General features: G+C 55.7%; 61 protein-coding genes and 3 pseudogenes (1 of these 64 cut by a window edge). 28 read left to right on the plus strand and 36 right to left on the minus strand.

The window, feature by feature from the left end:
* From A1830_RS22975 to A1830_RS09265, 4 genes and pseudogenes are all read right to left on the minus strand, one after another.
* Nucleotides 1–245: pseudogene (locus A1830_RS22975) on the minus strand (hypothetical protein); the annotation flags it as partial.
* Entirely contained in the window at nucleotides 242–688 is a 447-nt protein-coding gene (locus A1830_RS09260) for a DcrB-related protein (RefSeq protein WP_067705001.1), read from the minus strand. The gene A1830_RS09260 and the pseudogene A1830_RS22975, both read right to left, overlap by 4 nt.
* A gap of 762 nt (nucleotides 689–1,450) precedes the next feature.
* Nucleotides 1,451–1,570 (minus strand): annotated as a pseudogene (locus A1830_RS23970) (IS3 family transposase); the annotation flags it as partial.
* Between the two features lie 257 nt (nucleotides 1,571–1,827).
* On the minus strand, nucleotides 1,828–4,233 hold the full coding sequence (locus A1830_RS09265; protein ID WP_156484976.1) for a pectate lyase family protein: 2,406 nt from the start codon (nucleotides 4,231–4,233) through the stop codon (nucleotides 1,828–1,830).
* Between the two features lie 661 nt (nucleotides 4,234–4,894).
* Here A1830_RS09265 and A1830_RS09270 point away from each other — a divergent pair.
* The 3 genes from A1830_RS09270 (at nucleotide 4,895) to A1830_RS09280 (ending at nucleotide 6,915) form a co-directional block, all read left to right on the plus strand.
* Nucleotides 4,895–5,140 (plus strand): YmjA family protein, encoded by a 246-nt coding sequence (locus tag A1830_RS09270; protein ID WP_067705005.1) that lies wholly within the window; start codon nucleotides 4,895–4,897, stop codon nucleotides 5,138–5,140.
* Between the two features lie 178 nt (nucleotides 5,141–5,318).
* Complete coding sequence (locus tag A1830_RS09275; RefSeq protein ID WP_067705008.1) at nucleotides 5,319–5,744, plus strand: VOC family protein; 426 nt, start codon at nucleotides 5,319–5,321, stop codon at nucleotides 5,742–5,744.
* 637 nt (nucleotides 5,745–6,381) lie between these two features.
* Entirely contained in the window at nucleotides 6,382–6,915 is a 534-nt protein-coding gene (locus tag A1830_RS09280) for a sterol desaturase family protein (RefSeq protein ID WP_067705011.1), read from the plus strand.
* Here A1830_RS09280 and crtB read toward each other — a convergent pair.
* The 9 genes and pseudogenes from crtB to A1830_RS09325 all read right to left on the minus strand — a co-directional run bounded on the left by crtB (nucleotide 6,854) and on the right by A1830_RS09325 (nucleotide 16,315).
* A complete protein-coding gene (gene crtB / locus A1830_RS09285) occupies nucleotides 6,854–7,852 on the minus strand; it encodes a 15-cis-phytoene synthase CrtB (RefSeq protein WP_067705014.1) in 999 nt (332 codons plus the stop codon). The two genes, A1830_RS09280 and crtB, sit on opposite strands and share 62 nt — an antisense overlap.
* Nucleotides 7,849–9,330 carry a phytoene desaturase gene (locus tag A1830_RS09290; protein ID WP_067705017.1) on the minus strand — a complete coding sequence of 494 codons (1,482 nt, stop codon included), beginning with the start codon at nucleotides 9,328–9,330 and terminating at the stop codon, nucleotides 7,849–7,851. The genes crtB and A1830_RS09290 overlap by 4 nt, the downstream gene beginning before the upstream one ends.
* Nucleotides 9,327–10,493 carry a lycopene beta-cyclase CrtY gene (gene crtY / locus A1830_RS09295; RefSeq protein WP_067705020.1) on the minus strand — a complete coding sequence of 389 codons (1,167 nt, stop codon included), beginning with the start codon at nucleotides 10,491–10,493 and terminating at the stop codon, nucleotides 9,327–9,329. Before crtY ends, A1830_RS09290 begins: the two co-directional genes overlap by 4 nt.
* On the minus strand, nucleotides 10,490–11,761 hold the full coding sequence (locus tag A1830_RS09300; RefSeq protein WP_067705025.1) for a glycosyltransferase: 1,272 nt from the start codon (nucleotides 11,759–11,761) through the stop codon (nucleotides 10,490–10,492). The genes crtY and A1830_RS09300 overlap by 4 nt, the downstream gene beginning before the upstream one ends.
* On the minus strand, nucleotides 11,758–12,801 hold the full coding sequence (gene fni / locus A1830_RS09305; RefSeq protein ID WP_067705030.1) for a type 2 isopentenyl-diphosphate Delta-isomerase: 1,044 nt from the start codon (nucleotides 12,799–12,801) through the stop codon (nucleotides 11,758–11,760). The genes A1830_RS09300 and fni overlap by 4 nt, the downstream gene beginning before the upstream one ends.
* A gap of 109 nt (nucleotides 12,802–12,910) precedes the next feature.
* Complete coding sequence (locus tag A1830_RS09310) at nucleotides 12,911–13,816, minus strand: polyprenyl synthetase family protein (protein WP_067705034.1); 906 nt, start codon at nucleotides 13,814–13,816, stop codon at nucleotides 12,911–12,913.
* A 188-nt stretch (nucleotides 13,817–14,004) separates the two neighbouring features.
* Nucleotides 14,005–14,559, minus strand: a complete 555-nt coding sequence (locus A1830_RS09315) for a YtfJ family protein (RefSeq protein WP_067705036.1) — start codon at nucleotides 14,557–14,559, stop codon at nucleotides 14,005–14,007.
* A 40-nt stretch (nucleotides 14,560–14,599) separates the two neighbouring features.
* Nucleotides 14,600–15,346, minus strand: a pseudogene (locus A1830_RS09320) (SDR family NAD(P)-dependent oxidoreductase).
* Nucleotides 15,347–15,550: 204 nt separating this feature from the next.
* A complete protein-coding gene (locus tag A1830_RS09325) occupies nucleotides 15,551–16,315 on the minus strand; it encodes a meso-2,3-butanediol dehydrogenase (protein WP_067705042.1) in 765 nt (254 codons plus the stop codon).
* Nucleotides 16,316–16,519: 204 nt separating this feature from the next.
* Between A1830_RS09325 and A1830_RS09330 the strand changes: the two genes are divergently transcribed.
* The 6 genes from A1830_RS09330 (at nucleotide 16,520) to A1830_RS09355 (ending at nucleotide 21,491) form a co-directional block, all read left to right on the plus strand.
* A complete protein-coding gene (locus tag A1830_RS09330; RefSeq protein WP_067705045.1) occupies nucleotides 16,520–17,428 on the plus strand; it encodes a LysR family transcriptional regulator in 909 nt (302 codons plus the stop codon).
* 100 nt (nucleotides 17,429–17,528) lie between these two features.
* On the plus strand, nucleotides 17,529–17,936 hold the full coding sequence (locus A1830_RS09335; RefSeq protein ID WP_067705047.1) for a DoxX family protein: 408 nt from the start codon (nucleotides 17,529–17,531) through the stop codon (nucleotides 17,934–17,936).
* 11 nt (nucleotides 17,937–17,947) lie between these two features.
* Nucleotides 17,948–18,919 (plus strand): glutathione S-transferase family protein, encoded by a 972-nt coding sequence (locus tag A1830_RS09340; RefSeq protein WP_067705049.1) that lies wholly within the window; start codon nucleotides 17,948–17,950, stop codon nucleotides 18,917–18,919.
* A gap of 2 nt (nucleotides 18,920–18,921) precedes the next feature.
* Nucleotides 18,922–19,530, plus strand: coding sequence for an alpha/beta hydrolase (locus A1830_RS09345; protein ID WP_073980988.1), 609 nt, complete (start codon nucleotides 18,922–18,924; stop codon nucleotides 19,528–19,530).
* Nucleotides 19,531–19,639: 109 nt separating this feature from the next.
* Nucleotides 19,640–20,956, plus strand: a complete 1,317-nt coding sequence (locus tag A1830_RS09350; RefSeq protein WP_067705053.1) for an MFS transporter — start codon at nucleotides 19,640–19,642, stop codon at nucleotides 20,954–20,956.
* A 337-nt stretch (nucleotides 20,957–21,293) separates the two neighbouring features.
* Nucleotides 21,294–21,491 carry a hypothetical protein gene (locus A1830_RS09355; protein ID WP_067705055.1) on the plus strand — a complete coding sequence of 66 codons (198 nt, stop codon included), beginning with the start codon at nucleotides 21,294–21,296 and terminating at the stop codon, nucleotides 21,489–21,491.
* A 130-nt stretch (nucleotides 21,492–21,621) separates the two neighbouring features.
* Here the strand turns inward: A1830_RS09355 and A1830_RS09360 are convergent, their stop codons facing one another.
* Nucleotides 21,622–22,650: an FUSC family protein gene (locus A1830_RS09360; RefSeq protein ID WP_082804134.1), complete on the minus strand. Its 1,029-nt coding sequence runs from the start codon at nucleotides 22,648–22,650 to the stop codon at nucleotides 21,622–21,624.
* Nucleotides 22,651–22,810: 160 nt separating this feature from the next.
* Between A1830_RS09360 and crcB the strand changes: the two genes are divergently transcribed.
* Nucleotides 22,811–23,188, plus strand: a complete 378-nt coding sequence (crcB, locus tag A1830_RS09365; protein ID WP_067705062.1) for a fluoride efflux transporter CrcB — start codon at nucleotides 22,811–22,813, stop codon at nucleotides 23,186–23,188.
* Between the two features lie 59 nt (nucleotides 23,189–23,247).
* Here crcB and A1830_RS09370 read toward each other — a convergent pair whose 3' ends face one another.
* From A1830_RS09370 to A1830_RS22980, 4 genes are all read right to left on the minus strand, one after another.
* Entirely contained in the window at nucleotides 23,248–24,018 is a 771-nt protein-coding gene (locus A1830_RS09370; RefSeq protein ID WP_067705065.1) for a hypothetical protein, read from the minus strand.
* 1 nt (nucleotide 24,019) lies between these two features.
* A complete protein-coding gene (locus A1830_RS09375) occupies nucleotides 24,020–24,217 on the minus strand; it encodes a hypothetical protein (protein WP_067705068.1) in 198 nt (65 codons plus the stop codon).
* Nucleotides 24,218–24,328: 111 nt separating this feature from the next.
* The gene (locus A1830_RS09380; RefSeq protein WP_067705072.1) at nucleotides 24,329–25,783 is read right to left on the minus strand and encodes a sugar porter family MFS transporter; all 1,455 of its coding nucleotides are present in this window, start codon (nucleotides 25,781–25,783) and stop codon (nucleotides 24,329–24,331) included.
* Between the two features lie 178 nt (nucleotides 25,784–25,961).
* Complete coding sequence (locus tag A1830_RS22980) at nucleotides 25,962–26,342, minus strand: hypothetical protein (protein WP_197473317.1); 381 nt, start codon at nucleotides 26,340–26,342, stop codon at nucleotides 25,962–25,964.
* 363 nt (nucleotides 26,343–26,705) lie between these two features.
* Between A1830_RS22980 and iraP (A1830_RS09390) the strand changes: the two genes are divergently transcribed.
* Nucleotides 26,706–27,002 carry an anti-adapter protein IraP gene (iraP, locus tag A1830_RS09390; protein ID WP_067705074.1) on the plus strand — a complete coding sequence of 99 codons (297 nt, stop codon included), beginning with the start codon at nucleotides 26,706–26,708 and terminating at the stop codon, nucleotides 27,000–27,002.
* Between the two features lie 139 nt (nucleotides 27,003–27,141).
* Here iraP (A1830_RS09390) and A1830_RS09395 read toward each other — a convergent pair whose 3' ends face one another.
* A complete protein-coding gene (locus tag A1830_RS09395; protein ID WP_067705077.1) occupies nucleotides 27,142–27,345 on the minus strand; it encodes a hypothetical protein in 204 nt (67 codons plus the stop codon).
* A 326-nt stretch (nucleotides 27,346–27,671) separates the two neighbouring features.
* Complete coding sequence (gene yjbE, locus A1830_RS09405; RefSeq protein WP_067705082.1) at nucleotides 27,672–27,917, minus strand: exopolysaccharide production protein YjbE; 246 nt, start codon at nucleotides 27,915–27,917, stop codon at nucleotides 27,672–27,674.
* Between the two features lie 570 nt (nucleotides 27,918–28,487).
* Here yjbE and A1830_RS09410 point away from each other — a divergent pair.
* Together A1830_RS09410 and A1830_RS09415 are read left to right on the plus strand one after the other, a co-directional pair.
* Nucleotides 28,488–29,075, plus strand: a complete 588-nt coding sequence (locus tag A1830_RS09410) for a class I SAM-dependent methyltransferase (RefSeq protein WP_197473318.1) — start codon at nucleotides 28,488–28,490, stop codon at nucleotides 29,073–29,075.
* Nucleotides 29,076–29,160: 85 nt separating this feature from the next.
* A complete protein-coding gene (locus A1830_RS09415) occupies nucleotides 29,161–29,391 on the plus strand; it encodes a hypothetical protein (RefSeq protein WP_067705085.1) in 231 nt (76 codons plus the stop codon).
* Nucleotides 29,392–29,461: 70 nt separating this feature from the next.
* On the opposite strand, the gene A1830_RS09420 is transcribed toward A1830_RS09415, so the two are convergent.
* Nucleotides 29,462–30,466: an acyltransferase gene (locus A1830_RS09420; protein WP_067705088.1), complete on the minus strand. Its 1,005-nt coding sequence runs from the start codon at nucleotides 30,464–30,466 to the stop codon at nucleotides 29,462–29,464.
* A gap of 128 nt (nucleotides 30,467–30,594) precedes the next feature.
* Nucleotides 30,595–30,816: a hypothetical protein gene (locus tag A1830_RS09425; RefSeq protein ID WP_156484977.1), complete on the minus strand. Its 222-nt coding sequence runs from the start codon at nucleotides 30,814–30,816 to the stop codon at nucleotides 30,595–30,597.
* A gap of 553 nt (nucleotides 30,817–31,369) precedes the next feature.
* Here A1830_RS09425 and A1830_RS09430 point away from each other — a divergent pair.
* Nucleotides 31,370–31,726 (plus strand): CopM family metallochaperone, encoded by a 357-nt coding sequence (locus tag A1830_RS09430; protein WP_067705102.1) that lies wholly within the window; start codon nucleotides 31,370–31,372, stop codon nucleotides 31,724–31,726.
* 139 nt (nucleotides 31,727–31,865) lie between these two features.
* Nucleotides 31,866–32,060, plus strand: coding sequence for a hypothetical protein (locus A1830_RS09435; RefSeq protein ID WP_067705562.1), 195 nt, complete (start codon nucleotides 31,866–31,868; stop codon nucleotides 32,058–32,060).
* A gap of 41 nt (nucleotides 32,061–32,101) precedes the next feature.
* On the opposite strand, the gene A1830_RS09440 is transcribed toward A1830_RS09435, so the two are convergent.
* The 7 genes from A1830_RS09440 to A1830_RS09470 all read right to left on the minus strand — a co-directional run bounded on the left by A1830_RS09440 (nucleotide 32,102) and on the right by A1830_RS09470 (nucleotide 39,556).
* Nucleotides 32,102–33,679, minus strand: a complete 1,578-nt coding sequence (locus A1830_RS09440) for an ABC transporter substrate-binding protein (RefSeq protein ID WP_067705105.1) — start codon at nucleotides 33,677–33,679, stop codon at nucleotides 32,102–32,104.
* Between the two features lie 107 nt (nucleotides 33,680–33,786).
* Complete coding sequence (locus A1830_RS09445; protein ID WP_067705563.1) at nucleotides 33,787–34,452, minus strand: ABC transporter ATP-binding protein; 666 nt, start codon at nucleotides 34,450–34,452, stop codon at nucleotides 33,787–33,789.
* Nucleotides 34,445–35,293: an ABC transporter ATP-binding protein gene (locus A1830_RS09450; RefSeq protein WP_067705108.1), complete on the minus strand. Its 849-nt coding sequence runs from the start codon at nucleotides 35,291–35,293 to the stop codon at nucleotides 34,445–34,447. The genes A1830_RS09445 and A1830_RS09450 overlap by 8 nt, the downstream gene beginning before the upstream one ends.
* Complete coding sequence (locus tag A1830_RS09455; protein WP_067705112.1) at nucleotides 35,283–36,143, minus strand: ABC transporter permease; 861 nt, start codon at nucleotides 36,141–36,143, stop codon at nucleotides 35,283–35,285. Before A1830_RS09455 ends, A1830_RS09450 begins: the two co-directional genes overlap by 11 nt.
* A complete protein-coding gene (locus A1830_RS09460) occupies nucleotides 36,140–37,192 on the minus strand; it encodes an ABC transporter permease (RefSeq protein ID WP_067705116.1) in 1,053 nt (350 codons plus the stop codon). Before A1830_RS09460 ends, A1830_RS09455 begins: the two co-directional genes overlap by 4 nt.
* The gene (locus A1830_RS09465) at nucleotides 37,192–38,760 is read right to left on the minus strand and encodes an ABC transporter substrate-binding protein (protein WP_067705120.1); all 1,569 of its coding nucleotides are present in this window, start codon (nucleotides 38,758–38,760) and stop codon (nucleotides 37,192–37,194) included. Before A1830_RS09465 ends, A1830_RS09460 begins: the two co-directional genes overlap by 1 nt.
* A gap of 139 nt (nucleotides 38,761–38,899) precedes the next feature.
* Nucleotides 38,900–39,556, minus strand: a complete 657-nt coding sequence (locus A1830_RS09470) for a CPBP family intramembrane glutamic endopeptidase (RefSeq protein ID WP_067705123.1) — start codon at nucleotides 39,554–39,556, stop codon at nucleotides 38,900–38,902.
* A gap of 187 nt (nucleotides 39,557–39,743) precedes the next feature.
* On the opposite strand from A1830_RS09470, the gene A1830_RS09475 reads away from it, so the two are divergent.
* Nucleotides 39,744–40,040 (plus strand): I78 family peptidase inhibitor, encoded by a 297-nt coding sequence (locus A1830_RS09475; RefSeq protein ID WP_067705127.1) that lies wholly within the window; start codon nucleotides 39,744–39,746, stop codon nucleotides 40,038–40,040.
* A 30-nt stretch (nucleotides 40,041–40,070) separates the two neighbouring features.
* Here A1830_RS09475 and A1830_RS09480 read toward each other — a convergent pair whose 3' ends face one another.
* From A1830_RS09480 to A1830_RS09490, 3 genes are all read right to left on the minus strand, one after another.
* The gene (locus A1830_RS09480; protein WP_067705130.1) at nucleotides 40,071–40,583 is read right to left on the minus strand and encodes a redoxin domain-containing protein; all 513 of its coding nucleotides are present in this window, start codon (nucleotides 40,581–40,583) and stop codon (nucleotides 40,071–40,073) included.
* 292 nt (nucleotides 40,584–40,875) lie between these two features.
* Nucleotides 40,876–41,121, minus strand: coding sequence for a biofilm development regulator YmgB/AriR family protein (locus A1830_RS09485; protein WP_067705133.1), 246 nt, complete (start codon nucleotides 41,119–41,121; stop codon nucleotides 40,876–40,878).
* Nucleotides 41,122–41,322: 201 nt separating this feature from the next.
* Nucleotides 41,323–41,994: a MarC family NAAT transporter gene (locus A1830_RS09490; RefSeq protein ID WP_067705136.1), complete on the minus strand. Its 672-nt coding sequence runs from the start codon at nucleotides 41,992–41,994 to the stop codon at nucleotides 41,323–41,325.
* A 467-nt stretch (nucleotides 41,995–42,461) separates the two neighbouring features.
* Between A1830_RS09490 and cspA the strand changes: the two genes are divergently transcribed.
* From cspA to A1830_RS09515, 6 genes are all read left to right on the plus strand, one after another.
* Nucleotides 42,462–42,674 carry a transcription antiterminator/RNA stability regulator CspE gene (gene cspA, locus A1830_RS09495; protein WP_013200976.1) on the plus strand — a complete coding sequence of 71 codons (213 nt, stop codon included), beginning with the start codon at nucleotides 42,462–42,464 and terminating at the stop codon, nucleotides 42,672–42,674.
* 170 nt (nucleotides 42,675–42,844) lie between these two features.
* Nucleotides 42,845–44,050 carry a multidrug efflux MFS transporter gene (locus A1830_RS09500; protein ID WP_067705138.1) on the plus strand — a complete coding sequence of 402 codons (1,206 nt, stop codon included), beginning with the start codon at nucleotides 42,845–42,847 and terminating at the stop codon, nucleotides 44,048–44,050.
* A gap of 186 nt (nucleotides 44,051–44,236) precedes the next feature.
* Nucleotides 44,237–44,401, plus strand: coding sequence for a hypothetical protein (locus A1830_RS22610; protein ID WP_156484978.1), 165 nt, complete (start codon nucleotides 44,237–44,239; stop codon nucleotides 44,399–44,401).
* Between the two features lie 222 nt (nucleotides 44,402–44,623).
* On the plus strand, nucleotides 44,624–44,884 hold the full coding sequence (gene iraP / locus A1830_RS09505) for an anti-adapter protein IraP (RefSeq protein WP_067705141.1): 261 nt from the start codon (nucleotides 44,624–44,626) through the stop codon (nucleotides 44,882–44,884).
* 162 nt (nucleotides 44,885–45,046) lie between these two features.
* The gene (locus A1830_RS09510) at nucleotides 45,047–45,355 is read left to right on the plus strand and encodes a PsiF family protein (protein WP_067705143.1); all 309 of its coding nucleotides are present in this window, start codon (nucleotides 45,047–45,049) and stop codon (nucleotides 45,353–45,355) included.
* Nucleotides 45,356–45,571: 216 nt separating this feature from the next.
* On the plus strand, nucleotides 45,572–47,107 hold the full coding sequence (locus tag A1830_RS09515) for an FAD-dependent oxidoreductase (RefSeq protein WP_067705145.1): 1,536 nt from the start codon (nucleotides 45,572–45,574) through the stop codon (nucleotides 47,105–47,107).
* 103 nt (nucleotides 47,108–47,210) lie between these two features.
* On the opposite strand, the gene proC is transcribed toward A1830_RS09515, so the two are convergent.
* Nucleotides 47,211–48,020 (minus strand): pyrroline-5-carboxylate reductase, encoded by an 810-nt coding sequence (gene proC / locus A1830_RS09520; RefSeq protein WP_067705147.1) that lies wholly within the window; start codon nucleotides 48,018–48,020, stop codon nucleotides 47,211–47,213.
* Between the two features lie 175 nt (nucleotides 48,021–48,195).
* Between proC and A1830_RS09525 the strand changes: the two genes are divergently transcribed.
* A complete protein-coding gene (locus A1830_RS09525) occupies nucleotides 48,196–48,651 on the plus strand; it encodes a YaiI/YqxD family protein (protein ID WP_067705149.1) in 456 nt (151 codons plus the stop codon).
* A 42-nt stretch (nucleotides 48,652–48,693) separates the two neighbouring features.
* On the opposite strand, the gene A1830_RS09530 is transcribed toward A1830_RS09525, so the two are convergent.
* A complete protein-coding gene (locus tag A1830_RS09530) occupies nucleotides 48,694–49,395 on the minus strand; it encodes a DUF2076 domain-containing protein (protein WP_067705151.1) in 702 nt (233 codons plus the stop codon).
* Between the two features lie 301 nt (nucleotides 49,396–49,696).
* Here A1830_RS09530 and aroL point away from each other — a divergent pair, with 301 nt between their 5' ends.
* The 4 genes from aroL (at nucleotide 49,697) to ppnP (ending at nucleotide 52,029) form a co-directional block, all read left to right on the plus strand.
* Entirely contained in the window at nucleotides 49,697–50,221 is a 525-nt protein-coding gene (gene aroL / locus A1830_RS09535) for a shikimate kinase AroL (protein WP_067705153.1), read from the plus strand.
* A gap of 103 nt (nucleotides 50,222–50,324) precedes the next feature.
* Entirely contained in the window at nucleotides 50,325–50,516 is a 192-nt protein-coding gene (locus A1830_RS09540; protein WP_067705156.1) for a YaiA family protein, read from the plus strand.
* Nucleotides 50,517–50,815: 299 nt separating this feature from the next.
* Nucleotides 50,816–51,670, plus strand: a complete 855-nt coding sequence (locus tag A1830_RS09545; protein WP_082804135.1) for an AroM family protein — start codon at nucleotides 50,816–50,818, stop codon at nucleotides 51,668–51,670.
* Nucleotides 51,671–51,738: 68 nt separating this feature from the next.
* Nucleotides 51,739–52,029 carry a pyrimidine/purine nucleoside phosphorylase gene (gene ppnP, locus A1830_RS09550; protein ID WP_067705159.1) on the plus strand — a complete coding sequence of 97 codons (291 nt, stop codon included), beginning with the start codon at nucleotides 51,739–51,741 and terminating at the stop codon, nucleotides 52,027–52,029.
* A 42-nt stretch (nucleotides 52,030–52,071) separates the two neighbouring features.
* Here the strand turns inward: ppnP and rdgC are convergent, their stop codons facing one another.
* Complete coding sequence (gene rdgC / locus A1830_RS09555) at nucleotides 52,072–52,983, minus strand: recombination-associated protein RdgC (RefSeq protein WP_067705162.1); 912 nt, start codon at nucleotides 52,981–52,983, stop codon at nucleotides 52,072–52,074.
* A 144-nt stretch (nucleotides 52,984–53,127) separates the two neighbouring features.
* Here rdgC and mak point away from each other — a divergent pair, with 144 nt between their 5' ends.
* A complete protein-coding gene (gene mak / locus A1830_RS09560; protein WP_067705164.1) occupies nucleotides 53,128–54,036 on the plus strand; it encodes a fructokinase in 909 nt (302 codons plus the stop codon).
* 50 nt (nucleotides 54,037–54,086) lie between these two features.
* Here mak and eat read toward each other — a convergent pair whose 3' ends face one another.
* Nucleotides 54,087–55,328 carry the 3' portion of an ethanolamine permease gene (eat, locus tag A1830_RS09565; RefSeq protein ID WP_067705166.1) on the minus strand. It continues 123 nt past the right edge of the window, so 1,242 of the gene's 1,365 nt are visible here — the last part of the coding sequence; its start codon lies off the right edge, out of view — the gene reads right to left on this strand; it ends in the stop codon at nucleotides 54,087–54,089.

A 55,328-nucleotide genomic window follows, 5' to 3' on the forward strand; every position in this document is an offset into this window, starting at 1 on the left:
CCACCGTCCTTAGCGCATTCCACCATGCTGTTGGTCGCAATGGCGGCAGGTCTGCCGTTAATGAACACGTTATGAGAGCCGGTGGCGATAATGCCTTCCTTCTGCATGCTGGCCGCGCCCGCATCCGCGATACTGTCCCGTGCTGCCGTCGCCAGTTCACCTGTCAGGTATCCCACCGCCAGGCTGGCCCCGACCAGAAGGACGCCAATGCCGAGACAGGACGCACCGAGACCGGCAATCATCATTGCCCCGNGGTGTTAAACCGAAAACTGCCGAGGAGTGCCTGAAAGCACTGGCTGTCCATGTCCCTGATTTTTTCCACACGGGACATAGTGAACACCAAAATATGCTTCTCCGCTGTATTAAAGACGGCCTGCTGCTGAAAGACCTTCTGGTTATCACGAAAGTAGCTGGCATGAAGACATTCACCGTGTGCAATATTTTCCCCCAGCACGGCTGCCACGCGCAGAGACAGTTTCCATCCTTTAAGATGTTTATCCATGAGCGCTGTCTGGCGGTCGATATAGTCTTGCAGCACCTCTCCATTACTGAGGGTATCTCGTGAGATGTTAAATGCGGGGGCGTTCTCGCCGGGTAGAGTAAAAACATTAACCGTGCGGTCCTGATACTGGTCAGGAAGCGTTATCCGGCCTTCTGTGAACAGACAGGTAGCGTGGCTTTCGGACATTGAGCAGATTCCCTGTGCCTGAGAAAACGTAAGTTTGCCACAGGGTATGCCCACTGGCTATATGCGCAATCGGGTTTTCACTAACCCAAAGCGAGACATAAAAAGACTGACTTCCAGAGAGCAGTGGGTCAGCAAGCATCCTTTTCCCGTCTCACAAATCCATTAATTGATTAAAATCTCTTTGAGTTATTGATCTGTGAAATCGATCGATGTGGTTAAATTGATAGTTATGGCGATTGATAATCTCATGTCGATTGGTAATTAATTGTCTAAATCAATCGATAAATTAACATTGATATTTTATGACTGCTAACTGTAATGAATTTTATCGATAAAACCGCTCTGACAGGTTCTTTCTTCAGATCAATTATATCAATTAATTAGATGATATTTGGTGGGGGGATATGTCAGGATGTCCGTTTGGCGGTACAGGAATCCAGGAGCATCTGTCAGTTTGTAAAGGTTGTGGAGCTGAAAGAGTAAAAGGCCACGTCGCCAGCAGACGATGAAGGAGCTGGTTGCGGTTGGTACGTTAGTTGGCATTCCAGCCGGGTTTGTCCGACTTCGCGTTAACGGCTTTGCCGACACAAGGGAAAACACCACCACTCACTGTTCTAAACGAAAATCTCAGTTTAGTGAGCTTTATTATGATCCTGTACAGTTTATTTTAAAATAAAAAAAACGACTTCTACTTTATTAATATCTGCCACCCTTATGCCGCAGGCTGTCAACAGCTAAGCGACGTGACAGGGAAGGTCGGTGAGTCAGTTTCGGGTTCAACGGTTCATCACGTCGCGTATCCGGTTGATAACGAAACACCGTCCTGCACAGCGATAACGTCCTGCATGCCTGGCATATGCTCATCGTAAAATGTGGGGTCAGAAGGGGACATAATCAGTATGTGGGAAGATCTCTAAAAGTGAATGGGCCGTTTTAGCGGGATACTTACAAACCCTTTCGACAGCTAAAAATAAAATAGAAACTAAAAAGCCCGGGTCAGGAAATTACCGAACCCAGGCGGTGATAACTGCCTGATAAAGCGTGCAATTTTACGGTATCAGTTCTTAACGGGCGGCTTTATTGTTGTGGAGACCGGAGCGATGAGTACATACCTGTTTGAGTTACATCATGTCCTTGCATCACACCTCATAAACTTTGAAATCTGAAATTATAATGCCCGCATTGTTTGCGCCCGTACTGAAAGCGGCTACCCGTCCACCGCTGATACTGTTATCAACAATATGCCAGATGATTGCTGCATCTGCATATACCGTAATCTGGTTTCCTTTCACCACAACGCGTAATGTTTGACCATCAGTAATTTGTCCATCCTGCGGGCTGATAACTGATGACACTGAGCTGACACGCTTATAAAGGCGAACGGTATTGTTGCCATTGGCATCTTTACCCATAAAAGCTAAACGGTAGCCATCGACGCCTGTATTACCTGTTGGCCGGCGAAAGTCAAAGGTTGTTTGTATATCGCTAGCGGTATTTGCCGGGCCGCTCACTAATTTAAAGCGCGCATCATAGTCAGTGAGCTGTATGCCCATTGCAATAACAGCAGCCGCTTTCTGAGAAATATTCAGCATGCCATTAGTGGTAACTGCACCACCTTCGGTAACACCCGTCACGCCCCAGGTATTTTGAAAATTACCGCCGAGATAATTATCGTTCCGGCTGCCGCCAATAGCTCCCTGACGCATGAAGCCATCGGATAAGTAAGGATAAGCCTCAAGTGGGATTAAATAATTGGTGCCATTGAGATTTACTGGCATCTTGCCATCGAGCGGGGCTTTACCCTGATAGTGAAACGTGCCGTCTTCCATAATAACAATGCCGGCCCCCAGCGTTCCCCACGATGTGGTTTTCCGCGGCGTATACGTTGCTTTTGCTAAAACGTCAGTTTCGGCGACAACGGTACCATCTGGCGTCCACAGGAAACTGACCCCGGCGGTAAAATGCGAGTGGGCTGTCGTTTCAATGTTGCAGTTAACCCAGCCACAATTGGGTTTAAGCTGCACATAAATTTCAATATCCGGCTCATAAGGACGCCAAACGCGAATATCCTGTAACGGTGAGCTGCCAGTAACCGTGACGGAACCATCCTGTCTGACACCTGAACCCGGGCCGCGGCGGAGCATCATCTCCAGCTCACCCCCACCAAAATTATTCGAATCCCAGACGCCAGAATTTGCTGCAACCGGAGAGAGGGCATGTCCACCGGTAAAGCGGATCTTCGTCTCATCACTGTCGGTTGTGACCGTATAAAGGCCTACGTGGATCCAAACAGGTTTATCACTGTCATTACGGAAGCGCAGATTACTGTGCAGATAGCTATAAGCCATGCTTCCGCGCATGTCCATCCCATAGGCTTCGAGCTGAGCACGTCCGTATTCATAGCGTTGCAGCCAGCGCGTTTTATCGGGGTTGTCGTAAGTGATTCTCGAGCCGGTCTGCAGGCTCATCTGACGCATAATGACGCTGGCAAAGGTCAGATCGAGCGGATTCGCACATCCTTCCAGACTTAATCCCTCAATCAACCACTGGCCGTTAGAAAAATCGCCGGGGAAGTCCGTTTTTTCAATCCAACCGTTTTTAATAAAGGACTGGGTACAGCGCTGCAGGTCAAGAGCCTGCACATTGTGGCTGTTCTGAATATTAAAGTTGCTGAGCTCAACCGCAGTAATATGATACCAGGTGCCGGATTCAGAGTTAGACCATGTCCCTTTAATAATCGAGCCGTAGGTATTGGTGGTATAGAACTCACTGAATTTTGTATCAAGCGTGTCCAGTACGTTGACAAAATCCCCACCCAGATGGCTGATAAAAAGGTTATTACCGTGAATATACTCGCCGGAGGTGCAGATATTTTTGAAAAATGCGCGGGTGTTCACCGCCTTATCATATTGCCCACTAACAGACAAATAGGCCAGTTCAACCTGTCTCGCGTTAACTTTAAACGCGAAGTTTTCGTTGGTACCAATCAGATAAAGTTGCGTTGATGAGAAATAACCAAAGCTATTAGGAGCGCCACTCACACGAAAGCGGGATACATAAGAGTTGGAAATATCCATCGACGAAATCGCAAAATCACCGGCAGGAAACTGGATGCCAATATTTATCGCCGCATCAGTCTGCTTCTGGGTCCAGTCAAACATTGCCTGAACAGCCTTAATGCAGTCCGTTTTACCATCGGGCAGTGCGCCAAAATGCGTCACATTTATCTGTGATTTATTCTCGACAATACGCTCCCAGTAAAAGCTGCTGTTTACGGGCATGACCATACCATTGTCCGTGGCAGCAACTTTGCCGGCACGGGATATAAATGAGCCACCGCCGTAAATGGTCCCTTCATTCCAACCCAATAGTAATATCACCTGACCAGCCCGATCCGGGATTGTACTGGCGAGCTTTGTGAAAGATGTTACCTGACCAATATATTTAAAACCGTCTGGATTTGACAGAGCGGCGGGAACACTCGTATCGCTCGCTGCTGCCTGAGAAGTTGTTGAAGTAGCCGCTGTTGATTTTTGATCTGTCATGTTGAACCTCCTGAATATAATAGATGATTAGCCTGTCGTTAACCGAGAGCAGCTGGCCGCAGGCAGTGCAATACTTATAATTGATGTTTGGTGCCGTAAATATAATTTATAGTGGTCACTATGAACGTGGCCTGTTCCAAATCACTGTTCATTGCAGTTTGGTTATTTATGTCTGATTTATATTAGTGCTATAACCGGAAAAGCCAGTCGCTCACCTGCTAACGTTAGTTATGCTTTAGAAAACAGACTTTTTAAATTTATGCCGTTGACCGGCTACCCTGGCGGCTAATAACCTGTTCGTAACGGCAAATTTTACATTGTTCGGTATTCATACATGAATATGATGGTTTTGTTTTCTCAGCGCGCCACTGCAATAAAGTGTGCTCAGATATTCCCGCTCTTCATATTTATCTCAGTGAAAGACATAATGAATCTCCTTTGATATTAATGGGGGATGCTGTTTGCTCTTAACCCCTACCTTACTGACTAAAATTCGTTACGAAAAGCGGAAACTGTATTTATATACAGTTTTTTGTTGGCCCGGTCGGGAGAACAGTGGGATCAATGCCCAGGATGACACGAAAACCCCTTAAAATGCTATTATCCACACCAGCCGACTGAGGCAGTAACTGACACCCACCTTAACTCCCGGGGATGAATGATGAACAATGACGTACCGCTAAAATTTTATGACATCGTAGATGAGTATTCGACGGAATCTGCAAAGCCGGTAAGCGACCTGGAGCGTGACCCTCTGGCGCGTTATTTCCAGCTGCTAGTCACCCGCTTAATGAATAACGAAGAGATCAGCGAGAGTACACAAACTGAGCTGGCCAGGGAGGCGGGCATCGACGCGCTTCGTATTGATGACATTGCGACGTTTCTGAATCAGTGGGGCAATGAGTAGCTCTCTTAAGACAGCCGATTTTTCAATCCTTTACCCCGCACCCTCAACGCTTTAGATAATATCCCCCACAGCAATGTCGCCCGCCGTGCTCTCCATTACCCCGGGGCGCACTGGCGGATAAATGCGCTGCGCGCGATAACATATTCTTGCAGGACATAAACGCCGCAGGATAAAGATGATGACAGCGACTGATATTGGTTTGACCCACGTTGCCTTTGAAGTGAAAGATATCGCGAAAAGTATCGATTTTTATCAGCGCTATGCCGCGATGAAGGTCGTTCATCAGCGTGAGCCGGGCGTACCGGAGGCTGAGAAAGTGGCATGGCTCAGCGATCTTACCCGGCGCTTTGCCATTGTGCTGGTGCAGACGCAGGCGGGAAGGGATACGCCTCTTGGTCCGTTTGGGCATCTGGGCGTGGCCTGCGCAACCATTGATGAAATTGATATAAAAGTGAGCATGGCCGAACGGGAAGGAGTGCTGCGCAAGCCGCCACAGCAATCCGGCCCGCCAGTGGGCTACTGGGCGCTGTTTGCTGACCCGGACGGTAATACGCTTGAACTCTCCTGTGGGCAGCAGATCGGCTTTACGATCGATGAAGTCTGATCCCGCCATAACGACCTACGCCAGCCCCGTTCCTTTTGAGGAGCGGGTGGGTAGAAATATCAATTAACAAACTTAATGAGTTATCACGGCCTCGGCGCTTGCGATTTTACCGGTAACATTCTAACTTTTCAGAATGTTCTTTAACCCTGTAAACGTTGAGGTGCTCGCCATGAAGTTAGCGAATGTGTTTGTATTATTTGAAAAAATAACATTGTTATTGTTCGTTGTCCTGCTGGGCTATCTGATAATAACAGGCGTTTTTTCTGCAACAGGCGTCGATCATAGCTGGCCTTACCCACATCGATAGCTAAGAGATCCACCAGGGAATACGCAATATAATTAATAAAAAAACGATAAAAAAACCTTTTCGCACTTGCACTTACCGTTAAACCTTCCGTTCAGCACACGTCAGCTTTGCTCACCATAAGCGAGTAGCCTCTTTGGCACAACGCCCCCAATTTCAAGGTTTTCCCTGACCTTCGTGGTTAGCATTCCCCCATCCGCCGTTAAGTCACGCAGTTAATTCAGCGTATGGCTCTGCCTGGCTCAGAAACAAAGCGTTAATTCAGTAAAACTCAGTCGTCGGGCAGTTTATCTATTAAGCTTACTGCCATCGAACCGGAGAAGAGCGAATAAGATGCAGCTGTTGTACAACGCATTAATCGTGCTGTTTACCATCATCGTGATGGAAGTGGTGGCGGCACTGGCCCATAAGTACATTATGCATAGCTGGGGGTGGGGCTGGCATCATTCTCATCACCGGCCACATAAGGGCGGGCTGGAGTTAAATGACCTTTATGCGGTGGTCTTTGCGGTGCTTGCCATTGTGCTGATCTATCTGGGCAGTACCGGCGTCTGGCCACTCCAGTGGATTGGTGCGGGCATGACCGCCTACGGCGCGCTCTATTTTATCGTTCACGACGGGCTGGTGCACCAGCGCTGGCCGTTTCGCTATATACCCCGACGCGGCTACCTGAAGCGTCTCTATATGGCGCATCGTCTGCATCACGCCGTCCGGGGCCGCGAGGGCTGCGTCTCTTTCGGATTCCTGTATGCGCCGCCGCTGTCGAAGCTGCAAAAAACGCTGCGCCAGCGGCACGGTAAGCCGGTCAGCGAGGACGCTGCCAGAGCGAATCGGGACGCGGGCCCGGCTTCGCAAGACGAGAAGTAAGCGCCAGCCCAGCCCCCGAGAGCAGCAGCCCCAGTTTCTCGCCTTTGCTGGTGCCCTGACGCCGGTCCCAGGCCTGTTCTCCGGCGTTGCTGACCTTGACGCCGATCTCCCGGTAGACGCCACGGGCAGTAGCAATCGCCCAGGCGGAGCGAAGTGGCAATCCGGTCAGGCCCGCCCGGGCCGACTGATAGTAAGGCTCGGCGGCGTCGACCAGCCGCCGGGATACTCTTGCCAGCGCGGCCCGGTTGACTGGGCTGGCATAGTTCGCCCTGTCCATACCCTCTTCAGCCAGCCAGCGAGTAGGCAGGTAGCAGCGCCCGCCGTGGGCATCTTCCACAATATCACGCGCAATATTGGTGAGCTGAAAGGCCAGCCCAAGATCGCAGGCCCGATCCAGCACGGCGGGATCGCGCACGCCCATCACCTGCGCCATCATCAGCCCGACGACCCCGGCTACGTGATAGCAGTAGCGCAGGGTGTCATCAAGGGTGTAATAAGCCTCGCCCCGCACGTCCATGGCGTAACCTTCAAGGTGATCGAAAGCCAGCCGTTCTGGAATGGCGCTGGCCAGGGCGACTTCCTGAAAGGCGGCAAAGGCGGGTTCCGACACAGGGGCGCCGCTAAGCGCCTGATGGGTGAGGACTTTAAGCCTTTCCAGCCGCTGCTCCGGGCTGCTGTCAGCGGTTACGTAGCCCGCGCCAGCGTCCGGGCTGTCAGATAGCGGGTTGCTAAACGCAGAGAGAGGACTGTATTCCGCCCCGTCACGGCTGAAACCCAGTTCCTGGCCATCTATAACGTCGTCGCAGTGACGGCACCAGGCATAGAGCATCAGCGCGCTGCGACGCGTCTTTGCGTCAAACAGCTTTGAGGCGGACGCAAAGCTTTTCGAGCCGACCGCCATAGTCTGGGTAGCGTGAGTAAGTAAAGGCTGATTCAAGGGGCTAAATCCTCCAGCATCAGGCCGGCGGTGGCCTTGGCGGAGCCGATCACGCCCGGTACGCCTGCGCCGGGGTGTGTGCCTGCGCCCACCAGGTAGAGGTTAGTAATGTGACTGTCGCGGTTATGTGGCCGGAACCAGGCGCTTTGGGTCAGAATCGGTTCTACCGAGAAGGCCGAACCAAGATGTGCGCCCAGTTCGTCGCGAAAATCGAAGGGGGTAAACATCCGGTGGGTGACCAGCTGCTGGCGCAGGCCAGGCATATAGCGCTCCTCCAGATAGTCGAAGATGCGATCGCGCAGGCGCGGCCCTTCCACGTCCCAGTCGAGATCGGCAGTACCCAGGTGCGGCACGGGGGCCAGCACGTAGTAGCTGCCGCAGCCCGGCGGGGCCAGCGACGGGTCGGTGACGCAGGGGGCATGCAGATAGAGCGAAAAGTCGTCGGCCAGGCTGTTGCGGGTAAAAATATCGCTGATCAGCTCTTCGTAGCGCGGGCCGAAGCACACCGTATGGTGCGCCAGCTGGCTGTGATGATGATTAAGCCCGAAGTAGAGCACGAACAGAGAGTTGCTCATGCGCTTACGTTTAAGAGAGGTCGCGCGCGCCGCACCTCTGGGGTGGTGGCCGAGCAGCTTTTCATAGGTATGCACTACATCTGCATTTGAGGCGACGGCGGGCGTATCAATACGGCGACCATCGGTCAGGTGAACCGCTGAAATCTTATCGCCCTGGGTTTCCAGCCGATCAACCTCCGCGTTCAGCTCAATTTTTCCGCCGAGATCCTCAAACAGATTCACCATGCCCTGCACCAGCGCCCCGGTTCCGCCCCGGGGGAACCACACGCCCCATTCCCGCTCCAGGGCGTGGATCAGGGTGTAAATGGAGGAGGTGGTAAAGGGATTGCCGCCGACCAGCAGCGAGTGAAAAGAGAAAGCCTGACGCAGGTGTTCGTCCTCAATAAATGAGGCAACCATGCTGTAGACGCTGCGCCAGGCCTGGAGGCGGGCCAACTGAGGCCCGGCACGCAGCATATCGCGGAAAGAGAGGAAGGGGACGGTGCCGAGTTTCAGGTAGCCCTCTTTGAACACCGCGCGCGAATAGTCGAGAAAACGCTGATAGCCCGCTACATCGCGGGGATTGAAGCGGGCGATCTGCGCCTCCAGTGCAGGCTGATCGTTATCGTAGTCCAGCACCCGGCCCGTTTCCCAGCAGAGGCGATAAAAGGGTTTAACCGGCAGCAGTTCGACGTAATCTGCCATGCGTTTACCGGTCAGGGCAAACAGCTCCTCAATGGCGGTGGGATCGGTAATCACCGTTGGCCCGGCGTCAAAGGTAAAACCCTGATCCTGGTAGACGTAAGCGCGCCCGCCGGGCTTGTCTCGCCCTTCAAGCAGCAGCGTGGGAATGCCCGCCGACTGTAGCCGGATGGCTAATGCCAGCCCGCCGAAGCCGGCTCCTACAACAATAGTTCTTTTCATTTAAGGGCTCGCAGCCTGGGGTGATGTTTAAGGATGGCGCGCAGGGCTTCGCCTACCGGAACCGGCGGCTTGCCCGACAGGATCCGTACCCGGTCAAAGTGGGTAGGGTGACCGGCATAGAAGCGGGCAATCAGCCCGTCGCTAAGGCCGTAAAAGCGCTGCATGACGCGCCAGCGCCCGGCCGGAGGACCGGCCAGGAAAAGCATGCGGTTTAGCAGGCGGAAAAAGCGCTGATGCCGCCACTGGCGTAGCGCAAAATCCTGAATGAGTCGGAACAGCTGGGCGCTATCCGGCGAGGGCTGGCTGGCGATCAGATCGGCCAGCTGAACAGCCAGCGGCAGTGAGTAGCCGGTGGTCGGGTGAAAAAGCCCGGCGCGCAGGCCGCTGCACGGCAGTCCGTCGCGCTGTCGCCAGAATGCCCCAGGCTGACCCGCCAGCGTAATGGGCAGAATGCCCTGCTCCTCGCGCTCCAGCTCCTGTAACAGCCAGCCTTTTTCAGCGGCATAGTCTGCAATACGCTGCCGCGCCCGATCGGCGTCCAGCGCCGCGCTGTCAATATAGTGCGTATCCTCAATCAGCAGCGTATCCGGCGTGAGTGGCAGGGTATAGACAAAGCGATAGCCCGCCAGCTGATCCACCGTGGCATCCATCAGAATGGGGCGGGTCAGGCCATGTGGCCGGGCCAGCCGCCACTGCTGGCCAAAAAAGGCCTGACTGCCGACCGTCAGCGCGGGACCGGGCTGATGGCCACGGCCATCTATTACCGCTTTTGCCCGCAGGATCTGCCCGTCAGCGAGCTGGACGCTGTTCGCGGAGAGCGGGATGGCCGGACACCCCGTCAGCAGATTGTCGCCCAGGGCCTGTTCGACAACCCCGGCGAAGCGCCCGGCGGTTACCGTCATATAGCCGCCGGGCAGGGTGCGGGTCAGCTGTGGAAACTGCACGTCATAGCCGTCCCAGCGGTGGGCGACCAGCGGGTCGATCCACTCCTGCTGTTCAGGCGTCAGGTCGCTTTGATGAAAGGACCAGGTGTGGTTACCGCCGCAACGCGCGCTTTCCTCCAGCATTAACACGCGGAGCGTGGGCTGACGCTGCGCTAAGCGCAGGGCGATAAGGCCATTGGCCAGGCCGCCGCCCAGCAGGATCACATCCGATTTCTTCACGGTGCCACCTTATCCGCTGTGGAAAAACGCGGGCTTAACGCCTGCTCGACGATGAGTGCGGCGGCAGACGCGCCACCCGCGCTGCTGAGCTGAGCCTGCATGGCTGACAGGTTTTCCCGATAGCGATTGTCGTTTAACAGCGCGTCGAGATGGTGCGCCAGCGTTTTGCTGCTGCTGAAACGAGAGGCGCGCCGTCCAGTGCCGCTCCAGGCGACGCGCGCGGCAACGCCGGGCTGATCAAAGGCGATCGGAATGGCAAGGATTGGCGTGATATTTTTCACCGCGTCGGCCACGGTATTCAGACCGCCGTGCGTCACCACCGCCTGCGCCTGACGCAAAACGGCATCCTGATCGGCAAAGTCTGTGACCCAGCTGGCACCGGCGTGACGTAATTTTTCGACTTCGCGCGAATTGAGGCCGCCGCAGTGGGCGATAAGCAGCTGGGCGTCCAGGCGGCGACAGGCGCGGGCGATAGTGTTGAACAGACGGAAACGATGCCCCTGCAGGGTGCCGAGTGAGGCAAAAATAAAGGGCCGGGAGGGATCCAGCGGCCAGGCTGCCCTGCCCGTTTTGCCTGGGGATCGCAGCGGCCCGACGGCATGAAATCCGGCGGGCAGCGCGCGACGGGGGAAATCCAGCGCGGGCAGGGTCTGGCTGATTTGCGCCAGCGGCGACAGGCAGTCGTGCAATCCCTGGCGGGGCGTCAGGCCAAAGGCGCGCGCATGGCGATTAATGATCCTGGTATGTCCGCGCATCATCCAGTCGTAGATTTGCTGGCTGGAATGATAAAGTTTTTGCGCCCGGCGATCGGTGCCCCAGGCAAACGGCATAACCGGCAGCGGCAGGCCCACCTCGCGGTTAACCGGCAGGGCGCAGGCAACCGAGACAAAAGGGAGCCCCAGCGCGTCGGCGACCAGCCCACCGGCAGGCTCCATCTGGTCGACGATCAGGCCGTCCACCGCCAGTCTGTTCAGGATGGCAGGCAGGGCGCAGCAGAGCCGATCGGTGGCGTGGGCCATATCATCAATCACGCCGAAGAGGGAGAGGCTTCGCGGGTTAACGGTCAGCCTGAAGGCGCGGGTGGGCGTGCCCGCAGGCAGGTTCTCTACCGGCTCGAAAGCGATGTTTGCGTCGCTGAGCAGGCTTCGCGCTTCGGGCGGCTGAATAAAGGTGATGCGATGTCCCCGCGCCATCAGCGCCTGCGCCAGGGCCTGGAGCGCGCGCACGTGGCTGAAAAGCGGCGGCGCAACCACGGCGTAGTGGCTCATGCCCCGCTTCCTGCGTAGTGCATCGGTGCGTGGCGCAGCTCGCGCAGGTTAGTGCTGCCGGTGCAGAAGCAGGCGGTTTGCAGCTGCGCAATCAGTACCTGGAAAAACGCCGTGACGGCCTGTTCTGACGCGGTGGCGCTGGGGAGTATCGCGGCGGCAAGGCCGACCACATCCGCGCCCAGGGCAATGGCTTTGGCAATATCAATGCCGTCAACAATTCCGCCAGAGGCGATCAGGGGCAGGTCGGGCAGGGCGGCGCGTATTCCCCGCAGCGCCTCGCTGGTGGGAATGCCCCAGTCGGCGAAGGCCATGGCGACGGCACGCTGCTGCGCGCTGGTGGCGCGCTCGCCCTCCACCGCCGCCCAGCTGGTGCCGCCCGCGCCAGCCACGTCCAGCAGGGTCACGCCCGCCTCTGCCAGCCGACGGGCCACGTCAGGCGAGAGCCCGGCACCGACCTCTTTGACCACCACCGGCACTGCCAGCTGCTTAACCAGTCCGGCAATGGCGGACAGTACGCCCCGCCAGTCGCGGTCCCCGCCGTTTTGCAGCGCTTCCTGGAGCGGGTTGAGATGCACGATCAGGGCATCGGCCTCAATCATCTCTACCGCACGACGCGCATAGTCCAGCCCGGTTGGGCCGACGATCTGCGCCGCGCCGAGGTTAGCCATCAGTGGGATGTCCGGCGCAATAGCGCGTAAATTTTTATTCAGGCCGAAATTGACGTCGCTCTCCAGCGCCACCCGCTGCGAGCCGACGCCCATCGCCAGGCCCAGCGTCTGCGCCGTGGACGCCAGGTGAAGATTAATCTCCTGGGCGCGACGGGCTCCTCCGGTCATTGACCCGATCATAATCGGCGCTTTCATCGGCCTGCCAAACAGAGAGGTGCTGAGATCGATACGATCAAAATCAATTTCGGGCAGGGCGCAGTGCTCAAAACGCCAGTGGTCAAATCCTGTACGGATCCTGCTGACGGCGCGCGCCGGGTTAAGCACGATATCCAGGTGATCTTTTTTACGCTGAATCAGATCCGCGTCCTTCATGGGTACTCCGGTGAATCCATTATTCGGTCATTTGCAGGCGTCACTACGGCGGGCGGTTTCTGACAAACCACAGGCTCAACACCCGCGCAGGCACCCGTTTAAACAGACGTTAACGCAACGTGGCCAGCTGCTGGTTGAACCAGCGATGCATAAAGCGCCGGGTCGCCAGCCCCTGATGACAGACGAAGGCAAAGTGCCGATCGGCACTGTGCAGGTGATTTTGCAGGCGGCGGTGTACCTCTTCGGCACCCAGCAGGGCCACCAGGGTCGATTTGCCCGCATCCTGATTCAGATCCTTGCCGGAGCCGCTATGGCTGTCGGCCAGATCGTCAAGGAGCTGGAACGCCTGCCCCAGATCCTGTGCGAAGCCGCGCAGCTTCTGGCGCACGACAGGGGGCGCATCGGCGGCCAGCGCCGCCATCTGGATGGTGGCGTCAAACAGCATGCTGGTTTTCAAATCATTTGTGGTGGCGATAGCTTCACTGCTGCGGCATGCACCGCCTTCCTTAAGATCCTGAAACTGACCCTGTACCAGCCCCTGCAAACCGACGGCGGCAGACAGCTCCGCCACCGCCTGCGCGCGACAGTTTCCTGATAACCCCTCTGCGGCCGCGACGGTGCCAAAGGCGCTGCTTAGCAGGGCGACGGCAGCCAGCACCGCCACATCCTCGCCAAACTGACGGTGAATGGTGGCCCGGCCACGGCGCAGCAGGGCGTTATCCATGCAGGGAATATCATCAAGGATCAGCGAGGCGGCATGGATCATCTCTACGGCGCAGGCTAAATCAAGCAGGCCGGGGTGGCTTTTATCACACCCCAAATCACAGGCGGCCAGCAGCAGCAGCAGGGGACGCATGCGCTTTCCAGGCGTCAGCGTGCCTTCGCGCATAGCAGCCCTTACGCGGTCCCGCTCGCCACCGGCAGGCAGCAACGAGTCGAGCCGCCGCTCCAGGGCCTCACGCAGCGCCAGCAATTCGGTATCCATATCGGGGGATTTTTCTGCTAACACTGTCATGGTCACTCTTAATCGAATCAGTAAATTAATGGGCCGGAAAGCGAATGGACGCTACAGGAATAAATGCACGGTCCCTGTTGATAAGGCTAGAGTATTATTAAGAAATTGCGCTGATAAACGATGAAAAAAAGCTTAACTGATGCAGGATGGGGGCCGTATGGAGCAATCCGCGCCTACGTTTCAGCGGCTTATTGCAGCAGTTGGTGCAGCAGCGCCAAAACCTGATTGATCTCCGCAGGCGTCAGCGCGCCCTCTTTGGCAAAGCGAATGAGGCCAGCGCTATCGACCACCACCACGGCTGCGCTGCCGGGGGTCAGTTGCCAGGCGCGCTTAACCGCGCCGCGATTGTCGATAATAAACTGTGTCGAGGGCGACTCGCGTTTGGCGGACCGCAGGCTGGCGCGCACAAATACGGCGCTGCCGGGGATGGCATCGTCTGCGTTAACAATGATTGACGTCTGGAAGCGCGTCGGTGGCAGGTGAGCCGCCGCTAACGCCGCACTCAGCGGCGCATTTTCGTCTCTGGCAGAAAGCCGTCCGGCCAGATGCATCACCACGCGCACCCTGCCGGTTAACCCGACGCTGTTCCAGGGCCGGTAGTCCATATCTCCGGCGCTGGCGATCACTTCGCCTGCATCATATACGACTACAGGAGGAAGGCGCTGGCCAACCGTAAACAGGTTCGCCAGCGCGGAGAAGGGCAGAAACAGGGCAAGGGCGACAACCAGTAGACGAGCCGACATGCATCTCTCCATTAAGCCGCCCTGCGCAGGGAAGGCGGGCTTATGCCTGCTTAGGCTGTCCGTTTGAGGCCATGATGCCACCGTCTACCGGCAGATTGACCCCGGTAATGTAACGGGCGTCATCGCTGGCGATAAAGGCAATCGCGTTAGCGATATCTTCCGGCTCACCCGCGCGGTTCAGCGGGATACGCTCATAGAATTTATTCAGCAGCTGCTGGTCATCCTTCATCCCTTCCGTCAGATCGGTCATGGTCAGACCGGGACAGACGGCNCGTCGGCAGCGTCAGATGTGTATAAGAGACAGGTTGGTCACCGCGCCTTTCGCTGCGTTATAGACGCTCATACCCCAGTCGCCGCCCAGGCCGGAAACGGAGGAGATATTCACGACGTTGCCTTTGGTTTTCAGCAGCGCGGGCATAAAGTAGTGGACGCAGTGGAATACACCGTTCAGATCCACGCCCATCAGCTTGTTCCAGTCTTCAAGCGCGATTTCATGAATGCGCCCCTGAACGATAATGCCGGCGTTATTCACCAGCACGTCCACCCGGCCATACTTATCCTGCACCTTGCGCGCAAGCGCCTGGACCTGGCCCGCGTCGGCGACGTCACAGGGGGCCACCAGATGATCGCCCTGGGTCATCGTGGTCAGCGTTTTTTCCAGCTTTTCAGCGGTACGGCCTACCAGTACCACCGATGCGCCTTCGCGGGCGAAGCGCTGCGCCGCGGCTTCGCCAATACCTGAACCTGCCCCGGTGATGACGACTACTTTTTGCTGAAAACGTGCCATTTTGAACTCCTGTTCATCATTATTACCGAATTAAATCATGGGTGTAAGCCTGGCAGGCTTAGCGCGAAGTGCAAGTGAAGGCGCGGCGCGGGAGGGCTAATTAGTTGTAATTGCACAGGGTTTTTTGCATAAATCATGCCGGGCAGCGGGCAGCGGGCAGCGGGCAGCGGGCAGCGGGCAGCGGGCAGCGGGCAACAGGCAGGACTACCCCTGGGCGGGCTGACCGTTAGAGGCGGTAACGCCGCCATCAACCGGCAGATTGACGCCGGTGATATAGCGCGCATCATCGCTGGCGATAAAAGCAATGGCGCTGGCGATATCCGCGGGTTCCCCTGCGCGATTTAATGGGATGCGCTGGGTGAACTTTTCCAACAGCTGTGGCGCGTTCATGATCCGTTCGGTCAGGACCGTCATGGTCAGGCCGGGGCAGATAGCGTTGACGCGCACGCCGTCTGCGCCGTAGTCCAGCGCCAGCGCGCGGGTGAAGTTGCTGACGGCCCCCTTTGCCGCATTGTATACGCTTATGCCCCAGTCGCCTCGCAGGCCAGAGATAGAGGAGACATTGACCACATTACCTTTGGTGATAAGCAGGGCGGGCATAAAGTAGTGTACGCAGTAAAAAACGCCATCGAGATTGATGGCCATGAGATTTTTCCACTCCTCAGGCGCGATGTCGTGAATGCGTCCCTGTACAACTATGGCCGCATTGTTCACCAACACATCGACCCGGCCATACTTAGCCTGGACGTTGTGCGACAGCGCCTGCACCTGGTCCGCCTGCGAGACGTCACAGGGGGCAACCAGATGGTCGCCCGGCGCGAGGGTTGCCAGCGTGCTGTGTAGTTTTTCAACCGTGCGGCCTGCCAGCACGACCGACGCGCCCTCAAGGGCAAAGCGCTGCGCCGTGGCCTCGCCAATACCTGAACCCGCCCCGGTGACCACCACGACCTTTTGCTGAAAGCGTGCCATCTGCACCTCCGGTTAACGTGATTAGTGCATTAAATCATCAATGTAAGCCTGGCAATCCCGGAAATAAGTGCAAGGTCTGTTCCATCCTCTTGATAACCCGTTGTTACATCAGGCGCATAATTTCAAATTGTGCATCTGTCGGATGACTCACCGCGCCGATAGGGCTATGTTAGTTCCCGGCTAAGCGAGTGGTGAGGAAGCAAAGTGGAAAGACTGGATTGCGACAGGATGTTTATTGGCGTGATGGAAACCGGAAGTTTTACCGCCGCGGCGCAGCGTTTGGGCACCAGCCACGGCCAGGCGTCGAAGCTGATCTCACGTCTGGAAAAGGAGCTGGGCGTGCAGCTTTTCCGGCGCAGCACCCGGGCGCTGACCGCTACCGATGTCGGCAGAGCGTACTACGACAAGGTCAGGGTCCTGCTGGCTGAGTACGATGCCCTGAATGATTCCGTGCGCACCACCTCAGACTCCCCCTCCGGCAGGGTGCGCGTCTCCGCGCCGGTGACCTTTGGCACCACCCAGCTTACCCAGCCGCTGATCGACTTTGCCCGGCGCTATCCGGGTATTGAACTGGACGTCAGCTTTGCCGACCGGGTGGTTAACGTGGTGGACGAAGGATTTGACCTGGCGCTGCGCATCGGCAAGCTAAACGACAGTGCGCTGATGGCCAGAAAGCTGTGTGATATCCGTATTATCGCCGTCGCCTCGCCGGACTATCTTAAGCAGCGGGGTACGCCTTCCCACTGGGGCGAACTTTCACAGCATGACTGTATAATCGATACCAACTTCCGCGATCCTTTCCGCTGGCCTTTTTTACAGGGTGAGCAGACGGTTCAGGAGCCGGTCAACGCCCGCCTGAAGTTTTCAAACGCCGAGGTGTGTTTGCAGGCGGCATGCGCTGGACTGGGTATCGCCCGTCTGCCCGCCTTTGTCGCGGGGGAAACCCTGCGCAATAAAACCATTGTGCCGGTACTGGTATCTTATGAAATCCCGCCGCTGGGCCTTTTCGCCCTCTACCCGCCGGCAAAATACCTGGCGCACCGCTCCCGCACCCTGATCGATTTCCTGGTCGAGGCGTTCGCGGGCGAGCCGGAGTGGGAGAAAGGCTGGTGATTATTTCCAATATGGAACAAAACATCCCCTTTTTGAGGGGATAATCATCTCAGTGGAAATAAGTTACTTTTCTCTTATCAACTCACTGAGAGGAAAGACCATGACTGACAATCGTACTGCACCCTGGGCTGCTTTGATCCTGCGCCTCGCGCTGGGCATCCTGTTTTTGGCTCACTTCAGCCTGAAATTTTTCGTTTTCACTCCCGCAGGCACCGCAAAGTTCTTTGCCTCGCTCGGACTGCCGGGCGGTCTGGCCTGGCTAACGATGGCCGTGGAGCTGGTGGGGGCTATCGCCCTGATTTTAGGCATCTATAGCCGCATCGTCGCCGTGGTGCTGATCCCCATCCTGCTCGGTGCCATCTTCACCGTTCACGGTCCGGCGGGCTTCTTCTTTACTAACCCTAACGGCGGCTGGGAATTCCCGGCATTCTGGATAGTGGGCCTGATTGCGCTTGCCCTGACCGGCGACGGAAAATATGCCCTTAAGCCCACCGCCGTCAGAGGATAAGGAGCAGCCCCATGCTGGTAAATGGACAATGGACCGCCGACTGGCATCCCGTTCAGGCAAAAGATGAGAAGGGCGGCTTTGTCCGCCAGACCTCCAGCTTTCGCAGCTGGATAACCCCGGACGGTGCGCCGGGGGTGACCGGCAAGGGTGGCTTTCAGGCCGAAGCGGGGCGGTATCATCTCTATGTTGCGCTGATCTGCCCCTGGGCCTCACGCACCCTGATCGCCCGCAGCCTGAAAGGACTTAATGAGGTCGTCAGCGTATCGGTAGTCGAGCCCTGGCTGCTGGATCAGGGCTGGCACTTTGGTGACTATCCCGGCGCTAACCGGGATACGCTGAATCAGGCCGAGTGGATGCATCAGATCTACACCCGTGCGGATGCGGACTATACGGGCCGGGCCACCGTGCCGGTGCTGTGGGATAAAAAGACCCAGACGATCGTGAGCAATGAGTCCGCGGATATTGTGCGGATGTTTAACAGCGGCTTTGGTGAGCTGGCCAGTGCGGAGTTTGACCTTTTCCCAGCCGGCCTCCAGCAGGAGATTGAGTCCCTGAACGCGGAGATTTATCCGCTGCTGAACAACGGCGTTTACCGTGCGGGCTTCGCCACCACGCAGATAAGCTATCAGGAAGCCTGTCGCGATGTATTCAGCATGCTGGATAAGCTGGAGCAGCGTTTGAGCGACGGACGCCGCTTTCTTACCGGCGAGCGATTCACCGAGGCGGATATTCGCCTGTTCGTGACGCTGATTCGCTTTGATGCGGCTTATCATGGCCTGTTCAAATGCAATATCCGTCAACTCCGGGAGTATGCCTGGCTGCATGCCTATACCCAAAGCGTGCTGGCGGTCGCGGGCGTGCGCGAGACGGTCAGTATCGATCACATTAAACAGGGCTATTACTCTATCAGGGCGCTGAACCCCACCGGCATTGTGCCCGTTGGGCCAGACCTGAGTGACTACGGCCTGCAGGAGAGTCTGTAACCGTGAAAAAACTCCTTATTTTGCTGCATGGCGTGGGCAGCTCGGGGCAGGATATGCAAATGCTGGCCCGGCATCTTGAACCTGCGCTACCGGGGGTAGTGATTGCCACACCGGACGGTCCGTCGCACTTTGACGGTGGCGGGGCAGGCTATCAGTGGTTCAGCCTGGCGGGCATCACTGAGCAGTCGCGTCCGGCGCGTATTCTCGCCGCCCGGCAGGATTTCGATGGCGTCCTGCACGGCATCCTGCAGCAGCACGACATCCACGCTGAGACCGACCGCATTATGCTGGCGGGCTTTTCCCAGGGGGCGATTATGGCGCTGGACGCGCTGGTATCCCATCGCCTGCCGCTTTGCGGCGTAGTGGCCTTCTCCGGGCGCCTGGCGTCTCCCGGGCCTTACCATCCCGCGGCCCGCGCGGCCGCGCTGCTGATCCACGGCAAGGCCGATCCGGTTATCCCGTGGGAGGAGAGCGAGCGGGCTGCCGCCTCGCTGGCCGATGCTGGCGTGGCGGTCAGTACCCTTTTTGAGCCGGGCGTGCCCCATACGCTTAGTACGAATGGCGTTCAGCGAGCGGCGGCGTTTATCGGACAGCGATTCGATCTGAATTGAGAACGCATGCAGGTGGGATTTCTCTGCAAGCTTGCCTGCGTTGCCAGATTACGTCTATTGTTAACGGCTAAGAGTAGTTTTCCCGGAATACGCGCGACAGGGAGCCGTCATGAAGAAAGTGCTGGGTGCTTTTTTACCGTTATATACCACCACGCTGTTAATGCTGCTGGGCTCTGGCCTGCTGACCACCTATGTCTCGCTGCGGCTGGCCCATCAGCAGGTGAGTGGCGCGGTGATTGGGGCGATTATCGCCGCGAACTATATTGGCCTGGTCATCGGCGGCAAGGTTGGACATAACCTGATTGCCCGCGTCGGGCATATTCGCGCTTACGTATCCTGCGCCGGGATCATTACCGCCTCGGTACTGGGGCACGGGCTCACCGACTTTTTGCCGATGTGGATCTTTCTGCGGCTGATTATTGGCCTGTGCATGATGTGCCAGTATATGGTGCTGGAGAGCTGGCTTAACGATCAGGCCGAGCCGGGACAGCGCGGCATGATATTTGGCTTCTATATGGTGGCAACCTATCTGGGGCTTTCTGCGGGACAGATTATCCTGATGACGCAGATTGGCTCGGGCAGCAGCAGCCTGCTGATAGTCGCCCTCTGCTTTGCACTGTGCCTTGTGCCCATCGCTCTGACCACCCGCACCAACGTACAGCCCATGTCACCGGCGCCGATGGAGCTTGGCTATTTTTTTAAAGCCATTCCGAAAATTCTGTTTATGACACTGGTCATTGGGATGGCGGTCGGGGCTTTCTACGGGATGGCTCCGGTTTACACCAGCCTGCTGGGATTCAGTACGCAGCAATCCGGGCTGTTTATGGGTATTACCATTTTCGCCGGGCTGATTTCGCAGTTTCCTCTCAGCTGGCTTTCTGACCGCGTAGATCGTCACCGCCTGCTGTTTTTCACCGGCCTGCTTTATGCCCTTGCCGCACTGCCGCTGACGCTGCCGTTGCATTTTCACTACCTTACCGTGGTCTGCGCCGCCTTTATCGCCAGCATGATGCAGTTTTCACTTTATCCGCTGGTGGTGGCGATGGCGAATGACAGCATCGTGCCCGAGCGCCGGGTATCGCTCACCGCCTGCCTGCTGATGGCCTTTGGCGTGGGAGCCTGTATTGGGCCGCTGGCAATTGGGGCCATAATGCAGCCGCTGGGCGGCAATATGCTCTACCTCTTTTTCTGCCTGTGCGGGGTGGTGATTGCAGGAATGAGCTGGTATCGCAGCACCACGCATCAGGAGAGCAGCGAACCGCCGGTTCCTCATGTGCCGATGCCGGATACGATGGCCAGCTCGCCGCTGGCTGCCGCACTTAACCCGACCAATACCGAAGAAGAGATCCAGGCGGTAATGGTCAATACCGACGAACATGCTGCCGGGGACGACAGCGCTGAAGAGAGCGAACAGCAGGCATCCTGATGCCTGTCTTACCCTCTGTAACCCTTCTGAAACCTGAAACGAAACTGGATTAACACCCAGGTAAACCGTTTTTTTCCCCACCGGGCGCTGGGCGTACGCACAGCGCCACCCGTCGCGCTATCCCAAAGAAACAGAATAAAATTCTTAAATGGCTGCCGTTGTCCCTAGGGATAGTCTGAAAGTTGATCGATATTTTTGATTGTTTATACTGTCGTGACATTAAAAACAGGTAAGGAATCCGTATGAAGTGTCGTTTATCCCGCAGAGGGAAAACCTGGCTGGTCATCATTGCCTGTTGTTTTATTTTTTGGGGGGTAGTGGCCTGGGGAGTGTGGTCATGAATAAAGCTGAAGAGATTGTGAATGAAAATGGCTCCCTGATTAGCGAGGCGGCCGCAGAAAACAGGAACAATCCCGGCGTGAATGACGACGGTAAGCCGCTTAATAATAAGAAAATACTGGAAGGCTGGGAATTGAGTGCCGCGCAAACCGCTTTTATTGAATCACTCCTGCCGGATGATGACAGCGGCTGCTGATCCGCTGCCATCATCCGGCGCTGTCCCCCGCTGAAACGGGCAGCGACCCTAACTTTTTCCACCTTGTGCTTCTTTTGCTACCGTTTCTACCTGCAGCGCCCGCTCAGCGTGGCCAGCGCCTGCCACCGCGTTAACGTTTTATCACCTGCCGCCGGGTAAAGAGGCGGGTAAAGACGATGGCAACCAGCGCGAAAATCCCACCCAGCGCGGTGGCCTCCAGTCGGTGAGTGGCTACGCCCGCCTGAGAAATGCCCAGGCTTGAGATCATAAACACCACCATCAGCGTGACGAAAAAAGTAAACACAAAATACGATTTTGAGATCAGCGAATAAGAAAAGGTAAACGCGATATAGCCGGCGGTGATAAAGCCGCACACCAGGAACAGCGGATTATGCCAGGTTGAGATCAGCGAAGCGGCCAGGATGCTGCCCATCAGCGTTCCCAACACTCTGGCCTGAACCCGCGACAGCGTATCGCGGTAGTTATTGCGCAGACAGAGCAGCAGGGTCATTCCCGCCCAGTAGCCGTTTTTCAGGTGCAGCAGCTGGACCGTACTCAGCGCCAGTCCCATCGAAAGCAGCGCCCAGAAAATTGACCAGCGCAGGTGGATTTTGCGTTTATAAAGCTGCCGGGTGGTGTTGAAAAAAGTGAGCCACGAGCGGGGGTTAATATCTTTTAAATGAAAGGGGTAGCGACGGAAAACGCCATACAGAAATAGCATCTGTAACAGACCGCCGCAGCCGGTGAGCGCCGCGCGATCCAGCGCATGTTCCAGGTTGCCCGCATAGTAACCCGACACCAGATAGGCAATTGACCACTGGAGCACCATCCACCAGGCGCTGCTGTCGACGTCAGCCAGCGCAACATAAACCCCGGCGTAGAGCATGGCACCTGCAATATAGATCGGCAGCACGTTGCCGGTCAGGCAGCCAAGCCAGGAGGAGAAAGCCAGCCCGAGCGTGGTGGTGAGCAGCAGAGAAAAGGAAGAGTCGCCCCAGGTTTTATTCGCGCCAAAGGCCAGCGTCAGGGCGCCACCGGCAATTACGCTGGCCACCGGCACGCGATCAAAGGTGAAGCCGGCCAGATAGATAGCGATGATAGCGGGCAGGCAGCACAGACCCAGCAGCATGTCGTGTTGCAGTTCGTCAGAAAGGCGCATCGGTTTACAGCTTCTCCTGTCATTCGCAAAGATTAATGATAGCTTTCAATAATATATTGTTGTTAACAGGGTAGCTTATTCTTGCATTGAACGACGGCGATGATTAGGCTGAAACCACTTTCCTGCTGCGTATACCGCACGTTTTCTCTTTGAGGGCGTTATGATCAAATCACTGGTCGCCGTGGCCGTTGGCGGCTCCATCGGCTGCATCATTCGCTGGCTGCTGGCGGTTCGTTTGAATGCACTTTTCCCCAACCTGCCGCCCGGCACGCTGGTCGTGAACCTGGTCGGGGGCTTTATTATCGGCGGGGCGATGGCCTGGTTTATGCGCAATCCGCATCTCGACCCGGCCTGGAAACTGTTGATTACCACCGGTCTCTGCGGAGGCATGACCACCTTCTCAACCTTCTCGCTGGAGATCGTTACGCTGCTACAGGCGGGTAACTATGCCTGGGCGATGACCTCGGTGCTGACCCATGTGCTGGGCTCGCTACTGATGACCTTTGCCGGATTCTGGCTGGTTTCGCTGGTTCTCTGATTCACTCGCTCTACGGCGCCGACTCGCGCATCCATGCGCCAGGCGGCAAAGCGGTGTTTTTAGTGCGGGGTGCCACCCTTCATCAGATCGATCGCGCTGGCACTGGCTGCATCAAATAGCGACAGACTCTCAATCTGATCAACCATGATGACCTTACGGAAGGCCATGGCTGACTTAGGCTCGGAATCCAGCGTAATGCCGTGATCGGCGTACCATTTGCTGTAGTTATGCTCGATGCGCAGATCCAACGCGGTGCCCTCGCGGTAGCCGCTTAGCATTGGGATCATCACAATGTTGCAGACGGAGGCATTCTCAAAAGAGGCGGTATGGACCATTCCGATATAGATACGGCGAGACTTCAGCGTGATCCACGCCAGCTCTCCCTCTTCCATACACTGAAACAGCAGCCCTTCAACCCCATTGGAGCGGGACAATTTTTTGTAGAGTTTTTTTCGTCCGCTGCTGTCGAGCCGCGCGCTGCCTGACCAGCTTGAGCGATAAATACAGAAAACGACGGCGAAGGTCAGCATGATAACGACCGGTGCCTGGATGCCGAGGAAACTCCAGGTCATAAATTCGACCTGCCAGTGGTGGTGCAGGCCATCACCGAGCTGCGGAATGGCGTTCATAATGCCTGATGCGGCCAGCAGAATCAGCCAGACGATGCCGGTGGCAATGACGCCCTGGAGAACAAAAATGCAGCCATACAGCGCCACCAGGAAATAGACGTCCCAGCCAAACGAGCGTTTGATTTTGAAACGGGTTGAGAGGTCGCGGCTGGTATACCAGTACCCACACACCATCAGCACCATAAATATTGCCGTACCCATCTTATGCCCTCTTCAACGCATTGACGTGACGGGCAAAATCATCTTTGACTTCTTTGCTGCACAGATTGACCGCAGCGGTGCCGTCTTCGTCGATCAGGATGCGTTCGCCGTCTTCAATCGACTCTTCGATATCGCGCTGACTCATCACCTGAAGTAACAGTTCCGGACTGGAAAAAAGAGCGCGTAAAAATTTGAACATGGCTTTCTCCATCAATAAGATAGGATAATTCTGGCACTATAATAGCGACTTCGCCATGAGACGAGTATGAAAGGGGGAAAGTGAAGGGTGCGCGTCCCTGCGCACGAGCGATTAGCTGCCGCTCTGCGGTGCCGGATCGTCCTGTAAATGCTTTTTGAAGTGCTTCTCAATCTGCTCCAGCGTCTTGCCCTGGGTTTCGGGGGCGAAGAAGATAGCAAATATCCCTCCGGCCACGCCTATCGCCGCAAAGGCAAAGAAGGTGAAGGTCAGGCCAACATGCTCCAGCAGGATCGGGAACATAAAGGCAATCGAGAAGTTTGTCATCTGCATGGCAAATACCGAGATACCGTTAGCCATGCCACGAATGCGCATCGGGAACATTTCGGACAGCAGCAGCCAGGTGACCGGCGACAGCGCAGCCTGCTGAAAGCACAGGAATACCAGCATACCTGCCAGGACCATATAGCTGCGCAACGTATCCGGATGGCCGTTGACCGTTTCCGGCATTAGCCAGGTGATAAGCCCAATGGCCAACACCGTACAGGTACAGCCGATTTGCCCGGTCAGCAGCAGCGGACGGCGGCCAAAGCGGCTCAGCAGCATAATGCCGACAAAGGTCATGATGACGGAAATCACCCCGTTGGCGATAGTTGCCAGCAGCGAGGCGTTAGTGCCAAGCCCGGTTGACTGCAACATGGTCGGCGCATAGAACATGATGGTATTCACGCCGGAAAGCTGTTGCAGCATGGCAATACCGATCCCCAGCGCCACCAGCCGCTTCATCCATACGGAAATGGTTTTTTGACGGCGAGCGTGCTTTTCACTTTTCGATGACATCGATTTGCGAATTTCGCCCAGCTCTCTTTCGACCATGCGTGATTTGCGGGTGCGCTCAAGCACGTCACGCGCTTCACTGTAGCGACCATGCATCGCGTACCAGCGCGGCGTATCGGGCAGAAACAGCATGCCGACCCACAAAATAACCGCCGGAATACAGGCTACGCCCAGCATCCAGCGCCAGGTCGTTTCGCCCCCCCAGACTTCATTGATGGCTGCGTTACTGGTATAGGCGATCAGCTGACCGGAGACGATCATCAGTTCCTGAAGGGTAACAAACTGCCAGCGCCGATTTGCCGGGACGATTTCGGCGATATAAATGGGAACGATGGCCGCTGCGCCGCCTACCGCCAGTCCAAGAATAAAGCGGAAGGTAATCATCATCACGACGTTCGGTGCCATGGCACAGCCAAGCGTACCAAGGATAAAAATGAGCGCCATGGCCAGAATGATTTTTTTACGGCCAAAGCGGTCTGCAACCCGTCCGGCGGCAATGGCACCAATAGCCGATCCCAGAATCAGGAAGCTGGTGACCATACCGGTGGTCAGTGAGGTCAGATGCAGATCGTGCTTCATAAACAGCAGCGCACCGGCAATAACACCGGTGTCATAACCAAATAGCAAACCACCCAGAGTGGCAATAAAGGCAATTACTTTGACCAGCGGTTCCGTCGACTGCGGCGTTTTGGACGCCTCGCCGGTGGTACCGCCGTATGATTTGTCTGTCACTTGCTACTCCCCGAATAGTGCTATTTTGTGATTTTCATGTGACTAAGATCACACGCACCCTAAATTTACTCTACGTTGACAAATTTGGTAGGAAAAGTACGAAATATAATTTTTTTATTTGTCAGCAGAGGGGGGCGGGGGAGGTAAGGACTGCCGGAGCGCACTCCGGCAGGGGTAACTAGTGCTGAACGTTATGAACAGATTTGGCTACGGCATGCGGCCAGCTGGCGGCAGCGAGGCGCGCCCCCCGGTGAGGCGTGACACCGGGGCGTGCACGCTGAAGCGGTGCGTTTTCCTGCGACCCTAAACGCCGATCGGGGGCAGAGTGTTCATGGTACTCATTCAGCCAGCGCAGATATTCTTCCCTGACCTGCGTGATATTTTCGCCACCCTGAGTGGTACGAATATAGAGCTGCGCGCAGGTGCGTGATTTGTCCTGTATGTAAATTTCGTACTTTTTATCCCATGCTGGTGTTTCTGGTCGTTCACGTACAATAACGTCGTTAAAGCGCAGATGCTGCCAGCGCATGAGTCGTTGATAAAAATGTGTTTTATCCATGACGGATTAACCTCTCCGTTTTTCTAGTCATAATTTGGGCGTTCCACTAAAAATACAGCGCCCGGGGCCTCTCAGGGCGGCATAACGTTGTGACACGTTAATCAAGTAGAGGAAGTGAGCCAGCGCCCTGCCCGTTGGGGCCGGCTGGTTAAATCTAGACGAAATCCCCCGCTTCGCCAGCAGCAGGATATTTTTAGGAAAATTTCCTGGGCTGAAAATTCCTGTATTTAAAACAAATGTTTGATTTTAATGATTTTAATGGGTTTTAGCGCCAATCGCAGGAGTGCTTATTTTTGTCAGTTTATATTTACTCAACGCGCTGCGAGATGGTAATTTCATACCAAAATAATTTGGGGGCGTAACATGAAGCAGTTAGTGATCGATATTTTGTTAAAAATGGCCAATATCGAAGTCGGTGCTAAAGAACTGACGGCACAGGTTGAGGCCCAGTCGCTGCTGTTGGCGGCGCTGATGATCACCGTCGGTAAAGAGGGAAGCTCATCCATTTCGGAAAATATTCACAATGCTATCGCTACCGCATCTTCTGCTGGCGAGCAGGTGATGCAGTCGGATGTTGATCTGCTGTTAACGCATGTAAACCGCCTGCTGGCCGTTACCAGCTGGGTTGATGAAGTGGCGAAGAGCACCGAACAGGAGTAGCACACTGACCCGATGCCATTCCTCAGTGAACGGGATTTGGCATAGTACATGTTGGCACAGCGTGAAAAACGCCCGCCATTATCTTTATAAGGCTTTGCGCTTTAGCCATGGCTGGCGCCACACCTGAAAGTTTGGTGCGTTAACGTTGCCTGGCGGCTTCGGACGTCTGGCGATCCCGGTACACTTCCCCACACAGCAGCACCGCATTGGGCCGACGCTGATGAATGCGATCCGCCATCTGCTCACAGGCTTTTTTGTCAGGGAAAATATGCTCGGAAACGGGCAGGGCGTCACAGGCATCATGCCCGCAGGCGCTCACAAGTAAAACAAAGCCAATCAACATAGCTCACTCTTTTAAAGATGGTCATTCAGCGTTGAGTATAGCCGAAGCGAGCAACACTGTGGCGTTGCGGGGCGGCGAGGTGAAGGCGGGTAACGGCCATCGCGCTGTTCGGCACACCAGGGGACAGCTATCAGGGCGCTTTTGCTGAAGAGGCAGCCGGCAGACAGAACAGCGTGGCTGATAATGCGGACTTCAAAGCCTGCCAGCAGGTAAAACGCGTCGCGGAGGATAGCAGGATGCATGCCGCCTGCGACGCTCACCCGGTCAATAATATTATCCGCTGCCTGCGGGCGGGAAAATTCCCCGTTACCCGCAGGCGGGCGGAATTAATGCGCCATGGTCGCGGTAGTGGTGGTCGCCGTGCCGGTACTGGAACCTTCACCGCCGCCGCCCATCGTGGCCAGCGCCACGCCGAGCAGGGCGGCAATGGCCCCAACGCCCATGGCGTTTGAGTTACCCTGAGCCATCGTAGTGGCCTCGCTACCTGCTGCTACCCCGGTTTCAGGTGCAGCAAATACGCTGCTGCTGCCGGTAAGCGTCACAAACAGGACAAGGGCGGTTATTTTTTTCATTTTTTATTTATCCTCAGGCAGTGGTGGGGGTAAGAGCGGCTGAAGCATAAATTCAAATGCAGATGTTTGAAACAGGGGGGGAAATCGCTTTTTGATGCTTTGCTGGTGGAGGGGTGAAATAAACAGATCCGGTTAATAGCTGGAGTTTCTACGCGGTCGATCCGTGAATAAAGCCTCTCTGTCACGCCAGGGAAGCCTGCCGCTTCGTTATCCCGGTTTATTTATCGGATTACCCTCAGAGAAGGTGCAGGGTAATAGTCTCAGGGCCAACACATCCGGCTGGCTATAAATAAGAGCCAGAGCAATAAAGAATCGGGCTTCTATTTTAGGAATAAAACCGGTCACAATTTTAGTCTGTTTCCAGGTGGGTTTTACTTAACTCAAATCCCGTCATCGCCAACGTGCGTTGTATGCTGATATGTAAGCGCGTTACAGGATGTGAACTTTCACCGCTGCACTGACATACTTAATGCGACTAATCCGAGTTTTCTGGATAATTCCCTGACTTTTAAGAACTCATTAAGCTTACTGTGGCCTACTGAACGAACTTATTTCATTCAGGGAGTTAGTATGCTGTTGTCTGCATTTTCCTATATCAAAGATAAGACCGGTTATTTGCAGGAGTTTCTCACCGATCCGCGCAAAACAGGCACCATTGCGCCCTCATCCGGTTTCCTGTGCAGAACCATGTCCGATGCCGTTGAGTGGGGAAGCTGTCAGCGCATTGCCGAACTGGGGGCGGGTGATGGCGTACTGACCCGACACCTGCTCTCCCGGATGCGGCCCGATGCAGAGCTGCTGGCCTTTGAAACGAACCCCCGGTTTATTCCCAAGCTTCAGGCTATTGACGATCCGCGGCTGACCATCACCACGGCATCGGCAGAGACGCTGAGCCACGAGTACGATGCTATCTTTTCTGGCCTGCCGCTGCTCTCCCTGCCCCAGAAGGTCCGTGACACCATTCTGGCGCGTGCGGCCTCACTGCTCAGTCCCCACGGCGTATTCGTTCAGTTCCAGTATACCTCCCTCTCTGAGCCGCTGATATCGGACCATTTTGCCTGGCACCGTACGCGAGTACTGTGCAATCTGCCGCCCGCGTGGGTCTATCGCTGTCATTCCCGGGGCGCTTATTCTGCTGCGCGTGATGCGAATGGCTGAGCCGGCGTGGCCGGAGGGAGAATATGAGATGGCAATCTCCGCATTCTCTGCCAGGCTTAAATTTCACCCATGACAGGAGGAGAAGATGAGTAATGCAATCGATATACCCGATTCAAGTGATGAGGAAGTCTGTAACATCATTGGCAAAGCGGTAGTGGATCTCAGCATTACCGGCCAGCCCGTCAACAAAGCTACGCTGGCATTGAAGCTGCTGGCGATGGCGGATCAGGACAATGACGAAGAACGAATTTTGCTTTACTGGATTGCGCGTAAAGCAATCAATCAGCCCCACAGATTTGCTTCGGCTCTTTACTGACGGTGGCGATGCCCGGCCAGGATTGCCGGACGAGCGGCCGCTTATGCCAGCGGCCGTTTTTGTTGGTTGCTCAGATGATTCTGCGCAGCCAGGGTACAAGACGCAGTAGCCAGCAAATAGCGGCAGAAATAATATAGCAGATCAGCGCGACCGCCGGGATCGTCAGCGCCGAATAGTAACCCTCAAAGTTAATATCAAACAGGCGCAGTAATAATTCCAGCACCATCAGGTGGACAAAGAATATTCCCAGGCTTAAACGCGATAGCGTTTTAATAAGGGTAATGCTCCGTCGGCTATAGTTTATTGGCGCGTTGAGTAACATAAAGAAGCAGGCAAGCGACACCACGACAAGGGTCGGCGCAGAATAAAACAGGAACACTTCATTCGGCTTAAAGGTGCTGATTGAGAGAGAATAGGTCATGACCGCCGTCAATACGGCAGAGAGAATAAAGATAATCGCTGAAATTATTACCTTGGGGTTGATGTCAAAACGTCGCGCAACGCCGCCGATAATATAAAACCCTGAAAGGTACACCACCATGTCGATATTACTCGGCGTGGGAATGGCTTGCCCCTCCAGTAAATTCGCTTTTACATTATCAAACAGCATATAGACCGAGGCCAGCACAAACCACACGGTGAGCGTGTAATTTACCCGCGGCTGGCTGCCATTTTGAATAAAGGTATTCAGCAGGGGGGTAACCAGGTACAGCAGGATCAGGGTATAGATAAACCACAGATGCGGATACGCAGGCGTACTGAGCAGTTCCAGCAGGCTGACCGGTGTGGTATCTCCCTTAAAGGAATGGCTGTAGATAATGTAGATTACTGACCAGGCGACCAGCGGAATAACCAGGTTGAGTACGCGTGTTTTTAGCGTACTGAGCAGGGATTCATTTTTATTCAGAGAAATATAGCCGGTAATGAGCAAAAACAGCGGAAACGCGATACGCCCCAGGGCTTCATACATAACCGACACGGACCAGGCTAAATGGAAGTAGCTAAAAGGTATCGCTGCCGTATGCAGCAAAATAACCAGAAAGGTAGCTACCAAAGACAGCAGCTTAATATTCATTATTTTCAACGCCTAACTCCCCGTTAAGAAGCCTCATCTGGCCAAAAGCCAGACGATCGCCAATACGCTAAAGGTATCATACTCCGTCGCGCTGACGAATCGCGGGGCGCAAAAATAACCCTGGCTGTTCAGCCGGGCTGGGAAGCGCGTTCAACGATAAGGGTGGCCGGGCAGACTTCATTGGCCTGAACCACGCGATACTCCGCTTTTCCCTGATGGATATACATGCAGGCGCGACCCGCCTCTCCGCCGTCCTGCTCCTGAGAGAGTCTTAGGGTAATTTGTTCCGCCCCGGCGGCGTTCACCAGGGGAATGAAGGCGAGGGCAGACACCATCATAATTTTCAGCACAGCGACACTGCATAATTTATTCATAGTAAACATGGCCAAAAGGAGAAAATGATATGCCAGCAGCAGGCAATTCCGATCGGAACATCAGATCGTTTAGTTTGTATACCGCCATTGCTCATGCTAACAGAGTGCTAACGTTGCTGAAATATCGGATGAAGCCGACATTACTGCCACCAGAGTTTTCTTATTTATTGTGGATCTGTTCGGGGATTGCGATCGCGGATTGATTTTATCGCGATGCTGAAAACCTTCTTCGATTTTACGCGGTATTTCTGAGAGGTGACCTGAGGAATTCAACATACGCCGCAAAAAAGTGCCTCGGGAAGTGGGAAACCCAGCAGCACTTCCCGAGGCCGTGCAAATGCATAATTCGTTACCTGATGAAAAATAGTCGGTTTTTTACTACCACACAAGTTTTTTGTTATTACTCAATTAAGTGCGGGTTTTCTGGTCGAATAGGAGCGGCAATTCGGTTATTTCTCCTTGACCTTCCCCCTGCTGGAAGGTAGAGGATATGACCTACCATTTGCTCAACGTTGAAAGGGAATAGTTGATGAATATTGTAAAAACCGCAGTGATATCCACGCTTCTGCTGTCCGCTGCCGCCATGGCGGATGACACGATGTCTATGCCTGACCGCCAGGCTCAGGGAACGGCTGCTCAGCATAGCTATCAGAGCGGGATGGATAAAATGCATCACAGCATGCAAAAAGGCATGACCTCGCACGATCCGGACGTCGCCTTCGCTAACGGTATGACGGCCCATCATCAGGGCGCCATTGATATGGCGAAGACCGAGCTGAAATATGGCAAAGATCCTGAAATGCGCAGGCTGGCAGAGGCGATTATTAACGCGCAGCAGCCAGAAATTGACCAGATGCAGGCGTGGCTGAAAAAGCAGAAAAAATAGCCTTTCAGTGAGGCTGATGCTGCTTAATAAGGCGATAGGGCAGGCGTGAGAGGATATTAACGTGGGCGAAGGAAAAAACTCACCCGCTGAGGCGAAAGTTGTTAAAATTAACTTCTCTCTCAAACTCATGGAATACATTATGTCATCGGAAATTGCACATCCCTCTACCAGCCCAAAGCAGGCTGCACTTCAGCTGGTTATTGAACTGGTCCGTGCGGGCAAGCTCAGCCCATTACAGGGCGACGCCTCCAATATGATCTCTATTTATGAGCAGTTCAAAGCCCACTTTGAAGCGGATAAGCAGAAAAAAAGTTCGGAATCTGCCATCTCATAAGTGTCGGGCGGCGTTTCGCCGCCCGTGCTTATCGCCCGGCGTCAATTTTTACTCACCCGATCGTAGTAGAGCATGCTGGTGCCGATCCCCTGCTGCGCCCCCTGAATATTACTGCGCAGGCCCACCAGCTTTTGCCCCTGTAGCGTGACGACATAGGGAGAGTTTTGCTGAATCTCCGTCTGTAGCTGCTGATAGAGCGCATTGCGGGTTTTCACATTGCTCTCAGCCGCCGCGGCACGCGTCTGCTCACTGAGCTTTGGAATGGTCCAGCCCAGCCGCCATGCCAGGGTTTTCGGGCCATTCGGCACGTTGTAAGCAAAGGTGCTGGCGTTGGTATTGGGGTCAACATAGTCCGCCCCCCAATAAATAAAGATCGACTGAAAGTCACGTCCGCGCATTTTTGCCCACAGCTCCGCTTCCGCCACCGGCTGGATATCAATTTGGATATCGGCTTTGGCAAAGCTGGCCTGGAGAGCCTGTGCGATATCGGTGTAGGGTGGCTGGTTTACGATGGTCAGTGAGAAGCGCGTGCCGGGCCTGATCCCTCCCTGCTGCAAAATCGCTTTTGCCTTGTTCAGATCGTAGTGGAAAGGCTGACTGGTAAGGGCCCCGTCGAAACCCTCAGGCAAAAATGTCTGATGCACCTGAAACTGGCCCTTCAGCAGATCCTTTGAAATCCCATCGTAATCAACCAGCCAGCGGGCGGCCTGCCACAGCGCCGGGTTACCCAGCGCACTCTGCTGTTTGTTCTGTGTGTTGAAGCCCAGATAATAAATCAGGCTGGACGGAAAGCTGGCAACTTTCACCCCGGACACCTTTTTGAGCGCATCAAACTGATCGGCACCCAGCTCATAGGCGACATCGGCATCCCCCTGCTGCAACAGCAGGCGGCGGGAGCCGGGATCGGACACCCCCTTAAGAATGACCCGCTTCAGCTTCGGCAGCGGCACCGCGTGAGGGTTCTCCTCCAGAACCAGCGCCTGCTGAGGGACAAAGTTGCGAATGGCGTAGGCCGCGCTGCCCGCCGAATGGTTGCGCAGCCAGCCGTTGCCAAAATCACCGTTGCTGGCATGCTGCTGCGCCAGCTTGCTGTCCACCACCGAGGCCACCGGCGCGCTGAGCAGCCGCAGCGCCAGATCGCGGCCAATCGCCGAGGTCCAGCGGATCTCTATCTGATGGTCACCCTGTGCGATCAGCTGGCCGTCGATATTTTCCGGCGTCCAGCCAAATTCACCGAGAATAAACGCCGGCGTCTTGTTGAGCTTTACGCCCCGGCTCAGCGAATAGACCACGTCCTGCGCGGTAACGGGATTTCCGCTGGCGAACGTGGCGTCAGGGCGCAGGGTGAAGAGCAGGCTGCGATCGGTTGCGCCCGGCTGCCAGGCGCTGGCGAGTGCGGGATCCAGTCTGCGCGGATCGGTGCGATCGGTGGCGACCAGTCCCTGATAAACGTTAATCAGGCTGCTGGTGCTCACCGTTTCAAAACTTTCAGCGGGGTCGAAGCTGATAATGCCGTCCAGCGGTATGGCAACCACCAGCGTATCGGCTGGCGTAGCGGCATGAGCCAGCTGGGCTAAGCCCAGCGTGACCGCTGCGGTAAGCGTAAGAATTTTTCGCATTGTGGAGTCCTGGAATGGTAGCGTTATCAGGACTATAGGGGGAAACGCAGCGGGGGGAAATGCTGATTCCGGCAAGGGTTAGCTGATTAACAGATTAAGCGTTTCCCTCAGGGCACGATGTAGCCTCTATCCATATGCACCGCGCGATCGCACATATGATCGATCACCTGCGGATCGTGACTGACCAGCACCATGGTCAGCTTATCCTCCTGCTTCAGGCGGTTCAGCAGGTTAAGGATCTCTGCCTGCACCGACATATCCAGTGCCGAAGTGGGCTCGTCCAGCAGCAGGATCTTCGGCTCCAGCAGCAGCGCTCGCACGATAGCCACGCGCTGGCGCTGGCCGCCCGAAAGCTGGTGCGGATAGCGGTCGGCCAGTTCAGGATCCAGACCGGCGTGGCGAAAACCGGCGTCGATGCGCAGATTGATATCCTTTTTCTTCAGCAGCTTCAGCGGCTCTGCCAGGGTGCGCCGCAGGCGATGGCGTGGATGCAGTGAGGCATAGGGATCCTGAAAGACCATCTGCACGTCCTGACGAAGCTGGCCGGTAAACGCGCTCCCCGGCCTGGCCTGATGGCCTGCCAGCATCATCTTTCCCTGCCAGTGGGGATTTAATCCGGCCAGCGCCCACAGCAGCGAGGATTTGCCGCAGCCCGACGGGCCGACCAGACCAAAGCAGGAACCGGCCTCAACCGTCAGCGACACGTCGTGAACGACGGTACGGGTTTCATAGCCCAGTCGGTGAGAAACGCTCAGGTCGCTCAGCTCAATGATGTTCACGGTGTGCCTCCAGTGCCGCGCGGTCAAGCACCGGCAGCGGTTGTCCTTTGGTTGCCAGGCTGGGGCGGCATGACCAGAGCGTGCGGGTATAGGGATGGGTCGCGCGCGGCAGATCGGCCGCGGGTAGCCGGTCAAGAATTTCACCCTGATACATCACCATCACCCGTTCGCAGTGTTCGGCAACCTGCTGAAGATCGTGACTGATCAGCAGCAGCCCCATATTTCGCTGTTCCACCATCCGGCGGATCAGCGCCAGCACCTGATCGCGCATGGCGTGATCCAGCGCCGAGGTCGGTTCATCCGCGATCAGCAGCTGGGGATCGGCGATCAGCGCAATGGCCAGCATCACCCGCTGACCCATTCCGCCTGACAGCTGGTGGGGATAGCGGCTCATGAGCTGGCGCGGCTGAGGCAGGCCGACCGCGTCGAGCATCTCGCAGACCTTCTCTTTTATCTCCGCCCGGCTGAGCCTCGCGTGGAGCTTTAGCGGCTCCGCCACCTGCCAGCCGATGGTGCGCATTGGATTAAGCGCATATTTCGGGTCCTGCATCACCATAGCGAGCTGGCCACCACGCAGCGGTGCCCACTGGCGTTCGCTTAGCGTCAGGGCATCTTCACCCACCACGTTGAGCGTCTGCGCATTCAGCCGCAGCGAGGGGGAAAGCAGCCCCATCAGGCTGCGCGCGGTTAACGATTTCCCGGAGCCGGATTCGCCCACCAGCGCCACGCGTTCGCGGCCCAGCGTGAAGCTGATATCGTTGACCAGCGTGGCACCGCTGGCGCTGGCAATGTGCAGGCGGTCCGCCACGATCAGAGAAGAGTTTTCAGTTGGCATGTCGGGTATCCAGTCGGTCACGCAGGCCGTCGCCCGTCAGGTTAAAGGCGAGGCTGGCGAGAAGGATCGCGCCGCCGGGCGCGGCAGCCACCCACCACTGATCGAAAATCACTTTGCTGCCCTCGGCCACCATCGAGCCCCATTCGGCGGTCGGCGGCTGTACGCCCATGCCCAAAAAGCCCAGTCCGGCGGCGGAGAGAATGATACCGCCCAGGCTGAGCGCGGCGCGAACCACCGCACCGGGCATACAGAGCGGCAGAATATGGCCAAACATCAGGCGCAGGCCGTTGATGCCCTGCATGCGGGCGGCGGCCAGATAGTCACTACGGCGCAGCGCCAAAGTTTCCGCGCGCGCCTGTCGGGCGAACGGTGGCCAGCTGGTTAACGCCAGCGCCAGTGCGCCGTTCATCAGTCCCGGACCCAGCATCGCCACCAGCGCCAGTGCGATAACCAGATTCGGCAGCGACAGGAAAATATCGGTAATGCGCATCAGCACCCGTTCGGTCCAGCCGCCTAAATAGCCCGCACAGATGCCGATCAGCATGCCCACCGGAATGGTCAGCACCAGGATCAGCGCGACCAGCAGTAGCGTCGGACGGGCACCGTAGATCACTCTGGAGAGCAGATCGCGGCCAAAGCCGTCGGTTCCCAGCCAGTGAGCGGAAGAGGGCGGTAGCAGACGGGCCGTCATCAGCTGTGCGTTGGGGTCGAAGGGGGCCAGCAGCGGCGCCAGCAGCGCGGCCAGCACCAGCACTGCAACCAGCGTACCGCCGATGGCCAGTGAGGTGACGCGGGGGCGTCGGCGTCCGCGAGGCGGGACGCTTTCAAGTTCAGTCAGGTTCTGCGTCATCGGGTTCTCGGATCGGTAAGATAAGTCAGCGCGTCCGCCAGGGCATTCAGCGTGATAAAGCAGCCGCCAATCAGCAGCGTTGAACCCAGGATCGCTGGCGTATCGGAGGCAAATAGCGCGTTAGTCATATAGCGCCCCACGCCCGGCCAGGCAAACACCGTTTCCGTCAGGACCGAGCCTTCCAGCAGCGTGGCATAGGAGAGCGCCAGCACGGTTATCAGCGTACCGCGGACGTTAGGAAAAACGTGCAGCAGCAGGATACGACCCCGGCTGGCACCTTTGGCGCGTGCGAGAGTGACGTACTCTTTACTGCTCTCTTCCAGCAGCGCCGCGCGCAGTAGTCGGGTTATGCCCGCCATTGCCAGCAGCGCCAGCACCACCACCGGTAGCCAGAGATGGGCGATGGCATTGCGGAACATCTCCGGGTCGCCTGAAAACCAGCTATCAATCAGCACCAGGCCGGTTTTAGGCTCCAGCGTATAAATCCAGACGTCATCCAGCTGCCCCGGCCCGGCGGACCAGTGAAGGACTGCATAGAACAGCAGCAGCCCGAGCAGACCGAGCCAGAACACCGGCACCGAGTAGCCCAGGAGTGAAACCAGTCGCGCCAGGTTATCCAGCAGGCTACCCGGCTTCCACGCTGCCAGCAGCGCCAGCATAATCCCCAGTGTCGCACCGAGGATCATCGCACAGGTCGCCAGCTCGAGGGTGGCGGGAAAGGTGCGTAGCAGATCGGCTGCCACGGGCTGGCTGGTGAGGCGGGAAATCCCCAGGTCGCCGTGCACCAGATGCGTCAGGTAGTGCCAGAACTGCATCAGCACCGGCTGGTCCAGGCCCAGATCGCGCCGCACCTGGGCATAGGTCGATTCGCTGGCGTGGTCGCCCGCAATTTGCAGCACCGGGTCGACCGGCGACAGGTGCGACAGCATAAAGGTAAAGGCCAGCAGGCCAAGCAGCGTCACCGCCAGCGAGGCGATACCGGTCAGTAGCCGTCCGCCCCGGAGCCAAAACACCCGCGCAGATGCGCGGGTCACCGCAGCGTCTGCCATTATTTACTGACCTGGCCGTAGTAGACCATATCCGGGTTGATACCCTGCACGTAGCCTTGCAGATTGTCACGAACGGCAATCAGGTTGCGCGCCTGCAAGCCAATCACGTAGGGCGAGTTCTTCTGCACTTCACGCTGCATATTCTGATAAAGCGCGATGCGTTTGGTCTTGTCGCTTTCTGCGGTGGCGGCCAGCGTCTGTTTGTTCAGCTCAGGAATATGCCAGTTCGAACGCCAGGCCAGCGTGGTGCTGCCGTTTTCCGGGTTGTAGGCAAAAGCCGATGCGTTGGTATTGGGATCGAAATAATCGGCTCCCCAGGCATTCAGCGTGGCGTCATAGTGATGCGCCTTAACGGTGGTGGAGACTTCGCTGCTGATCCCCGGGATCAGCTCAACCTTCACGCCGCCTTTGGCAAAGCTGGCCTGGAGCGCCTGAGCGATATCAAGGTAGGGCGGCTGATTGCTGACGATCAGCTTAAAGCTGACATTTTTCAGCCCAGCCTTGCTCAGAATGGCTTTGGCTTTGTCCGGGTCATAGGTATACGGATTGTCATTCAGCGCACCGAGGAATCCTTCCGGCAGAAACGCCTGATGCACCTGGAACTGACCTTTCAGCAGCTGGTCAGCAATGCCGTGATAATCGAAGAGGTAGCGCGAGGCTTCCCACAGCGCCGGATTTTTCAGTACCGGATTGGCTTCGGTATTGAACTGCATGTAGTAAAGCGAAGCCATAGGGATCGCCAGCGGCTTCACGCCGGGTTTATTCTTCAGCGCGGCCATCTGATCGGCACCCAGGTTGCGGGCAATATCCGCATCGCCCTGCTCAAGCAGCAGGCGGCGGGCTGCTGGCTCAGGCACGTTTTTAATCAGGACGTTTTTCAGCTTTGGCGCGCCGCCCGGTGAGCTGGCGTTGGCAGAGAGCAGTAGCACCTCGTGCGGAATATATTTGCGGATCTGGAACGGACCGCTACCCGCCGAGTGCATGGCCAGCCATTTATTGCCGAAATCGCCCTTCTGCGCGTTGGCCATGGCGGTTTTTTCATCAATAACCGAGGCGACCGGCGCGGCGAGCAGGCTGAGCACATAGGTGGGGCTGACATTTGCCGTCCAGCTAACCTGTACGTGTTGGTCATCCACTTTTTTCAGCTGCGCGTCGATATTCTCTTTGTTCCAGCCAAGCTGGGTAAGAATAAAGGAGGGATCGAGGTTCAGCTTCACCACGCGGCTGAGGGAGAAGATCACATCTTCCGGGCGAACCGGATTGCCAGAGGCGAATTTTGCCCCCGCGCGCAGGGTAAACGTCAGGCTGCGATTGTCACTGCCGGGCTGCCAGGCGCTGGCCAGCGTAGGCCTCAGCTCGGTCGGGTTCTCGGGATTAGACTGGATCAGACGCTGATAAAGGTTAGTAAAAGCCTGCACCGACGTGAGCTCGAACCCTTCAGCCGGGTCAAAACTGCTGGCGTCATCAATAGACTGGGCAATAACCAGCGTATCCGGTGGCGTGGCGGCAGAGGCGTTAAATGAGGCGGCCAGCGCCACGGCGAGAATTGATGGAACCGCAATCTTCATGGCTTTTTTTACCTTTTAATGTTTTGCGCGAGTGTAGATGACCCTTGTGTCAGATAAATAGTAGATTATTCGCTATAGATATGTGTTTTGGTTATAAGAAAATCGTACAGGTTATAAAAGCTTAACCTTTGTCTAACGGTTAGCGGGTAGCGGCAATCCACAGCCAGGGAGAGACGCCAATCAGATTGTTCAGCATATGGAGCAGGATGGGCAGCTTAAGTCCATTTGAAACGAGGCGGGCGTAGCAAAGCAGCAGTGAAAGCGCGGTCAGGGCAATAAGCGTCTGGGGATGGGTGTACTGCATATGGCAAGCGGCAAAGATTAGCGAGGCGATCAGGGCGCAGACCAGCCGCTGCTGCGGTGCCCATAGTAGTAGCCCCTGAAGCAGAAAGCCGCGAAACACCATCTCCTCAAAAACCGGGGCCAGCAGGACGACCGCCAGCGCAAAAATCACCACCCGGCGATTCCCGTCGCCAAGCTGGCTACCGGTCCAGCTTTCGTGAGACAGGTAAAACGACTGCGAAAGAATAAGCATCAGCAGTAGCGCGATGAAGATAAGAAGCTGGCGAAGGTTGAGTTTGCTCTGCGGAATGAGGGGGTAGCGGCGTGAAGTCCAAAAATAGAGCGGCACCAGCACGGCAAACTCCAGCCCACAGAGTACCGGCACCAGCATCCCGTTTTGGCGCAGGGCGGTGAGGTCGGGCAGTACGCTTACCACCAGGGTAAGGGTGTACCACACCAGACATACGCCTGCGCAAAGCAGCGTGCGGGTTATTCTCTCATCAGGATTGTTCATCAGGTACGCCCCAGGCCAAATTCTGCTAAGGGTAACTGATTTATCCTGTTGCTGCGCGCCAGAACGTCACGTTGTCGTGTACGCGAACAGGGCCAGGGTCAAATTCAAAAGCCTTTCTCAATTGTTGCGAAACTCTGCTAACCTGCCGCTTAATCGCCACAGTTAATTGCAAAACAGGAGTGGATAAATGAACCGTTATGGAAAAATCGCGATGGGTATCATGCTGGCTGGGCTGGTGGGTTGCCAGTCGTCTGGAAAACAGGGCGCAAAGGATACGCAGGTTGATCCGGAGATGGACCGCTGCGGCGCGTCTGAGTATCAGCAGTTCGTGGGTAAGCCCCTGTCGTCAGTCGACGCGCTCAGGTTTGAGCATCCCGTGCGGGCCATCCCCTATAACTCTGCGGTAACGATGGACTTTAACCTCAATCGACTTAACTTTATGGGTGATGCCCAGGGCAATATTGCCCGCGCCTACTGCGGCTAACCTCCAGGCCGGCAGATGGCCGGCCTGAGCCTAACGATGTGATTTTTTTGCCCACCACAGGCGCAGGCGTATGCCCCATTCGCTGGTCCAGCCCGTCGTGGAAGAGACTATTTTCCCCTTCGAGAGAATAAGGATGGCGGGCAGGGTGTCGATCTCCCAGTCTGCCGTTAGCGTGCCGCCAGGATCGTTCACTACCGGCAGCGCCAGGTTTTTACTCTGCAACTGGCGAATAACGTGAATATCATCCCCCGATTGCCGTACCAGGATAACGACATTCCTTCCCTTATCGCCAAGCGACAAGACGGCGGGCAGGGTAAAGGGACAGGCGCCACACCCCGTACCCCAAATGAACAGCAGCAGGGGCTTTTTTTCGCTCAGAGTAGCCAGGGTGACGCTTCTGCCGTCGATGGTGTGCATCAACACCCCAGCAAAACCCGCCGGGGGATGCGGCGCACGCTGTGCCGCTAACAGATAAAGACCGATAACCACGATTATCATCAGCGGCAGCAGCCAAACTGGTCGGTAGGGTTCATCCCGAAACATACTTACCTCGCAGAGGCCAGTAGCAGGGTTGAGGTGGGGCAGCATAGAAGAGGAGAGGTGGTGTTTTCATATTCATTTCCCTTGAATTTTATCCCTATTTCCGACAGAGCTGCCTGCGCTGTTTTCGGAAAGGCAAGGCTATGATAACCCGATAATTTCCTCTCGTAACTATTACTACTGTAAATTTGGGTAAGCCCGACGTGCGGCCAGCGGCAGGCAGCAGGTTAAGGATAGGTTGCGGGTGGGTGGAGTGAAGTGGATTAACCGCGATGGGGCGGGTCTGATAATGCGATTACCTGCTCTCATCCAGCAGGCGGTACAGCAGATTGCGATATCCCTGGAGTAACGCCTCATCCGCTTCGCCCTCCAGCCTGGCGATCACGCTGCTAATGATCGCTTTTCGGGTGGCTGGCCTGCCGCTGCGTAGCAGTTCGTTCATAATCACCGCCAGCAGTTCACCTTCGGCCGGTGCATGGAAGGCCGGACTGTTAAAGTAATCGGTGATGGCGCGTCCTGCACCCGCTGATTGGTGGCTCATAGCCTGCTCCGGATAAACGGCACCGAACCCCCGGCGGCGTACCGGTAGGTTCGGGTGATCATTCCCACGCGCGCTCCGCTTAGCTCACGACGCAGGCCCCCTCTCTATGATTAATTATCATAAAGGATATTAATATTTTGGATGGGGGCGGCAGGAAGTCCAGTAACAATCAGAAATATTTCCTCTCCGCTTTTATGCTCCTCAACTGGCGGGATAGGTTCTGATCACCTCCAGCGTACCGTTAATAATAAACTGAACGCCCATGCACACCAGCAGGAAGCCCATCAGCCTGGATATGGCTTCAATGCCGCCTTTACCGACCAGGCGCATAATCGCACCTGAGCTTCGCAGGCAAATCCACAAAATCAGGCTCACCATAAAGAAGGTCAGAACGGGAGCAACGGCCAGCACCCAGGGGGTAAATTCACTGTTGTGATGAACGGTAGAGGCCGCACTAATAATCATCGCAATGGTGCCTGGCCCGGCGGTGCTGGGCATGGCCAGTGGCACGAAGGCGATATTGACCGTCTTACTTTCGCTCAGCTCATCCAGCTTATGTTCCGCCTCAACCGAGTGGCCCGCCTGCTGCTGTGGAAACAGCATACGGAAGCCAATAAAGGCCACTATCAAACCACCTGCGATGCGTAATCCCGGAATAGAGATACCGAAGGTATCCATAACGGCGTTACCCGCATAAAAGGCCACGGTCATGATGATAAAAACGTAAATGGATGCCTGCAGCGACTGCCGGTTCCGTTCGCTAAAATTCATATCTCCCGCCAGCCCCAGGAACAGGGCCACGGTGGTTAAAGGGTTGGCGAGGGGCAGAATCACAACTAATCCGAGGCCCACGGCCTTCATCAGTTCAAACATGCTTTCTTTCCTTGAGATATCAGACAGACAGAGTGATGCCGTTATGATGCCCTGGCATCCTTTTCCTGCGAAGCGTTAAAGGGAAATTATCCTAATAAAGGTTCCGGCAGTAAGGTTAAAAAATGCGTATTTTAGTGATGGTGAAGTTAATGGCGTGTGTATTTAGGGATAACAGAATGAGGGGTTAAAAAACAAACAAAAATAAAAACATTATATTTCAGAGTGTTATGTACGAATCCTTTTTTTTTATCACTGAGTGCTTGTGCTGACTTCTTCATTGTGAGTAAATGCACCGTCGGTTTTGAAACAGACAACGTATGCGAGCAAATTTATTAAAGCAGTTATCAGTTAAAGCGCTATCTCAGATATCTCTTCTTCCTGACTTCCTTCTTAAGTGCCTCATAAGTCCGCCCTGTTGACAAACCCCGTGCCCTTGCGGCTTATTACATTTTTTGAAGGAAAGACAAATGTCTAACAAAATGACTGGTTTAGTAAAATGGTTCAACGCTGAGAAAGGTTTCGGCTTTATCTCTCCAACCGACGGCAGCAAAGATGTGTTCGTACACTTCTCTGCAATTCAGAACGGCGGCTTCAAGACGCTGGAAGAAGGCCAGAAAGTTGAGTTCTCTATCGAAAACGGCCAGAAAGGCCCAGCTGCAGCTAACGTAACTGCGCTGTAAGTTTTTAGAGACTCCCACTTGCAGCGAGCAGTAAGGGTTTCCCGATATTGCTCATGCTGAAAGTGAATAAAAACCCGCCTTATGGCGGGTTTTTTGCGTTTATCATTCAGCATAAACGCGGTTTAATAGGAAACCCTACGCTGTTGCCATAAGGTTATGTTTACCCGCCAATGGAATCCTGGAAAGTTAACCTCATCTCAGTCTGGTTTGGCTGTCTGTTTACCGGACTGGCTATCAGTCAGATCATTCCTTTCCTCCCCCTTTACGTAGAACAGCTTGGCGTGACCGATCCCAGGGCGCTTACCCTGTGGTCAGGGCTGATTTTTAGTATTACCTTCCTGATTTCCGCTATTGTCTCGCCGATGTGGGGCAGCCTGGCTGACAGAAAGGGGCGAAAGCTGATGCTGCTGCGCGCCTCGCTGGGCATGGGCCTGGTGATTTTCTTACAGGCTTTTGTCACCAACGTCTGGCAGCTATTTTTGCTGCGGGCGCTGATGGGGCTGACTTCCGGCTATATTCCCAACGCGCTGGCGCTGGTGGCAACCCAGGTGCCACGCGATCGAAGCGGATGGGCGCTGAGCATGGTGTCAACGGCGCAAATCTGTGGGGTGATCATGGGGCCGCTGATGGGCGGTTTTCTTGCCGACTGGGTAGGGCTGCGCGCGGTCTTTTTTGTCACGTCGGCATTGTTGCTTACCAGCTTTCTGATCACCCTCTTTCTGATTAAAGAGGGTGGGGTTAAACGGGTGAGCCGTGAGGAGAAGCTCAGCGGGAGCGGGGTGTTTCGATCGCTGTCGCACCCCGCCCTGATTATTAGCCTGTTTGTCACCACGATGGTTATCCAGCTCTGCAACGGATCCATTAGTCCAATATTGACGCTCTTTGTCAGGCAGCTCGCGCCTGACGCGCAGAATATTGCCTTTATCAGTGGGATGGTGGCGGCAATTCCGGGCGTATCTGCGCTGTTATCGGCTCCCCGGCTGGGTAAGCTTGGCGACAGAATCGGTGCCGAGCGCATTCTTTTTGCCGCTCTGGCGCTGACCATCATACTGTTTATAGGGATGTCATGGGTAAATGGTGTCGTTCAGCTGGGCATACTGCGTTTTCTGATGGGCTTTGCCGAAGGGGCGATGATGCCTGCGGTGCAGACCCTGTTACTCCGCTACTCCAGCGACAGGGTAACAGGGCGCATCTTCGGATATAACCAGTCATTTATGTACCTCGGCAACGTGGTGGGGCCGCTCATTGGCGCTGGCGTTTCCGCCGTGGGAGGATTTCGCTGGGTTTTTGCGGCCACCGCCGTCGCGGTACTGGCGAATACCATACAGCTACTCTGGCACTGGCGCAGAGTAAAACGCGGCCAGACTGTCCGTTAAGCGACATTCCTGTCTGATGACAAAGGCCGGTTTGCGCGAACAGGCAGGTTTTACGCGGCTTATTGACAGCAAAGCGTTAAGCGTCGTTACTCTGGGTAAAAATGGCCCTTAACCGGATGATTCTGCATTGTGGGGAGTGACGCGGCCGCTTACTATCACCGCCAACGCTACCATGAGGTGATAATAATGAGTCGTTTAATTAAAGCAGTAAGTGTGATTGCACTGGTTACCGCTCTGAGCGGTTGCCTGTTCCCACCTCCGGGCGGCGGCGGCGGCGGTGGCGGCGGTTGGGGGGGCGGCGGCGGCGGCGGCGGTCCACGCGGTGGCTTTGATATGGGCGCTGGCCGCTAAGCACGACTAAACCAGAGGCGCTATGCCTCTGGTTTATCGCCCCCGTCAGTACCCGGTATCCCGCTATTTAACCCCTTCGCCTGTTAACATCCGTTTTACCGTACCGTCATCTCCAGGTTGTTGAATAGATTATCTTATAGGGTATAAAAATACCTATTATGGCTTATTCTCTTTTGCCGGTGGTGGTGGTAACGTTCCGCCTTTAACCGCTGAGACATTCGCATGAAAATCCTTATTTCAGAACTTTTAGTCAGACTGGCGGAAAAGGAAGAAGAGTCCAAAGAGTTAGTGGCCCAGGTAGAAGCACTGGAAATTGTGGTTACTGCCCTGCTGCGTAAACTGGATGGCGATCATCTTCAGCAAATTACCGACAGCGTCAGTACGGCGTTGAAACTCGCTTCGGATGAGCATGCCACCCCTGGCAGCGATGCTTCCCTGCTGGAAAATTATATTCAGCGACTGCTTATCCACCCTCGTCACTAAGCACCTCTGTCGTCCGGGAGCATCCCGCCCATTGTGCTCCCGGGCAATGTGTCCCTTACAGACAGTTTTGCGATCGCCGCAGCGTATTTATGCCTGAATTTTTTTGCGTGAGAAGAAATCCCTGCCAGAATTAATACGAAATTAATCGTTAAGAGGTAGCAAATGATCAAGACAACCTGCCTTGCCGCCACCCTGGGGCTTGCACTATTAGCCAGCGGATACGCTAACGCGGCAGAAAAAACCGTCCAGCAGCAAAAAATGACCCTTTGTAACCAGCAGGCGGGTGAAAAATCGCTGAAGGGGGATGCCCGTAAAACCTTTATGAGCCAGTGTCTGAAAAAGGACAGTACGGCGAGTAACATCACGCCACAGCAGGCAAAAATGAAAACCTGTAATGCACAGGCCGGTGAGAAATCACTCAAGGGAGCCGAGCGTAAAACCTTTATGAGCAGCTGCCTGAAAAAGAGTTAACAGCGATGGGCCTCACGAGGCCCATTGATCGCCCGCGCTTAACATTCATATTTCCTTAAACTTTTAAACTCCCCGAAATACAGCTATTTAGCCCTTAATTTACGCTTTGATCCCGCCAGTTTCAGTAAAAATACCCTCGTCAATGCCAGGCTTAACCTGCATGTCATAAAATTACAGCGCAAAAAATTTCGCGCGAAAATAATAAGGAGCATTGTCGTGAGCTATCAAAATGCAATCGTATTACAGGATCTTCCCGAACTGGAGCCGGTGAGGGTACCGATCGGTGATACCGACATACTTCTGATCCGCGATGGCGAAGCGGTTAAGGCCTTTCAGGCAAAATGTCCGCATTCAGGCGCGCCGCTGGAGCAGGGGGCAATTTATAATGGCAGACTGGTTTGCCCCTGGCATAAGGCTAACTTCAGCCTGGAGGACGGCAGCCTGTGTGAACCCCTGGCGTTAAGCGATTTGCAGCGTTATCCGGTAAAAATTGAAAACGGTATGGTGCAGATTGATCCCGAGCCTCTGCCCCCGCTTTATCCCCTGGCGGCATCGGCAGAGAAGGACGCGCCGGTTTATGTGGTGTTGGGCACGGGGGCCGCGGGAAGCGCCGCCGCCTGGACGCTACGTCGGGAGGGTTTCAAGGGCACGCTGGTAGTCGTCGATCGTGAGCCGGAAGCGCCCTATGACCGCACCGTACTGACTAAATTTGTTCCCTCCGGCAATATGGCTATAGATGAGGTTCCGTCCCCGCTGGATGAGGACTTCTTCGCCTTCGCTGAGCAAAAAAAGGGCGATGTCGAGCAGCTTGACAGCCGCCAGCAGATCCTGCGTTTTGCGGACGGCAGCCAGCTCCGCTATGACAAACTGCTGATTGCCAGCGGGGGCATTCCCCAGCGCCCGGATCTCGAAGGCAAGGCGCTCGCCGGGGTGCATGTCCTGCGCAGTATTGAACAGGCGGACACACTGCTGCAGGACGTGGATAGCACGAAGAAACTGGTGATCGTCGGTAACAGCTTTATTGGTATGGAACTGGCCTCCGCGCTGCGTAGCCAGCAGGTGGATGTTCAGGTTATCGCCCGCGATCCGCTGCCGTTCAGGAAGCCCTTTGGCGAACAGCTGGCAGCCTGGTTTCGCCAACTGCATGAAAGCAAGGGCGTCCGGTTTATCGACGGCGACGTCGCGGGCCTGGAGGGAGACAATGGCAAAGTCAGTGCCGTGATGCTAACGAACGGTCAGCGGATAGTGGCCGACGTGGTACTACTGGCAACGGGCGTCGCGCCGGGCACGCAGTTTATTCACGATATCCCCCTGCGTGACGACGGCAGCCTGACTGCCAACGATACGCTGGAAGTCGCGCCAAACGTCTGGGCTGCGGGGGATATCGTCAGCTATCCGGTCTCTGAGGGCTACCAGCGTATTGAGCACTGGCGCGTGGCTCAGCAGCAGGGCAGGACGGCGGCTAAGAATATGCTGCAACGGGGTGAAACCTTTGATCGGGTGCCTTTTTTCTGGACCGCACAGTTTGGGACGCGCTATGAGTACCTTGGGCACGCCAGCGAGTGGGATAGTTATCAGCTGGTGGGATCGTTAGAGGATAAGTTTATTGCGCTCTATGGTCAGGAGGGCAGGCTGGTGGCCGCGGCGTCCTGCGGAATGTACACCTTTACCGCCGAACTGATCAAAAGAATGGAGAAGCCGATGAGCATACAGGAAACCGCAGCGCTGGCAGAAAAGGCGCTAAGCGAGTAAATACGGCCAGTCTGGCCGATGCCGCGACAGGCCATTTATGCTGATAATCGGGAAGTTATGCGCAGGGGGAAGAGAACCTTCCCCCTTCCTGACGGAATCGCGTTTATTTACTCATGCTGTCCGATTTCGCCATGCAGCTCTGCATTGCCTCTATCACTGCCGTGCGAAAGCCTTTCTCCTCCAGCACTCTGACCGCTTCAATGGTGGTGCCACCCGGTGAGCAAACCATATCTTTCAGTTCGGCAGGATGCTTACCGGTTTCCAGTACCATCTGGGCGGCGCCCTTCACCGCCTGCGCTGCAAACTCATACGCCTGCGCGCGGGGCATGCCGCCCAATACGGCTGCATCGGCCATCGCTTCAATAAACATAAAGACATAGGCCGGCGCTGATCCGCTCACGCCCACGACGGCGTGGATCATATACTCCGGCACCAGCGCGGCTTTACCAAAGCCGCGGAAAATGGCCACGATCTCGTCCGCTTCCTCTTTCGTCACCAGTACGTTCGGCGTAACAGAGGTCATTCCTTCATTGACCAGCGCAGGCGTATTTGGCATCACGCGGATCAATTTGCGATCGTGACCCAGCACGCCAGCCAGGGCATCCAGCGTGATACCCGCAGCAATGGACACGACGACGGTATCCTTGTTCAGGCTGCCCGCCACGTCGTTCAGCACGTTAAGGATAACGTTAGGTTTGACGGCGCCAAAGAGGATATCGACCTGTTTTGCTACCTGCTCAGCGCTGTCGGCGGGCGTGATGCCATACTTCTGCTGCATGGCCTGATTGGTTGCGGGCTTATGGTCGAAAACCCAAATGTCCTCAGCTTTTATCTGACCGGACGAGACCAGTCCGCCGATAATGGCCTGCGACATATTGCCACAGCCGATAAAGCCGATTTTCTTATCCATCATCCTGCTCCCTTATTTATCTGGTTTACGCTGTAAACAGCTTACTGCATTCACTACCTTAATTCAGCGTGGATCGCGAGTCAGTAAAAAGAGGGGGCAACGCCAGCAGATTACATTTGCCATTTCTGAAAAGAACGGCAAGATCGTGCTTAATTTCATTATGTAAAAGGAAAGGGCGATGCCAATCTGGGTAGATGCCGATGCGTGTCCAAAAGTGATCAAAGAGGTACTTTACCGTGCCGCCGAACGCGAGCAGATGATGGTGACGCTGGTTGCTAATCAGTCGCTAAGCGTGCCGCCGTCGCGCTTCCTGCGTACCCTGCGGGTTGCTGCGGGGTTTGACGTCGCGGATAACGAAATCGTACGGCGTGCTGAGCCGGGCGATTTGGTGGTAACGGCCGATATTCCGCTGGCGGCGGAGGTAATGGAGAAGGGCGCCGTGGCGCTGAATCCTCGTGGGGAGCGCTACAGTGACGCCACGATTCGTGAACGGCTGACCATGCGTGATTTTATGGATACGATGCGCGCCAGCGGCGTACAAACGGGCGGGCCAGCGGTGCTCAATCAGCGCGACCGGCAGCAGTTTGCGAATGAACTGGATAAATGGCTGCGGTCGCAAAAAAATAACGGCTGAGGGGAAGCGTAGCGGGTGGCATATCGCCACCCGCTGGCAGGATCAGAGGAAGCTGTCGTCGTCTCCGAAGTCGTCATCGTCATAGCCGTCATTGCCGAAGCCAGCAAAATCGCTGCTACCGTTATCCTGCTGTAGCCCGGCGTCCTGATTCAGAAACTGACCGTCGTTACCGTTAAAGGTATCAAGGTTATTATCGAAGCTCTCCTGCGGCAAGGCAGGCTCATTGATAATATTCACAATCTCTTCCGGCTGTGATTTATGGAACATGCTGGTCAGCATATCAGCCATCACCACGCCACCGGCCACGCCAACTGCGGTTTGCAGCGCGCCGCCCAGAAATCCGCGCGAAGCGGTAGGGGCCGCGGCGGGCTGAGGCGCGTATGCCGGCGGCTGCTGCTGAGGCGCAGGTGCACTGCTCCAGGCTGACTGCTGAGGTGCCTGCTGCGTCGGTTGTTGCTGACGCTGGCCGCCGCCGAACAGGCCGGAAAGAAATCCGCCGCTGCTCTGCTGAGGCTGCTGTTGCGCCAGCTTCGCTTCCAGTTCGCTGACGCGATTGTTCAGCTGTTTCATGGCCGCTTCCTGAATCAGGATAGCCTGAGCCATATAATAAGGCGCGCCCGGCTGCGATTGCAGCTGCTGCTGAATCAGCTTTTCAGCTGACGCGTCTCGCGGGCCCGACTGAGTTTCAGCCTGCTTTAAACGGCCAAACAGACTTTCTATTAACTTTTGTTCTTCGATCTGCACAGGTAATCCTCCGAAACGGGCGATAACGCTATTTTGAGCCACCCGTAAGGAAAGTAAATGACCTTCGGGTAAGGAAATGTTGCCAGCAAAATGGGGTGAAAGGGTGTTTATGTAAATAAAAATTTACAGCTATTAACCTTATGTAAAATATCGGCTTTTGAGCTTTATACCGCACTGGTGGTGTAAGGAAAACGTTACTGCTGGTGGTGCAGGAATTTTATCGGTATCATGCGGTGCAAAGTTAATCATTATCGGCCTGATGTTGCGGTGCGTGCCGCAAACGGGTGAGGAAGTGCCAGTTATGTCGTTACCCCTATATCTGATCGGCGCACGCGGATGCGGAAAAACCACCGTCGGTCAGGCATTAGCCTCTGCGCTGGGCTACACCTTTCGTGATACCGACAGTCATCTCCAGCTTATCACGCAGCGTACCGTCGCGGAGATCGTGGCGGAAGAGGGATGGAGTGGCTTTCGACAGCGTGAAACCCAGGCCCTTAAAGATGTCACCGCACCCTTTACGGTGATCGCCACCGGCGGCGGCATGGTACTGGCGGCGGAAAACCGTCGGTATATGCGCGAACAGGGAAGGGTGCTTTATCTGCACGCTGACGCGGGCGTGCTTGCCGCACGTCTTGAGGCCTATCCAGAAAAGGACCAGCGCCCGACGCTTACGGGGCGTCCTATTGCTGATGAAATGATCGAGGTACTGGCGGCTCGCGATGGCCTTTACCATGATGCGGCCCATGGGATAATCAACGCGATGCAAACGCCAGAGAGCGTGGTGGAAGCGATTATTCACTCACTCTCACTGGCGCGCGCGGTTTGATTCTTCCCGAAAAATGTCAATAATTGTCTATACTTAATTCAGACCTGATGGTGTCCGGCTTCACCGGCGGACAGAATCTTATTGATAAAGGAAGGGGAGTTATATGCCAACAAGACCACCGTATCCTCGTGTCGCAACGATTGTCCCGGTAGAAAAGGGTGTATCAGGCAGCACGGTAACCTGGTATGAACTGCGTGCTGATCATCCTAAGGCGGGTACGCTTATTAGCGAACATGAATCAGAGCAGGAAGCGCAGGATGCCAAGGCGCGCTACGAAGATAAAGAGAAAGAGTGACGCCACCGGCAGGGATGCCGTAATGCACTGCGTTTTTTTAATTCCGTCAGCCCGGGCATGTTCAACTTCGGAATATCCCCCGGCATTTAGCTTATCTGGCTGATAATTCGCGCTTATGCCGCTTAATGTGCAAAGTTAACGAAAATAACTGGATCTAAATTGGGGCGCAGGCGATGTTTCTAACATATTCTGCTGGCTACTCTGGGCTGTTTAATCGGATACTCGCTTGACCCGGCAGCGGCATCCCCTTATTTTCGGCTGAGTGACACCCGCGTTATTTACCGGCTACGCGAACGCGTATGACCGAAATTCTACTGGACAGAGCATTGATTGATTATTTGACCGATCCCCTTTCATCACCAGAGACCTTGTCCACGACCGGGCAGGAGACGCTCACTGTATCGACGACGCCCCCCGAAGATGACCGGTTCCAGCAGCCAGCGGTGAAGCAGGCGGCCCCCACTGAGGCGGCTGCGACGACGAAACGACTGGTCGCCCTGACCCTTGGCCCGGCATCGAGCAGCGATTTGCGACCGCTACTGACCGAACTGATGCCCGAGGATCACATCGTTCACGTCGGCCTGGTGGATAATCTCACCGCTGAGGAAATCGAAAGCCTGTATGCTCCCATCGACGGTGAGAGCATCGTTATGGCGCGTCTGGAAGATGGCAGTCACCTGATACTGTCCGCTGCGCGCGTTGAGGCTGAACTGCAAAAGCGCATTGATGGGCTTGAGCAGCAGGGATATGAAACCCTGCTCCTGCTCTGTAGCGGAGAATATAAAAACCTCGTTACCCGCAGCGCCGCCCTGCTTGAGCCTTACAGCCTGCTCCCTCCGCTGGTGGAGGCGATTACTGCCGGACATCAGGTAGGCATTGTCGTCGCGCGGGAAGAGTTTCTTACGGAACAGGCGCGTAAATGGCGTAGCCTGAGTCAGCGGCCTCACTTTGCCGTCGCCAGCCCGTGGGCGCTGAGCGACGAGGAGCTGATCGATGCGGCGCTGTTGCTCCAGGAGAAAGGGGCAGACGTCGTGGTACTGGACTGTCTTGGTTATCATCAGCGGCATCGAGATTTTTTACAGAAACTACTTGGGATCCCCGTAGTACTGTCAAATATGCTTATTGCAAAACTGGCGGTGGAACTCATGGAGTAAGCAAGGAAGCCTGGCTTTTTTGCCCGCCACAATACCTGTGTCTTTCAATATAATGTAAGGATAGTGATATGCTCAACGTCAGTGAGTACTTCGACGGAAAGGTGAAATCAATTGGTTTTGACAGCGCCAGTACGGGCCGTGCCAGCGTCGGTGTAATGGCAGAGGGAGAATATACTTTTGGCACCGGCCAGCCGGAAGAGATGACCGTGGTAAGCGGTTCGCTGAAAGCTTTACTGCCGGGTGAAACGGAATGGAAGCTGTTTGAGCCAGGCCAGGTCTTTAACGTTCCGGGCCACAGCGAATTTCACTTACAGGTGGCTGAACCCTCTTCTTACCTGTGTCGCTATCTGAAAGATTAAGCTTATCAGGGGCGGTGTCACCGCCCCTGTTCCCCTCACGATTTAACGCTGAGCTTCCCCGCCTAACGCCTCGACGGTATTCACGATCAGAGCCGCCAGTTCGCTGGTCATCAGGATAAAATCTGCATCAAAGCGCGCTGCGACATCTTCACGATCAATATCATCATTCTGCTCGCGCAGCGTATCTGAAAACTTCAGGCGCTTCAGCGATCCGTCGTCAGAGAGCAGCAGCTGTACGCGCTCCTGCCAGTCGAGCGCCAGTTTGGTCACCAGCTTGCCGGCCTCAATATGGTTAGCGATTTCATCGCAGACCAGGTCCTGTTTCTTACAGCGGATAACGCCGCCATCTTCCAGCAGGGCTTTGAGTTCGGCTTCATCCATCAGGGCGAATCCGGCTGGCGTTTCACCTGAGCGCACCCATTCGGTCATGGTCAGTTCAATCGGACTTTCCATCGTCAGCGGGACCACCGGCAGCGAACCCAGACATTTGCGCAGCAGCGCCAGCGTGTCTTCGGCCTTTTTTGCGCTGGCGCAGTCAACCATAATCAGATTGTTGACGGTGTCGATCCACACGAAGGTCTGGCTAAAGCGGCTGAAGGCGCGGGGCAGCAGGCTGTGCAGCACTTCATCCTTTAGCGAGTCCTTCTCGGTTTTTTTCAGCTTACGCTGCTGCTCGGCTTCGAGCTTGCCAATTTTGGCTTCCAGTGCCTGTTTAATCACTGGCGAAGGCAGTATTTTTTCTTCTTTACGGGCACAGATCAGGATTTGGCCTTTATTAACGTGGGTCAGCGCGTCGCCGCGCGGTCCCATTGGCGATACCCAGCCGGTTTTCGCCATATCCTGACTGCCGCAGGGAGTAAAGGTGAAGGCCTCAAGCTGTTTTTCCATCTCGTCAACCGCCAGCGGGATCTCACGATTCAGACGATATACCATTAAATTTTTAAACCACAGCATTATGCTTTCCCTCTCCATGCGCGCATCAGGCGCGCGAATTCAACGACAGCGCGCATGATAGCGAATCGGCGGCAGCGTTTCATTGCCTTTAGGTTAATGCCTCTCTAAGGTTAAGGGGCGGGCGCTAAAAAATGAGGAATAACAGTGCGTATTGGAATTGATTTAGGTGGAACGAAAATCGAAGTGATTGCCCTATCCGAACAGGGAGAAACGCTGTTTCGCCATCGGGTGGACACCCCGAGGAATGACTACACCAAAACGCTGGAGGCCATTACCGGGCTGGTGAACCTGGCCGAGGAAAAAACCGGACAGCGTGGCAGCGTGGGGTTAGGTATTCCAGGCACTCTTTCTCCCTATACTCATCGGGTCAAGAATGCCAACTCTACCTGGCTTAACGGGCAGCCGCTGGACAAGGATCTGCACAGGATGTTGCAGCGCGAGGTGCGTATTGCCAATGATGCTAACTGCCTGGCGGTTTCCGAGGCGGTGGACGGTGCGGCTAAGGGCCAGCAGACCGTCTTCGCCGTGATTATTGGCACGGGCTGCGGGGCGGGTGTGGCGCTCAACGCGCAGGCACATGCGGGCGGCAACGGCAATGCCGGGGAGTGGGGGCATAATCCGCTGCCCTGGATGGATGAAGATGAGCAGCGCTTTCGTGATGAAGTCCCGTGCTACTGCGGCAAATCTGGCTGTATCGAAACCTATATTTCCGGCACCGGTTTTGGCACCGACTATCATCGCCTGAGCGGCATCAAACGCAAGGGCGCTGATATTATCAGCCTGCTGGAGCAGCAGGACCCGGTGGCCGAACTGGCGATAAGCCGCTATGAATTGCGGCTGGCTAAATCGCTGGCGCAGGTGGTGAATATTCTCGACCCGGATGTGATCGTGATGGGGGGCGGGATGAGCAACGTCGATCGTCTCTATCAGACCCTGCCGCCGCTTATCAAAAAGTGGGTGTTTGGCGGCGAATGCGAAACGCCCATTCTCAAAGCCCGACACGGAGACTCCAGCGGCGTACGTGGCGCGGCGTGGCTCTGGCCAGCTGAGTAAATAACTGCGCGTAAAGCCTTTTTACGCGCATTACCAGGACGGTCCAGGCGTTATTCACCAAACAGCATGGCGTCGCGCGGGGCGCGGTCACGCTGTTTTTTGGTCATCAGGAAATAGAGATAACCGACCGCCATAAAGGCGACAAACAGCCCACCTATAACCGGGTTAAACCACAGCATCGCGACCAGACAAACCAGCGCCAGCACCAGTGCAATCCCCGGTACAATCGGATATCCCGGCGCGCGAAAGCTACGCTCCAGCTCGGGAGCGGTACGGCGCAGGCGAAACAGACTCAGCATGCTCATTACATACATGACAATTGCGCCGAACACCGCCATGGTGATCATCGCCGCCGTCAGCGTCATGCCCTGCAAATTGATCCAGCCGTCGCTGAAAATGGCGGCGATGCCAATCAGCCCGCCCGCGATGATGGCCCGATGCGGCGTCTGGAAGCGGGACAGCTTCGCAAGGCCAGCGGGAAGGTAGCCCGCGCGCGCCAGGGCGAAAAACTGACGCGAGTAGCCCAGAATAATGCCGTGGAAGCTGGCAATCAGCCCAAACAGGCCAATCCACACCAGCATATGCATCCAGCCCGAATGCTCGCCCACCACCATTTTCATCGCCTGCGGCAGCGGATCGTTAATGTCTGAAAGCCTGCGCCAGTCACCCGCGCCGCCTGCCATCAGCATCACGCCCACGGCCAGTACCACCAGCGTCAGGATCCCGCCGATATAAGCGCGCGGGATTGTCCGCTTCGGATCTCTGGCCTCTTCGGCGGCCATCGCGGCGCCTTCAATCGCCAGGAAAAACCAGATCGCGAACGGAATGGCGGCAAAAATTCCGGACACGGCGGTCATACCGGGATGATCGCTGCCCGCCCAGCCGTGGGCGACGAAATTCGCCATGCTGAAACCGGGAGCCACCACGCCCATAAAGACCAGCAGCTCCATCACCGCCAGCACGGTCACCACCAGTTCAAACATCGCTGCCAGCTTGACGCCCAGAATATTCAGCAGCATAAACAGAATATAGGCACCCACGGCGGCATATTTGGGATTAAGGTGCGGATACTGCACGTTAAGGTAAGCCCCGATCGCCATGGCAATGGCCGGGGGTGCGAAAACAAACTCTACCAGCGTCGCCATACCTGCAATCAGCCCGCCGGTTTCACCAAAGGCGCGGCGACTGTAGGCAAAGGGGCCGCCAGCATGAGGAATAGCCGTGGAAAGCTCAGTAAAACTGAATATAAAGCAGGTATAGAGGGTGGCGACCAGCAGAGTCGTGACCAGGAA

The organism is Erwinia sp. ErVv1, assembly GCF_900068895.1.
Taxonomy (GTDB): Bacteria; Pseudomonadota; Gammaproteobacteria; order Enterobacterales; family Enterobacteriaceae; genus Erwinia.

Coding starts and splice junctions, on each gene's coding strand:
- A1830_RS09265 (WP_156484976.1), bottom strand. CDS start 4,233: ATGACAGATCAAAAATCAACAGCGGCTACTTCAACAACTTCTCAGGCA.
- A1830_RS09270 (WP_067705005.1), top strand. CDS start 4,895: ATGAACAATGACGTACCGCTAAAATTTTATGACATCGTAGATGAGTAT.
- A1830_RS09275 (WP_067705008.1), top strand. CDS start 5,319: ATGACAGCGACTGATATTGGTTTGACCCACGTTGCCTTTGAAGTGAAA.
- A1830_RS09280 (WP_067705011.1), top strand. CDS start 6,382: ATGCAGCTGTTGTACAACGCATTAATCGTGCTGTTTACCATCATCGTG.
- A1830_RS09290 (WP_067705017.1), bottom strand. CDS start 9,330: ATGAAAAGAACTATTGTTGTAGGAGCCGGCTTCGGCGGGCTGGCATTA.
- A1830_RS09300 (WP_067705025.1), bottom strand. CDS start 11,761: ATGAGCCACTACGCCGTGGTTGCGCCGCCGCTTTTCAGCCACGTGCGC.
- fni (WP_067705030.1), bottom strand. CDS start 12,801: ATGAAGGACGCGGATCTGATTCAGCGTAAAAAAGATCACCTGGATATC.
- A1830_RS09310 (WP_067705034.1), bottom strand. CDS start 13,816: ATGACAGTGTTAGCAGAAAAATCCCCCGATATGGATACCGAATTGCTG.
- A1830_RS09315 (WP_067705036.1), bottom strand. CDS start 14,559: ATGTCGGCTCGTCTACTGGTTGTCGCCCTTGCCCTGTTTCTGCCCTTC.
- A1830_RS09325 (WP_067705042.1), bottom strand. CDS start 16,315: ATGGCACGCTTTCAGCAAAAGGTCGTGGTGGTCACCGGGGCGGGTTCA.
- A1830_RS09335 (WP_067705047.1), top strand. CDS start 17,529: ATGACTGACAATCGTACTGCACCCTGGGCTGCTTTGATCCTGCGCCTC.
- A1830_RS09340 (WP_067705049.1), top strand. CDS start 17,948: ATGCTGGTAAATGGACAATGGACCGCCGACTGGCATCCCGTTCAGGCA.
- A1830_RS09350 (WP_067705053.1), top strand. CDS start 19,640: ATGAAGAAAGTGCTGGGTGCTTTTTTACCGTTATATACCACCACGCTG.
- A1830_RS09355 (WP_067705055.1), top strand. CDS start 21,294: ATGAATAAAGCTGAAGAGATTGTGAATGAAAATGGCTCCCTGATTAGC.
- A1830_RS09360 (WP_082804134.1), bottom strand. CDS start 22,650: ATGCGCCTTTCTGACGAACTGCAACACGACATGCTGCTGGGTCTGTGC.
- crcB (WP_067705062.1), top strand. CDS start 22,811: ATGATCAAATCACTGGTCGCCGTGGCCGTTGGCGGCTCCATCGGCTGC.
- A1830_RS09370 (WP_067705065.1), bottom strand. CDS start 24,018: ATGGGTACGGCAATATTTATGGTGCTGATGGTGTGTGGGTACTGGTAT.
- A1830_RS09375 (WP_067705068.1), bottom strand. CDS start 24,217: ATGTTCAAATTTTTACGCGCTCTTTTTTCCAGTCCGGAACTGTTACTT.
- A1830_RS22980 (WP_197473317.1), bottom strand. CDS start 26,342: ATGGATAAAACACATTTTTATCAACGACTCATGCGCTGGCAGCATCTG.
- iraP (WP_067705074.1), top strand. CDS start 26,706: ATGAAGCAGTTAGTGATCGATATTTTGTTAAAAATGGCCAATATCGAA.
- A1830_RS09395 (WP_067705077.1), bottom strand. CDS start 27,345: ATGTTGATTGGCTTTGTTTTACTTGTGAGCGCCTGCGGGCATGATGCC.
- yjbE (WP_067705082.1), bottom strand. CDS start 27,917: ATGAAAAAAATAACCGCCCTTGTCCTGTTTGTGACGCTTACCGGCAGC.
- A1830_RS09410 (WP_197473318.1), top strand. CDS start 28,488: ATGCTGTTGTCTGCATTTTCCTATATCAAAGATAAGACCGGTTATTTG.
- A1830_RS09415 (WP_067705085.1), top strand. CDS start 29,161: ATGAGTAATGCAATCGATATACCCGATTCAAGTGATGAGGAAGTCTGT.
- A1830_RS09420 (WP_067705088.1), bottom strand. CDS start 30,466: ATGAATATTAAGCTGCTGTCTTTGGTAGCTACCTTTCTGGTTATTTTG.
- A1830_RS09430 (WP_067705102.1), top strand. CDS start 31,370: ATGAATATTGTAAAAACCGCAGTGATATCCACGCTTCTGCTGTCCGCT.
- A1830_RS09435 (WP_067705562.1), top strand. CDS start 31,866: ATGTCATCGGAAATTGCACATCCCTCTACCAGCCCAAAGCAGGCTGCA.
- A1830_RS09440 (WP_067705105.1), bottom strand. CDS start 33,679: ATGCGAAAAATTCTTACGCTTACCGCAGCGGTCACGCTGGGCTTAGCC.
- A1830_RS09450 (WP_067705108.1), bottom strand. CDS start 35,293: ATGCCAACTGAAAACTCTTCTCTGATCGTGGCGGACCGCCTGCACATT.
- A1830_RS09455 (WP_067705112.1), bottom strand. CDS start 36,143: ATGACGCAGAACCTGACTGAACTTGAAAGCGTCCCGCCTCGCGGACGC.
- A1830_RS09460 (WP_067705116.1), bottom strand. CDS start 37,192: ATGGCAGACGCTGCGGTGACCCGCGCATCTGCGCGGGTGTTTTGGCTC.
- A1830_RS09465 (WP_067705120.1), bottom strand. CDS start 38,760: ATGAAGATTGCGGTTCCATCAATTCTCGCCGTGGCGCTGGCCGCCTCA.
- A1830_RS09470 (WP_067705123.1), bottom strand. CDS start 39,556: ATGAACAATCCTGATGAGAGAATAACCCGCACGCTGCTTTGCGCAGGC.
- A1830_RS09475 (WP_067705127.1), top strand. CDS start 39,744: ATGAACCGTTATGGAAAAATCGCGATGGGTATCATGCTGGCTGGGCTG.
- A1830_RS09480 (WP_067705130.1), bottom strand. CDS start 40,583: ATGTTTCGGGATGAACCCTACCGACCAGTTTGGCTGCTGCCGCTGATG.
- A1830_RS09485 (WP_067705133.1), bottom strand. CDS start 41,121: ATGAGCCACCAATCAGCGGGTGCAGGACGCGCCATCACCGATTACTTT.
- A1830_RS09490 (WP_067705136.1), bottom strand. CDS start 41,994: ATGTTTGAACTGATGAAGGCCGTGGGCCTCGGATTAGTTGTGATTCTG.
- cspA (WP_013200976.1), top strand. CDS start 42,462: ATGTCTAACAAAATGACTGGTTTAGTAAAATGGTTCAACGCTGAGAAA.
- A1830_RS09500 (WP_067705138.1), top strand. CDS start 42,845: ATGGAATCCTGGAAAGTTAACCTCATCTCAGTCTGGTTTGGCTGTCTG.
- A1830_RS22610 (WP_156484978.1), top strand. CDS start 44,237: ATGAGTCGTTTAATTAAAGCAGTAAGTGTGATTGCACTGGTTACCGCT.
- iraP (WP_067705141.1), top strand. CDS start 44,624: ATGAAAATCCTTATTTCAGAACTTTTAGTCAGACTGGCGGAAAAGGAA.
- A1830_RS09510 (WP_067705143.1), top strand. CDS start 45,047: ATGATCAAGACAACCTGCCTTGCCGCCACCCTGGGGCTTGCACTATTA.
- proC (WP_067705147.1), bottom strand. CDS start 48,020: ATGATGGATAAGAAAATCGGCTTTATCGGCTGTGGCAATATGTCGCAG.
- A1830_RS09525 (WP_067705149.1), top strand. CDS start 48,196: ATGCCAATCTGGGTAGATGCCGATGCGTGTCCAAAAGTGATCAAAGAG.
- aroL (WP_067705153.1), top strand. CDS start 49,697: ATGTCGTTACCCCTATATCTGATCGGCGCACGCGGATGCGGAAAAACC.
- A1830_RS09540 (WP_067705156.1), top strand. CDS start 50,325: ATGCCAACAAGACCACCGTATCCTCGTGTCGCAACGATTGTCCCGGTA.
- A1830_RS09545 (WP_082804135.1), top strand. CDS start 50,816: ATGACCGAAATTCTACTGGACAGAGCATTGATTGATTATTTGACCGAT.
- ppnP (WP_067705159.1), top strand. CDS start 51,739: ATGCTCAACGTCAGTGAGTACTTCGACGGAAAGGTGAAATCAATTGGT.
- rdgC (WP_067705162.1), bottom strand. CDS start 52,983: ATGCTGTGGTTTAAAAATTTAATGGTATATCGTCTGAATCGTGAGATC.